Raw genomic sequence first — 56,087 nt, 5'->3', positions numbered from 1 at the left:
GCGCGCACGCCGTCCTGCAGCGCCTCGAGCTGGGCGCGCAGCACGGCCAGCGGCGTGCGCAGTTCGTGCGAGGTGTCGGCCACCCACTGGCGGCGCGCTTCCTCGGCGCCGGCCAGGCGCTGCGCCAGCGCATTGAAGTGGCGCGCCAGGTTGCCCAGTTCGTCGCTGCGCCCGGCCGCCAGGCGCACGTCGAAGCGGCCGTCGGCCAGGCGGCGCGCGCCATGCTCGAGCGCGAGGATCGGACGGCGGAAATGGCGCGCCAGCAGCATCGCGGCAAGCGCGGACAGCGCCACGGCGCCGGCCACGATCAGCCACAGGCTCTTGCCCAGCTGCTCCAGGAAGGCGTAGGCCATGGCGTCGTCGGGGCGGGGGCTGCGCGCCACCGCCAGCCAGCCGACGGTGCGGCCGTCGACCTCGATGGCGCGGCGCGCCGGCGCCGGCATGGCCGCCGCGGCGGCGCGGCGGCCGGCCAGCCAGGCGCCGTCGGCATCGAAGAGGGTGATGCGGCGCGCCAGCGGCAGCGCGTCGTCCGGGAGGGGCGGCGCGGGGGCGCCGCCGGACGGCGAGGGCGACGGCGGGTGCGACGGCGGCAGGCGCGGCGGCGGCAGCGGCGGCAGCGGCGCCGCGGGCGGGGCCGGTGGGGCCGGTGGCGCGAGGAGGGCCGTCCAGCCGGCGGCGCGCGCCGGGGCGGCGGGGACGACGGGCGCCGCCGGCGCTGCCGGAGCCGCCGGAGCCGCCGGCGCCACCGGCGCCACCGGCGCCACCGGCGCCACCGGCGCTACCGCCGCCACCTCCGCCGCCGGTGCCGCCGGCGCGACCGGCGCGACCGGCGCTACGGGCGCCACCGCCGCCACCGGCGATACCGGCGCCACCTGGTCGCGCGCCTGCTGCAGGCGTTCCAGCTCGCCCGCGATCCAGTCGCGCCGGCCGTCGGCGGGGATGAAGGTCCAGCCACGCGTGGCGCGGTAGCGCGTCGCGAGCGCCGCCGACAGTTCTTCCAGGCGGTCGAGTTCGATGGCCGCGGCATAGTCGCCGAAGCCGGCCAGCACGTTCTGGCGCAGCAGGAACACGGCGCCGGCCGCCACCGCGAGGATCGCCAGCAGGACCGAGGCGAACAGGCGGTGGCCGATCGAGAAGCGCAAGAGAGGTCTCCGGCGACGGCGGGTCAGGCCCCGAAGCGGGCGAAGGCGCGCGCCACCAGGGCGTGGGCGTCGTGCTCGACGATGGCGTCGTGCGCCACGATCACGCGCGTGAACGGCCAGCGCAGCACGGCGCGCGCGCTGGCGGCGGCGGCGCCCTTGTCGCGCGTGACCAGGCGTACCGTGCGCGGCACGTCGAAGCGCTTGCGCACGCCGGTCAGGCGCGCATACAGGGCCACCCGCCAGTCCAGCGGCCCGCTCCAGCACTGCAGGATGTCGCAGGCGACCAGCGTGCCGGAGGCCTTGTGGAACCACAGCACTTCGTTGACGAAGGGCTGGCCGTGGAACCAGGCCTGTTCGAGCTCGTCGGCCCATTCCGGCTCGACGCTGTCGCCCAGCGTGCGCAGGCCCGCGATGTCGGGGCGCTTGGCGGCCAGGCCCGGCGCGCCGTAGACGGCGGCGTCCGGGAACATGCGCTTGCAGTGCTTGACGTACAGGTGGTGCGCCCGGTTCGGCGCCACGATCCAGGCGACCGTGCCGAGCTGCGCCAGCTGGGCACGGACGGTCTCGTCGAAGCGCACCGGCGAGTGGATCCACAGGCGGCCGTCGGCGAAGCGGATCACCGTCATGCGCGAGGTGAAGGACAGCCCGGCCGCCTTCATGCCGGATTGCATGTGCCACAAATTGGGAGCGATCTGGGTAAGCATGCGCCGATTCTAATGCACGGCCGGCAAGGCGGAAAGCACATTGCCTGACCGGCCGGAACGCCGGGCGCGGCGCCTGCCGATACATGCATTTACATTGTGACTTGAAACGTTACATGCCGGTGCTGGCCGGTGCGGGGCCGCTGTCTTAAGCTGGCACGCCGGACCAAGGAATGCCATGCACGCTTCGATCTCGTTTCGCCTGTTGCCGGACACGATTGCGCCCAAGACCCTGAAAGCGTTCCGCCGCGATGCCGGATGGAACGTCGACGGGCAGGATGCCGGCCGTCCGGCCCAGCCTGGCGGCCTGGTACGCTGGGCCGTCGTCCAGACCGGGTCGCGCACGATCGGCATCGCGCGCCTGGAACTGGCGCCGCCGCAGTTTTGCTACGTGTCCGACCTCATCCTCCTGAAGCCGCACCGCGGCCGCGGCCTGGGCGGCTGGTTCATGCAGCAGATCGAGCGCCACTGCATGGACATGGGCATCCCGCGCGTGCTGCTGCAGCCCACCGGCGGCAGCGCGGGCTTCTACGAGAAGCTCAGCTTCAGCGCCGACCCGCACGTCGCCGGCTTCCTCAAGAAGGAACTCGGGCCGCAGCGCCGCCGCACGCCGGCGTGCTGAGCCCCGCCGGCCGCCCGACGGGCATCCGGTAGAATCGCGGGATGGAACGACGAACCGACTACAAGATGGCCCTGCTGATCGATGCCACGATCCACGAGGCGATCGCCCGCGGCCGCCCGGCGGCGCGCGAGCTGGCCGCCATGGGCGTGCCGTTCGAGGTGGCGATCCGCGTGCTGACCCGGCCGGAAGAGCGGCGGCATCCGTTGCCGGCCGCCCAGTTCAGGCGCGGCACGTCCTGAGCCGGGCGTTCAGCGCAGCTTCACCGCCGCCTGCGTCACCTCGCCGCGCACCTCGATGGCCGCGTCGTCGAAGCCCGGCGGGCCGAAGCGGCCGCGGGCGTCGCGGCTGAAACCGTAGTTTTCCTTGGGAATGCCGACGATGTTGCGGTCGAGCTCGTCGTTGGCGTTCTCGTCCTGGTAGGCCAGCACGGCCCAGTTGCCGGCCGGCACGTCCGCGATCCGGACCACGTTGTCGCCCTCGCGCGCCGGGGCCGAGGCGCTGTAGGCGCACTGCTTGAGGAAGCGTTCGCGGTCGCATACGGCGACGTTCACCTTGCCCTTGCCGGCCATGACGCCGGTCACGTGCACCTCGACGGTCGCGGCGGCCGCGCCGGCCGCGGCGGCCAGCAGGGTCAAGGGCAGGAGGGCGCGCAGGAACGGCCTGGTAGAAGCTTGCATGAAGTGTCCTTTCTCATCGATCGTGGGGTTGCCCCAGCCGTGCGGCCGGGTGCGTGTGGTAGGCTGGAACCATCTCGATTGCTACCGGAACCGGCCGCCCATGTTGTCCAATGCGCTCATCGTCGTCGTCACCGTCGTGCTGATGGAAGTGTTTTCCATCGTCGCGCACAAGTACGTCATGCACGGCTTCGGCTGGGGCTGGCATCGCTCGCACCACGAGCCGCGCACCGGGTGGTTCGAGAAGAACGACCTGTACGCCGTCGTGTTCGCCGGCATCGCCATCCTGCTCATCTGGCTGGGCACCGAGGGCCGCCACCCGCTCGAATGGATCGGCGCCGGCATGACGGCCTACGGCCTGCTGTACTTCGTCGCCCACGACGGCCTGGTGCACCAGCGCTGGCCGTTCCGCTACGTGCCCAAAAGCGGCTACCTGAAGCGCCTGTACCAGGCGCACCGCATGCACCATGCCGTCCACGGCAAGGAGGGCACGGTGTCGTTCGGCTTCCTGTACGCGCCGCCCGTCGACAAGCTCAAGCGCCAGCTGCATGCGCTGCACGGGGGGGCGCCGCGCCGTCATCCGGGCGCCGGGGATGCCGGGGACGCTGCCACAGGCTAGCGCGCGGCGGCGGCGGCGTCGTCCGGATCCGCGAACCCAGCGCCTGCACGCCGCCTTTGGCCAGCAGACGCAACTTGGCGGCGCGCGTGGTGCCGGCGCGCTCGTCCCAGGCGCGCGCGCCGCGCCGCTTGACCTCGATGCCGATCTGGCGGTAGACGTTGCGCGCCGTGGCGATCGCCCACGCCGAGCGCAGCGGCAGGGCGGCGATGCCGTGCGCGGCGGATGCGTAGTAGGGCTCGGCATGGTCGACCAGGCGCGCGGCCACCCGCGCCAGCGCCTCGCGGTGGCGCGGCAGCGCGAGCTCGGCGCGCGGGATGCCGGCCTCGCGCAGCCACGCGGCCGGCACGTAGCAGCGGCCCACGCGCGCATCCTCGACGATGTCGCGCGCGATGTTCGTCAGCTGGAACGCGATGCCCAGGTCGCAGGCGCGGTCCAGCACGCGCGGATCGCGCGCGCCCATGATCGTCGCCATCATCAGGCCGACCACGCCGGCCACGTGGTAGCAGTAGCGCAGCGTGTCCTCGATGGTCTCGTAATGCGTTTCCTGCACGTCCATGCCGAAGCCGGCCAGGTGGTCGAAGGCGTGCTCGGGGGCGATCGCGTGGCGCGTCGCCACTTCCTGGAATGCCGCGAAGGCGGGATCCGTCATCGCTTCGCCCGCGTAGGCGCGCCGCGTCCATTCGTCGAGCAGGGCCAGCTGGCGCGCCGCGTCGTGCGTGGGCGACGGGGCTGCGTTGAACCCCAGTTCCTGGCCGTCGACGACGTCGTCGCAGTGGCGGCACCAGGCATACAGCATCAGCACGCTGCGCCGCGTGGCCGGGTCGAACAGGCGCGCCGCGGCGGCGAAGCTCTTGGAGCCCACCGCGATGGTCTGCGTCGCGTGGTCGAGCAGGGAGGCGTCGGCCGCGGCGCTCATGCCGCCACCCCTTCCAGCATCAGGCCCGCCGTCGCCTTGGCCGAGCCGATCACGCCCGGCACGCCGGCGCCCGGGTGCGTGCCGGCGCCGACCAGGTACAGGTTGTGCAGCTCGGCGTCGCGGTTGTGCGGGCGGAACCAGGCGCTCTGCGTGAGGATCGGCTCCAGCGAGAACGCCGAGCCGAGGTGCGCGTTCAGGGTGTCGCGGAAGTCGTGCGGCGTGAAGATGCGGCTGGTGACCAGCTGGCTGCGCAGGCCCGGCATGTAGCGCCGTTCCAGGTAGTCGAAGATGCGGTCGCGGTACAGCGGCCCCTCGACTTCCCAGTCGATCGGCGCATTGCCCAGGTGCGGCACGGGCGCCAGCACGTAGTGGCTGCCGCAGCCCGGCGGCGCCAGCGAGGGGTCGGTGACGCAGGGGGCGTGCAGGTACAGCGAGAAGTCGTCGGCCAGCGCGTCGCCCTGGAAGATGTCGGCGATCAGCTCGCGGTAGCGCGGCCCGAAGCACACGGTGTGGTGCTGCAGCTGGCGGTGGTGGTGGTCGAGGCCGAAGTACAGCACGAACAGCGAATTCGAGAAGCGCTTGCCGGCCAGGGCCTTGCCCTCGGCGGCGCCGCGCGGGTGCTGGCCGAGCAGCGCGGCGTAGGTGTGCACCACGTCGGCGTTCGACGCCACCGCGTCGGCCGCGAAGCGGCGCCCGTCTTCCAGGCGCACGCCGGTCACGCGGGTGCCGTTCGCCTCGATCTGCGCGACCGGCGCGTTCAGTTCGATCCGTCCGCCGATGTCCTCGAACAGCTTGACCATGCCGCGCACCAGGGCGCCGGTGCCGCCGCGCGGGAACCACACGCCCCACTTGCGCTCGAGCGCATGGATCAGCGTGTAGATCGACGAGGTCGCGAACGGGTTGCCGCCCACCAGCAGCGAGTGGAACGAGAAGGCCTGGCGCAGGTGCTCGTCCTGGATGAAGCGCGCCACCAGGCTGTACACGCTGCGCCAGGCCTGCAGGCGCGCCAGCTGCGGGCCGGCGGCGACCATGTCGCGGAAGGACAGGAAGGGCACGGCGCCGAGCTTGAGGTAGCCCTCCTCGAACACCGCCTTCGAATAATCGAGGAAGCGGCGGTAGCCGGCCACGTCGGCGGGATTGCGCGCATGGATCTGGCGGTCCAGCGCGTCCTGGTCGTTGGCGTAGTCGAAGTGGCTGCCGTCTTCCCAGCACAGGCGGTAGAACGGCGACACGGGCAGCATCTCGACGTAGTCACCCATGCGCTTGCCCGCCAGCGCGAACAGTTCCTCGATGGCGGAAGGGTCGGTGATGACGGTCGGGCCGGCGTCGAACACGAAGCCCTGGTCTTCGTAGACGTAGGCGCGGCCGCCCGGCTTGTCGCGTTTTTCGAGCAGGGTGGTCTGCACGCCGCCGGCCTGCAGCCGGATCGCCAGCGCCAGGCCGCCGAAGCCGGCGCCCACGACCACTGCCTGTTTTACCTGGTTCATTCGTGATTCCTGATCTGGTGGGGGTGGATCTTGCATGCGGCGGCCAGGGCCTGGCCCACCGGCACGGGTGGCTTGCCGGACAACAGGCGCGCCTTGTCGGCGAGGCCCAGGCGGCCGGCGTAGAAGTTCGCGATCAAGGGCGCGGGCAGGCGGTAGAAGCGCTGCATCACGCGCCAGCGCAGGTCGGGGCTGCCGGCCAGGAACAGCATGCGGTTGAGCAGCCGGAAGAAGCGCTGGCGCCGCCACTCGCCCCGCGCCACGGCGCGGATCGCGGCGAACAGCGCGGGCGCGTCCAGGTCCGGCAGCGCGCAGACGGCGTCGGCCAGGCGCACCGCGTGCGGCAGCGAGTAGCCGGTCGTCGCGTGGAACAGGCCGGCGCGCAGGCCGGCGCAGGGCTGGCCGGCGATGCCGTCCCAGTAGCGTTCGAAGTCGCCCGCCAGCACGATCGGCAGCGCGCCCCGTTCCTCGCGCAGCACGGACGCGATGCGCCAGCCGCGCGCATCCGCATAGGCGGCGATGTTGGCGCGCAGCGTGCCGGCATCGATGGCGGCGCGGTCGACGTAGTGCGTGTCCTCGACCAGGATGCGGTGCGTGTCGAACGGCAGCAGGTAGACGAAGCGGTAGCCGCCCTGCTGGGCGACCGCGGCGTCCATGATGACCGGGGCGTCCAGCCCGTGCGGCGCGGCCAGTTCCAGCTCCTGGCCCAGGAAGGTCTGCCAGCCGAGCGCCAGCGCGCTGCTGGCGCGCATGCCGCGCCCGTCGATCACGGCGCGCGCGGTCAGCCGCGAGCCGTCCTCCAGCGTCACCGCCGTCGGGCCGACGTCGCGCACGCGCGCCCCGGTCCGCAGCGCCGCGCCCAGGGCCGGTTCGACGACGCGCGCGAAATCCTGCGAGGCGATGCTGGCATAGCCGCCGTCGAGCGTGCGCCGCAGCTGCGGGAACGCGACGTCGTAGCGCGGCCAGCGGTGCGACACCAGCGGGGCGGTCCAGGCGCGCTCGGCGTCGCCGAGGTCGCTGTCGTGGAAGGACCAGGTATGGTTGCCGCCGACGTGTTCGTCCTGTTCCAGTAGCAGGACGCGCAGGCCGGGGCGGCGCTGGCGCAGGCGCCAGGCGATCAGCGCATTGGCCAGGCCGCCGCCGGCCAGGATCAGGTCGTGCGCGGGCGCGTTCATGCGGCGCCTGCGGGGATGGCGTGCGCGGGCGCGGCGGCGGGGCGCAGGCCGAGCGCCTGCTCGACGATGTCGGCCGCGCGCGCCGTGCCCCCGGCGCGCGCGACGGCGCCGGACAGGGCCTGCAGGCGCGGCGCGAAGCCGGGATCGTCGAGCAGGCGGCGCAGCAGGCGCGCGATGGTGCCGCTGCCGGCGAAGCGGTAGGAGGCGTGCAGGCCGACGCCCGCGTGCAGCATGCGCGCCGCCATGCCCGGATGGTCGAAGGCGATCGGCAGGGCGAGGATCGGCGTTTGCGCGGCGATGGCGTCCAGCACCGTGTTGACGCCGGCGTGCGAGACCACGGCGTCGGCCCGCTCCAGCACGGCGCGCTGGGGCGCGAACGCGCATACCCAGGTGGCGCCGGCGCGGCGCAGCGCCTGTTCCTGGCGCGCGTCCAGGCCGCCGCAGTGGGCCACCAGCAGCTGCGCGTCGAGGCGCCGGCAGGCGCGCGCGATGCGCTCGAACACGGCGTAGCGGCCGCCCTGCATGGTGCCGAGCGAGGCGAACACGAAGGGCCGGCCGGGCGCGATGTCGGGCATCGCGGCGGCGTAGGGATCGGCGCCCTCGGCGCTGCCGGCGGCCGCGAGCGGACGCAGCGGGCCGACGTGGTGGAAGTGGGCGGGCAGTTCGCGGCGCGGGAAGTCGAATTCGCGCACGGTCTGGCTGACCTGGGCCAGCGGCGACAGGCAGTCGTGCAGGCCCATGGCGGCGCGGCCGGGCGCGGCCAGGCCGAAGCGGCGCGCATGGGCGGCGACGACGCGGCCGTGCGGTCCCATCATCCAGTCGTACACGCGGGTGCTGCCGTCGACGATGCGGCGCGCGCGTTCGCTGTCTTCCCAGGCGAACGGCATCACGGGCAGCGGGATGCCCGGTTCGCGGTTGACCGGTAGCGCGTTGGCCACCGACACGAATGGCAAGCCCATGCCGGCCGCCACCAGGCCGCCGGCCGCCTCCATCTGGTCGGCCAGGATGGCGTCGATGCCGAGCGCCTCGATGGCGGGCGGCAGCGCGCGGCACAGCATGTCGGTGCCGTCGGCCATGTCGGCGATCACGCGGCGCAGGCGCAGCGGGCCGCCGGGATTGGCGGCGCGGCGCGCGACGGCGTCCAGCGAGCCGGGCGGATGGGTGGCGGCGCCGACGGCATGAAAGCCGAGGCGCGCATCGTCGAGGTAGGCGGCGGCATCCGGCCGGTGCAGGAAGGTGACGCGGTGCCCGCGCGCGGCCAGCGCGCCGGCCAGCGCCTGCATGGCCTTGTAGTGGCTGTAGAAGGCGGGGGCCACGACACCGAAGTGCGCCATTGCCGGGTCTCCTGTCGCCGTGCGCCGCGTGGCCGCGTCAGGCGCGCGCGTGGACGCCGGCGGCGTCGGCACGGGGACGCGCGCCCAGCTCCAGCGCGGGCGCCGGCGCCAGCGCCTTGCCGAACAGCGCGCGCACGAAGCGCCGCGTGCCCTGGCGCGCGCCGACGGCGTCCTGCAGGTGGCGCTCGGCCTCCAGCAGGTGCGCCAGCAGGCGCCGGCGCGCCTCGTCGGCGCCCAGGGTGTTGACGAAGGTGGCCTTGCCGACGTCCTTGCCGGTGTCCTTGCCGGTGACGGCGCTGTCGTTGCCGGGGCCGTCCTGGAAGTCGTCGCGGATCTGGAACGCCTGGCCGGCGGCCAGCGCGAAGGCGCGCAGCGACTGCGCGGTGGCCTCGCCGGCCTGGGCCACGGTGGCCGCCATGTCGACGGCCGCGCCGAGCAGCACGCCGGTCTTGAGCTCGTTGGTGACGGCGATGTCGCCGGCCGAACGCGCACCGCCGTGCAGGTCGAGGAACTGGCCGCGCACCAGGCCCTGGGCGCCGACCGTCTCGCCCAGCGTGCAGACGAGGCGCGAACGCACGTCGGCCGGGATGCCGTGCGCCGAGCCGAGGATGCAGAAGGCGCGGCTGAGCAGGGCCACCGCGGCCAGGATCGCGACGTCCTCGCCGTACTCGACGTGGATGGCGGGCCGGCCGCGGCGCAGGCGGGCATCGTCCATGCACGGCATGTCGTCCAGGATCAGGGAGGCGGCGTGGACCATCTCGACGGCGCAGGCGACGTCGACCAGGCCCGGCGCGTCGCAGCCGAGGTCGCGCGCCACCAGCATTAGCAGCAGCGGCCGCATGCGCTTGCCGGCGCCGAGGGTGCCGGCGCGCATGGCCAGGCTGGGCAGGTCGGCGCGGCCGCCATCCAGCAGCTGGGCGAGGCGCACCTCGATGTCCTGGCGCAGCGTGTCCAGGTCGTCGTCGTGGGCGTCTTCGTGACCGAGGACGCGCCCGTCGAACCGCCAAGTCTGATCAATCATGCGCCATTCCTCCCCAGGACGGTAATGAATTTGATGAAATCGAAGCTCATGATAACCGGAACCAAAGTTAAACAATGATCAAGCACATTCAACCGTGCGGCCCTGGTTGGCGGGTCATTTATTCATGGAAATATTTGTCGCGCCGGATGACGAAAATGGGCGGAACCGGCTTGCAGTCTGGCGTTGCGCCGGGGGATGAGGGAACGAATGGATCAAATCCGCGTGCGAAAGCGGGAGGGGATCAAGGCGGGTAGTGCAGGAGGGGGATGCGTGGTCGGCGGGTCAAAGGCGGGTCAATGGCCCGGCGGAGAGCGGGGCGGCGGCATGCGCGCGGCGAGGGTAGGCACGGGGTGCCCACCCTGCGTATCGTGGGCGCAGGGTGGGCATTCGAGGCCGGGGCCTCGAATGCAACGCGCCCACCGTGCTGCGCCGACTGCTCAGAACTTGTAGTTGTAGGCCAGTCCCAGCAGCTGCATATGCGTCTTCCAGGTCCCGCGGGTCGTCTCGCCGTTGCCGGTGCAGCTCGTCGCCGTCGGGTTGCAGTTGTTGGTGTAGTTGCCGTTGGCGTCCTTGAAGTCCAGGTAGCTGTAGGCCAGGTCCAGCGAGGAGTTCGGGGTCAGCTTCCAGTTGGCGCCGAAGGACAGCTGCATGCGGTCGGCGTCCGGCAGCGCGGCGTGGCGCAGGGTGTCGCTGCGCACCGGGGCGTCGTCGTGGGCGATGCCGCCGCGCAGGGTCACGTTCTCGTTGAGCTTGTAGTTCGCGCCCAGGGACACGCGCACCGTGTTCTTCCACTGCTGGCGGATGGTCTCGTCGCCCTCGGTGGTGCCGATGAACTGGATGTCGATGTTTTCCATGCGCGAGGTGCGCGACCAGGTCACGTCGGCCATGCCGGCCCACTTCGCGTCGAACTGGTGGAAGGCGTTGATCGACAGGGTCTCCGGCGTGCGCAGCTCGACGCGGGCGGCCGAGTTGCTGCGGTGCGCGGCGGCCTGCAGCACCTGGTTCACCACCGGGTCGGTGGTGACGGTCGAGAAGTCCCACACGGCGCCGCCCTTGAGCTCGTGCTTGATCGACGAGCGGTAGGCGATGCCGAAGCGCGTGCTCTCGTTCGGCGAGTACAGGTAGCCCAGGTTGAAGCCGTAGCCCCAGTCCTTGCCCTCGACGCCGGCATGCGCGTCGCCGGCGCGCGCCAGCAGGGCCGGGTTGCCGCCCAGCGCGGCGATCTGGCGCGCCAGCATGGCGCCGGTGCCGGTGGCCTGGGCGGCGGCGATGGTGCCCGGCACGTCCACGCCCTGGCCCAGGCGCGCCTTCATGAATTCGGCGTCGACGCCGAAGCCGAACGCGTGGTGCTCGTCGACCTTGAACGACACCGACGGGTTGATGGTCACGGCTTCCAGCTTGATGTTGGTGAGGGCGTAGCGGCCCGACCAGTCCCAGTCGTAGTCCAGCTTGGTGCCGTAGGGCACGAACACGCCGACGCCGGCGCTCCAGCGCTCGTCGATCTTCTGGCTGTAGTACAGCGACGGCGCGGCGACGGCGCTGGGCGCGTAGTCGTCCTGCGAGGCCTTGCCGCCGGTCGGGGTGCGGGTGAAGCGGGTCGAGCCGCTGTCCTGGTAGGTCGAGTGCGGCACCAGGGCGGTGATGCCGCCCATGAACTGGCGGCCCTCGAGGCGCGACAGGCCGGCCGGGTTGGCGAAGATGGTCGAGGCGTCGGCCGCTTCGGCGCCGTTCGATTCGGCGCTGCCCTGCGCCGACACGCTCTGCGAGCCGAAACGGTAGCCGGAGGCGGCCGCGTCCAGCGATGCCGCGCCCAGCGCGAGGGCGACGATCAGGGAAAGGTACTTCGGATGCATTGTCTCACTCCTGTTGTATTGACGTGTGTCGTGAGCCCCCCGGTCTGCATGGCCGAGGCGGCGGGGTCGAAGCATAGCATTTTTCCGCACGACCGTTTTATTACGGAATGTATCCGCGCTGGATGCCCATTGACGGTTTGCCAAGCCTTGCATAGCATCGGTGTTCCGATACCGATACCGCTAACAGGAGACTTTTCCATGCACCGATCCCCTTCGCCGCTGTCCGCGCTTCCCGCGCTCGCCCTGCTGTTCGCCGCCCATGCGGGCGCCGCCGACGGCCCGGTGGTCGCCATCGATTCCGGCCAGGTGGCGGGCCGCGTCGCGGGCGGCGTGGCGAGCTGGAAGGGGATGCCGTTCGCGGCGCCGCCGGTCGGCGCGCTGCGCTGGCGCGCGCCGCAGCCGGCCGCGCCCTGGGACGGGGTGCGCGACGCCTCCGCCTACGGCGCCGACTGCATGCAGCTGCCGTTCCCCAGCGACGCCGCGCCGCTGGGCACGGCGCCCGCCGAGGACTGCCTGTTCGTGAACGTCTGGAAGCCGGCCAGGGCCAGGGCGGGCGGCAAGCTGCCCGTGATCGTCTGGATCTACGGCGGCGGCTTCGTCAACGGCGGTTCCTCGCCGCCGACCTATTCCGGCGCGGCGCTGGCGAAGCAGGGCGCGGTCGTGGTCAGCTTCAACTACCGGCTGGGACGCTTCGGCTTCTTCGCCCATCCGCAGCTGACCCGGGAGGCCGGCCAGGAGCCGCTCGGCAACTACGGCTTCATGGACCAGGTCGCGGGCCTGAAATGGGTGCAGCGCAACGCCGGCGCGTTCGGCGGCGACGCGGCCAACGTCACCATCATCGGCGAGTCGGCCGGCGGCATGTCGGTCAACACGCTGCTCACGTCGCCGCAGGCGCAGGGCCTGTTCGCCAAGGCGGCGATCCTGTCCGGCGGCGACGGCGCGACCAAGGATCCGGGCCTGGCCGCGGCCGAGCAGACCGGCACGGCCTTCGCCGCGGCCAAGGGCATCGCGGCCGACGACCCGCAGGCGCTCGAGAAGCTGCGCGCGCTGCCGGCCGACGCCGTCGTCGACGGCCTGAACCTGGCCAGCCGCAACGTGATGGGCGCGCCGACCTATATCGGCGCCTTCGTCGACGGCCAGGTCGCCGTCGATTCCGCCGCCGCCTTCCGCGCGGGCCGGTTCGCGAAAGTGCCGGTGCTGATCGGCGCCACCAGCGCCGACATCGGCGGCAAGACCGGCTTCATGGTGGCCGGCGCGCGCAGCCTGGCGGCGACGCTGGCGCGCCAGGGCGTGCCGGTGTACGCCTACCGCTTCTCCTACGTGGCCGAGTCGGTCGGCGAACCGGGCGCGCGCCACGCCACCGACATCCCGTTCTTCTTCGCCACCGCCGACGTCAAGTACGCCGACAAGGCCACGCGCCGCGACATCCGCATGGGCAAGACGATGAGCGCCTACCTGGTGAACTTCGCCAGGCAGGGCGACCCGAACGGCCGCCGCCTGCCGTCGTGGCCGCGCTACGACGCCGCCAGGGATGCGATCATGGACTTCGGCGCCGACGGCAAGGCGCTGGCGCAGAAGGATCCGTGGGGCGCCGAGATCGACGCGGCGCAGGCGCTGCGCGCGACGCAGCAGGCGGCAGCCGGTAAGTGACCCTCGCCGCTACATGACGGTTCGTAGGTGCGTAGGGTGGGCAGCTCCACCGCGCCATCTGCAACCACGCTGCGCCAGCGCTGCCCACGCGTGACGCCTGCATCGCGTTGGCCCGGCCGCGTGTCATGCAGGCGTTACGCGTGGGCAGCATTACAGCAGCGTGGTCGCAGTCCGTGGGTGGAGCTGCCCACCCTACGATAGTGCGCCTCGACGGACCCGGTCAGTAGACGTCGCGCCGGTAACGCCCTTCGGCCGCCAGCCCATCCAGCACATCCGCGCCCAGGATCGCCGCGAGCGCCTCGTGCACCCCGCCCGCCATGCCCTGCAGGCTGCCGCACACGTAGACGGCGGCGCCGCGCGCGATCCAGTCGGCCACCAGCGCGGCCCGCTCGCGCAGCACGTCCTGCACGTAGGGCCGTTCCGGCCGGTCGCGCGAGAACGCCAGGTCCAGGCGCGCGAGCCAGCCCGAGCCGGCCCAGCCCTGCAATTCCTCGCGCAGCAGGAAGTCGTGCGCCGCGTTGCGTTCGCCGAACAGCAGCCAGTTGTCGTGCATGCCCGCGTTGATGCGCGCCTTGACCAGCGCGCGCAGGCCGGCCAGGCCGCTGCCGTTGCCGATCGCGATCAGGGGCCGGCGCGCATTGGCGCCGAGGCGGAAGCGCTCGTGCGCGCGGATGCGCAGGCGGACGACGTCGGCGCCGCCGGCGCCCTCGCACAGCCAGCCCGAGGCCACGCCCGGGGTACCGTCCGCGCGCCGCTGCAGGCGCACCAGCAATTCCAGCCGGCCCTCGGAAGGCAGCGAGGCGATCGAGTATTCGCGCGGATGGTCGGGGTCGGCCGGCGCGCCGACCTGCGCCAGGTCGCCCGCTTCCCAGCCCGGCAGCGCGCCGTCGGCCGGCAGCAGCGCCAGCCGGAACAACGGGGCGCCGGCGCTGCCCGGGTTGAGCAGGGTGCGTTCGCCGATGCGCCAGTCGCGGTAGGCCGGCGCTTCCCAGTCGGGGGCGTCGGCGGTGCCGGCCAGGCGGCCCACGTGGTGCTGCCAGTCGGCCAGCGCGTGCGCGTCGCCGCGGTCGACGTCGATGCGTTCGAACAGGCGCGTCGCGCCCTGGGCCGCGAGCCAGGCGTCGAGGGCGCGGCCGAAGCCGCAGTAGTTGGCGTAGCTGGTGTCGCCCAGCGCCAGCACCGCGTAGTGCAGGTGGCGCAAGTCGGCGTTTGCCGCCATCAGGCGGCCGGCGAACGGCGCCGCGGTGTCGGGGGCGTCGCCTTCGCCGTAGGTGCTGGCGATGAACAGCACCCGCGTCGCGCCGGCCAGCGCGGCCGCGTCCAGCGTCGAGATGCAGGCGGCGCGCGCCGCCAGGCCGCCGGTGGCGAGCAGCTCGGCGCTGCGCCGGGCCAGGAATTCGGCGTTGCCGGTCTGGCTGGCATACACCACCAGCCAGTCGGCCGGCGCGGCCGACGCGCGGCGCCGGGCGCGCTCGGCACGCCAGATGCCGGCGCACATGGCCAGCCAGCCGCCGCTCAGGGCCAGGGCGCCGCCCCAGCGCAGGGGTTCGATCGTGACACTCATGCCGCTATCATTCCAGTAATGCCGTCCAGGCGCCGGACACGGTCTCGCGCAGGCCGCCGGCCTCGCGCACCAGGTAGCGCGCGGCCAGGCCGCGCGCGTCGGCGAAGGCGATGCCGGCCTGCGGCCCCAGCACGGCGAGGGTGGTGGACAGCGCGTCGGCGGCCATGCAGGTGGGCGCCAGCACCGTCACCGAGGCGACGCCGTTGTCGACCGGCCAGCCGCTGCGCGGATCGAGCGTGTGCGCGACGCGCCGGCCCTGGGGCTGGTGAAAGTACTGGCGGTAGTCGCCCGAGGTGGCGATCGCCAGGCCATGCAGCGCGACCACCGCCTGCGCCACCGTGCTGCCGTCGGCATCGGGCACGCCCTCGACCTCGACCCACCAGGGCTGGCCGTCGTTGCGGGCGCCCGCGCCGCGCAGTTCGCCGCCGGCCTCCACCAGGTAGTGGCGCAGGCCGTGCCGTTCCAGGCACAGGGCGAGGCGGTCGACGGCAAAGCCCTTGGCCACCGACGACAGGTCGAGCAGCGCGCCGCCGGGCTGGAACAGGCGGCGCCCCGCGCGGTCCAGTTCGACGCTGGCGGCGCCGCGGCGCGCCACGATGGCGGCGACCGCGTCGGCCGCGGGCGCGTAGAAGCCCGCCGCGTCGTAGCGCCGGACGGGACCGAAGCCCCACAGGTTGACCAGGGCGCCAGCGGCCGGATCGTAGGCGCCGCCGCTGGCATCGCGCACCTGCAGCGCGTAGTCGATCACGGCGAAGAATTCGGGCGGCAGATCGTGCCAGCTGCCGGCCGGCGCCGCGTTGAAGCGCGCCAGCAGCGAATCCGGCTTCCAGTGGCTCATCTGGGCCACGACCAGGTCGAGTTCGGCCTGCAGCAGCGCGCGCAGGCCGCCCTCCAGTCCCGCCGGGGCGTGCGGGGGGACCAGGAAGCGGGCCGACCAGGCGGTGCCCATCGCCGTGCCGGCGAGCGCGCACGCGCGGCTGCCCGGGCCGGGCAGGGCGGGGTCGATGTCGAGGGGGACCAGGACGGCGCGCTCTGCCAACGCTTACTCCGGCAGGATCTCGAAGGTCGCCGAATAGCTGTAGCGCCTGGCCGGCTGTTCCACGCCCGGGCCGCGCGGGGCATTGGCCGGGTAGGCGGCGCTGAGCCAGTACATGTTCGGCGCCGGCAGCGTGAAGCTGGCTTCGCCGTTGGCGTCGGTGGCGAGGCGTACCTCGTTCAGCGTGCCGCGGTACTTGACGCCGCCCGGGATGAGCGAGAACGGGAAGTTGGCCAGCGGCTTGCCGTCCAGCTGGAAGCGGAACGTCGCCCGCTCGCCGGCGCGCAGCTCGGTCGGGTTGGTCAGCGCGACCATCTCCAGGCCGGCATTGGTCGGCTTGAGGGCGCCGTCGCTCGACTTGTTGCGGGTGACGAACGTGTCCTGGCGCTGGACCATCGTGGTCGTCTTGACGTCGGTGGCGCCGGCCGGCGGGCCGTCGCCGCCGCGGAAGCGCTTGGTTTCGCCGTTCAGCTTGTACGACCCCATGACGTTGGTCGCGCCCAGCGTGATGCGGTAGGTGCCGTCGACGGGCAGCAGGATGTCGACCGAGGCCCGGTGCTTGCCGGTGACGGCGGCCGGGGCCGGCGCGGTATTGCCGTCCGGGCCCGTGACCGTCAGGCCGTCCATCCTGAGCGGCACGAAGTCGTTCTCGAACAGGCCTTCCGAGATGGCGCCGTCGATCGTGACCCAGGCTTCGCGGTCGGTCTCGATGATGCTGGTGTTCGGGATCATCCACGGGCGGTGGGCCTGGGCGGCGCAGGCGGCGCCTGCCAGGGCCACGGCGATGGCCAGCCGCTGGATCGTCTTGTGATTGCGCATGCCTGTCTCCTTATTGGATCGCGATCGCGACCTTGCCCAGTTCTTCCTTGCCGGCGGCTTCGCCGCTGGCCTTGCCCTTGCCGTTCCAGGCGAACGGCACGCGCACCAGCTCGCGGCCGCCGCCTTCGCGCGCGGCTTCGACGACCAGCTTGTAGTCGCCGGCCGGCAGCTTGTCCAGGCCCGTGATGGCCGGCCCGAAGTTCAGCGTGTGGGTGCCGGCGGCGCGGGTGGCGCCGCTGACGCCGTCGATCGGCAGCTTGGCGTCGCGGCCGGCCTTGCGCCACCAGGTGCGCAGGTCCTTGACCCACTTTTCGCCGGCATGGTTGTTCTTCTTGACGTCGTACAGCACGGAAAGGGTGGAAGCCACAGTCTGGTCCGGACGCTCGATCCAGATCGCGACGTAGGGCTTGTGGTACTCGGCCACGTTCAGTTGCGGCAGCTCGAACTTGACGGACAGGTCGGCGGCGACCGCCCAGCCGGATGCGAGCGGCAGGGTCAGGGCGAGCGAGTGGGACAGTTTCATAAGGCCTTTCGGGACAATGGGTTGGCGAATGACGGATATTCAGTGGACGAATAGCAGGGCGATCACGGCCGGCAGCACGATCCCCAGGCCGATCACCGGCCAGGTCGAGGGACGGTTGGCGGCGTGGTATTTCATGATCAGGAAGCCGGTGAGGCAAAAGACCAGGCAGGCGATCGCGAAGAGGTCGATGAACCAGCTCCACACGGTCCCGGCGTTGCGGCCCTTGTGCATGTCGTTCAGCCACGAGATCCAGCCGCGGTCGGTCCTTTCGTATTCGGCCTGGCCGTCGGCGCCGATGCGCAGCCAGGCGTCGCCGCCCGGGCGCGGCAGGGGCACGTAGGCGTCGTCCTCGCTCCATTCGGCGCGCACGCCGCGCACCTGCACGGGAAACGTGCGCTCCGCCCAGTCGGCCAGCGGCGCCGGCAGCGGCACCCTGGCGTCGGCGTGGCCGGCGGCATAGCCGGCCAGCTGCGCCGCCAGGTCCGCCGGCAGCTGCGCCTTCAGGCGCACGACCTCGGGCCTGGCCTCGATCTGGGACGCGTGGTTCAACGTGAATCCGGTAAAGCTGAACAGCAGCATGGCCATCAGGCAGATGGCCGAACTGATCCAGTGCCACTGGTGCAGCTGGCGCAGGAACAGGGCGCGGCGCGCGCCGGGCAGGGCGGGCGCGGCCTGGGCGCCGGACGGCGCGGCAGAAGGGGAGGATCCGGTCGGGTGCATCATTAAATGATAACGATTATCATTTACGGGGTCAACTCGACATTGTCCGAGTGGCTGTTACAAGGTGTAAATTTATGTAAAGAAAGGGATGCACGCCAAATAAAATATCGCTTGCCGGGTCTGCCGGTTTTTGATCCTTGCGTTACAATACCGTGCGCAAATTGGCAGTCCGCTGCATTGATGTGCCTCGAATGTCTCGAAGAGTCCTTCCCCCACAACTTGATGTGAAGTAAGTGCGATCCGCTAACCGGTCAGGCCGTGTCGCGGAAGGTTAGATTAACCCGCCCCAACCTCGCGAAACGCGAAGAAAGGTGAGCAAGAATGATGCAACAATATAACGCCAACTCCTACTTGTTCGGCGGTAACGCGCCGTACGTGGAAGAGTTGTACGAAGCGTACCTGAACAATCCGGGCTCCGTGCCGGACAACTGGCGCGCTTACTTCGACGCCATGCAGCACATGCCGGCCGTCGACGGTACCGAAAAGCCGGACGTCGTCCACTCCTCCGTGATCGCCTCCTTCGCCGAGCGCGCCAAGCAGGGCCCGATGCGCACCGTGATCGCCTCGCCGGACGCCGAACTCGGCCGCAAGCGCGTCGCCGTCACCCAGCTGATCGCCGCCTACCGCTTCCTCGGTTCGCGCTGGGCCAACCTGGACCCGCTGCAGCGCCAGGAACGTCCGCCGATCCCGGAGCTGGACCCGTCTTTCTACGGTTTCTCGGAAGCCGACCTTGACACCAAGTTCAACATCAGCAACACCTACTTCGGCCAGGAGACCGCATCGCTGCGCGACCTGCTGAACATGCTGCGCGACACCTACTGCCGCTCGATCGGCGCCGAGTTCATGTACGTGGGCGACCCGGCCGAGAAGCGCTGGCTGCAGGAGAAGCTGGAGTCGATCCGCTCGACCCCGACCTTCACCGCGGAAAAGAAAAAGCACATCCTGGAGCGCCTGACCGCGGCCGAAGGCCTCGAGCGCTACCTCCACACCAAGTACGTCGGCGCCAAGCGCTTCTCGCTGGAGGGCGGCGAGTCCTTCATCGCCTCGATGGATGAAGTCATCCAGCGCGCGGGCGAGCAGGGCGTCCAGGAAATCGTCATCGGCATGGCCCACCGCGGCCGCCTGAACGTCCTGGTCAACACGCTGGGCAAGGCCCCGTCCGACCTGTTCGAGGAATTCGAAGGCAAGCACGCCGACGACCTGCCGTCGGGCGACGTGAAATACCACCAGGGCTTCTCGAGCGACATCTCGACCCCGGGCGGCCCGGTCCACCTGTCGCTGGCGTTCAACCCGTCGCACCTGGAAATCGTCAACCCGGTCGTCGAGGGTTCGGTCAAGGCGCGCATGGAACGCCGCGGCGACCGCCAGGGCAAGGAAGTCCTGCCGATCCTGGTGCACGGCGACGCCGCGTTCGCCGGCCAGGGCGTGGTCATGGAAACCCTGAACCTGGCCCAGACCCGCGGCTACGGCACCGGCGGCACCGTCCACCTGGTCATCAACAACCAGATCGGCTTCACCACCTCCGACCCGCGCGACGCCCGTTCCACGCTGTACTGCACCGACGTCGTCAAGATGATCGAAGCCCCGGTCCTGCACGTGAACGCGGACGATCCGGAAGCCGTCGTGCTGGCCACGCAGATCGCGATGGACTACCGCACCGAGTTCCACAAGGACGTCGTCGTCGACATCATCTGCTACCGCAAGCTGGGCCACAACGAGCAGGACACCCCGGCCCTGACCCAGCCGCTGATGTACAAGAAGATCGCCAAGCACCCGGGCACCCGCAGGATGTACGCGGACAAGCTGGCCGCCCAGGGCACCATCGCCGCCGACGGCGGCGACCAGCTGGTCGCGGCCTACCGCGCCGCCATGGACGAAGGCAAGACCACCACCGATCCGGTCCTGACCGACTTCAAGAACAAGTACGCCGTCGACTGGGCGCCGTTCCTGAACAAGAAGTGGACCGACGCCGCCGATACCGCCGTGCCGCTGACCGAGCTGAAACGCCTGGCCCAGCGCATCACCACGGTGCCGGAAAACTTCAAGCTGCACTCGCTGGTCGAGAAGGTCCTGGCCGACCGCGCCACCATGGGCCGCGGCGAGATGAACCTCGACTGGGGCATGGGCGAGCACCTGGCCTACGCCTCGCTGGTCGCTTCCGGCTACGCCATCCGCCTGTCGGGCCAGGATGCCGGCCGCGGCACCTTCGTGCACCGCCACGCCGTGCTGCACGACCAGAACCGCGAGCGCTGGGACCAGGGCATCTACCTGCCGCTGGCCAACGTCCAGGACAACCAGGCGCAGTTCACCGTGATCGACTCCGTGCTGTCGGAAGAAGCGGTGCTGGGCTTCGAATACGGCTACTCGACCGCCGAACCGAACACGCTGACTATCTGGGAAGGCCAGTTCGGCGACTTCGCCAACGGCGCGCAGGTCGTCATCGACCAGTTCATCGCCTCGGGCGAAGTGAAGTGGGGCCGTGCCTCGGGCCTGGTCATGATGCTGCCGCACGGCTACGAAGGCCAGGGTCCGGAACACTCGTCGGCCCGCATCGAGCGCTTCCTGCAACTGTCGGCCGACCACAACATGCAGGTCGTGCAGCCGACCACCGCCGCGCAGATCTTCCACCTGCTGCGCCGCCAGATGGTGCGCCAGTTCCGCAAGCCGCTGATCATCTTCACGCCGAAGTCGCTGCTGCGCAACAAGGATGCGGGCTCGCCGCTGACCGACCTGGCGTCGGGCGGCTTCCAGACCGTGATCCCGGAACTGGACGACAAGATCGACGCCAACAAGGTCAAGCGCGTGATCGTCTGCTCGGGCAAGGTCTACTACGACCTGGTCAACACCCGCAAGACGCGCAACGTGAGCGACGTCGCGATCATCCGCATCGAGCAGCTGTATCCGTTCCCGCACAAGGCCTTCGGCGCCGAACTGAAGAAGTTCCCGAACGCCACCGAAGTCGTGTGGGCGCAGGACGAGCCGCAGAACCAGGGTCCGTGGTTCCAGATCCAGCACAACATCTTCGAAAGCATGGAAGCGGGCCAGCGCCTGGCGTACGCCGGCCGTCCGGCTTCGGCAGCCCCGGCCGTCGGCTACAGCGACAAGCACGTGGCGCAGCAGAAGGAACTGCTGGACACCGCGTTCGCCAAGCTGAAGGGTTTCGTCCTCACGAAGTAAGCAGCGCTGGAAGCGCCCCGCGCCGCCCGGCGCGGGGCTTTCGCACAGAATAAGTCGTTCACCATATTGGAGTTTTTTAAATGGCACAAATCGAAGTCAAGGTCCCCCAGTTGTCGGAATCGGTCGCGGAAGCGACCCTGCTGTCGTGGCATAAAAAGGTCGGCGAGTCCGTCTCGCGCGACGAGAACCTGATCGACATCGAGACCGACAAGGTGGTCCTGGAACTGCCGGCGCCGAGCGCCGGCGTGATCGTGCAAATCATCAAGGGCGACGGCGGCACCGTGGTGTCGGGCGAAGTCATCGCCATCATCGATACCGAAGCCTCGGCCCAGACCAGCCCGATCGCCATCACCGCCGCTCCGGTCGACAACGCCCCGGCCGCCGCCCCGGCACCGCAGGCCGGCGCCACCGGCGGCAGCAAGTCCGACGTCGCCATGCCGGCCGCCGCCAAGATCCTGGCCGACAACAACATGAGCACCGCGGATGCCACCGGCACCGGCCGCGACGGCCGCGTGACCAAGGGCGACGCCCTGGCCGCCGTCGCCAGCAGGGGCGCAGCGCCTGCGCCGGCCGCCCCGGCCCCGCTGGCGCCGCAAGCCGCCAAGCCGGCCCTGCAGCAAGTCGCCGCACCGGCCCCGAACCTGGGCGACCGTCCGGAAGAGCGCGTGCCGATGAGCCGCCTGCGCGCCCGCATCGCCGAGCGCCTGCTGCAGTCGCAGTCGACCAACGCGATCCTGACCACGTTCAACGAAGTCAACATGGCCCCGGTCATGGAACTGCGTAACAAGTACAAGGACAAGTTCGAGAAGGAACACGGCGTCAAGCTGGGCTTCATGTCCTTCTTCGTCAAGGCCGCCGTCGCCGCGCTGAAGAAGTACCCGATCCTGAACGCCTCGGTCGACGGCAACGACATCATCTACCACGGCTACTTCGACATCGGCATCGCCGTCGGCTCGCCGCGCGGCCTGGTCGTGCCGATCCTGCGCAACGCCGACCAGATGACCATCGCCGAGATCGAGAAGAAGATCGGCGAATTCGGCCAGAAAGCCAAGGACGGCAAGCTGACGCTGGAAGACCTGACCGGCGGTACCTTCTCGATCTCGAACGGCGGCGTGTTCGGCTCGATGCTGTCGACCCCGATCATCAACCCGCCGCAGTCGGCGATCCTGGGCGTGCACGCGACCAAGGACCGCGCCGTCGTCGAGAACGGCCAGATCGTCATCCGCCCGATGAACTACCTGGCGATGTCCTACGACCACCGCATCATCGACGGCCGCGAAGCCGTGCTGGGCCTGGTGGCCATGAAGGATGCGCTGGAAGATCCGGCACGCCTGCTGCTCGACCTGTAATCCACCGCCCGCGGGGCGCGGGCCGGTGCGTTTGTTGTTCGACTGATGGGAGGAGTACCATGATCTCCGATGAAATCAAGCGTTTGCACGAACTGCACCAAGCCGGCGCCCTCAGCGACGCCGAATTCGAACGGGCCAAGGCGAAGGTCCTGGCGTCGGCGAACGCGGTGAACCTGAACAAGGCCACCGCGTCCGACGGCAGCTTCGCGTCCGAGCTCAACAACCTGCGCCGCTCGCGCACCGACCGCTGGCTTGGCGGCGTGTGCGGCGGGCTGGCGCCGGTGTCGGGCGTGGATGCCTGGGTGTGGCGGCTGGTGTTCACGCTGTTCACGCTGACGTTCGGCTTCGGGCTGGTGATTTACCTGTTGTTGTGGATCTTCGTACCAGAAGAATGATTGAATACCCGCGCGGGGCAGGCACGCCGTGCCCGCCCCGCGGCGATCGGGAACACAAGGAATCGATTGATGAGCACTGAAAAACAATTCGACGTCGTCGTGATCGGCGGCGGTCCCGGCGGCTACGTGGCCGCCATCCGCGCGGCCCAGCTGGGCTTCAAGACCGCCTGCATCGACGAGGCCGTCAACGCCAAGGGCGGCCCGGCCCTGGGCGGCACCTGCACCAACGTCGGCTGCATCCCGTCGAAGGCGCTGCTGCAGTCGTCGGAGCACTTCGAGCACGCCGGCCATGCGTTCAAGGAACACGGCATCAACGTGTCGGGCCTGGAGCTGGACCTGGCGCAGATGCTCAAGCGCAAGGATGGCGTCGTCAAGGCCAACAACGACGGCGTCGTCTACCTGTTCAAGAAGAACAAGGTCACCTTCTTCCACGGCCGCGGCACGTTCGCGGGCAAGGAAGGCGAGGGCTTCACCATCAGCGTGACCGGCCCGACCACCGACACCATCAGCGCGAAGAACGTGATCGTCGCCACCGGCTCCAATCCGCGCGAACTGCCGGGCGCGCCGTTCGACGAGAAGATCGTGCTGTCGAACACCGGCGCGCTGGCCATCGACGCCGTCCCGGCCTCGCTGGGCGTGATCGGCGCCGGCGTGATCGGCCTGGAAATGGGTTCGGTGTGGCGCCGCCTGGGCGCCAAGGTCACCGTGCTGGAAGGCCTGCCGGCGTTCCTGGGCGCGGTCGACCAGCAGATCGCCAAGGAAGCGCAGAAGGCCTTCGCCAAGCAGGGCCTGGCGATCAACCTGGGCGTGAAGATCGGCGCGATCACCAAGGGCGAGAACAACGTCACCGTCGAATACGCCGACAGCACCGGCGCCGCGCAGACCGCGACCTTCGACCGCCTGATCGTCTCGATCGGCCGCGTGCCGAACACCAACGGCCTGGGCTTCGACAAGGTCGGCCTGGAGCTGGACGAGCGCGGCTTCATCGCCGTCGACGACGAATGCCGCACCAAGGTCCCGGGCATCTGGGCGGTGGGCGACGTCGTGCGCGGCCCGATGCTGGCGCACAAGGCGGAGGAAGAGGGCGTCGCGGTCGCCGAGCGCATCGCCGGCCAGCACGGCCACGTCAACTTCAACACGATCCCGTGGGTCATCTACACCTCGCCGGAAATCGCCTGGGTCGGCCGCACCGAAGAGCAGCTCAAGAAGGACGGCGTCGCCTACAAGGCCGGCACCTTCCCGTTCATGGCCAACGGCCGCGCGCGCGCTGGGCGACACGACCGGCATGGTCAAGGTGATCGCCGACGCGTCGACCGACGAGATCCTGGGCGTGCACATCGTCGGCCCGGTCGCTTCGGAACTGATCTCGGAAGCCGTCGTCGCGATGGAGTTCAAGGCCTCCGCCGAGGACATCGCGCGCATCTGCCACGCGCACCCGACGCTGTCGGAAGCGACCAAGGAAGCCGCGCTCGCGGTCGACAAGCGTTCGCTGAACTTCTAAGCAGTCATTGCAGGACCGGTAGGGTGGACGGCTCGGCCGTCCACGCGTTGATACGTGACGGCTCCGATGTCGTGCCCGTTCCCTCGGCCGCCAACAATCACCGCGTGGACGGCATGGCCGTCCACCCTACTTTCATGAATGTCCAAGAGTACTACCAGCACGCGCTGACCGAGCGCGGTTTCAAGCCCGACCCCGCGCAGCAGCGCGCCGTCGACCGCCTGCAGGCGGCCTACGACGACTGGGTCGAGTACAAGTCGCAGCGCTCGTCCACGCTCCGCCGCCTGTTCAACCGCCCCGAGGTGCCGCGCGGCGTCTACATGTGGGGTGGCGTCGGGCGCGGCAAGTCCTTCCTCATGGACAGCTTCTATTCGGTGGTGCCGGTGGTGCGCAAGACGCGCCTGCACTTCCACGAATTCATGCGCGACGTGCACCGCCAGCTCGACGAGCTCAAGGGCGTGGCGGACCCGCTGATCGAGGTCGCCAGGCGCATCGCCAAAAAATACCGCCTGATCTGCTTCGACGAATTCCACGTCAGCGACGTGGCCGACGCGATGATCATGTACAACCTGCTGTCCGCGCTGTTCGAGAACGGCGTCTCGTTCGTGATGACGTCGAACTACGACCCGGACAAGCTCTATCCCGACGGCCTGCACCGCGACCGCATGCTGCCGACCATCGCGCTGCTGAAGGACAAGCTGGACGTGATGAACGTCGACGCCGGCGTCGACTACCGCCACCGCGCGCTGGAACAGGTGCAGGCCTACTACACGCCGCTGAACGCCGCGGCCGACAAGGCGCTGCGCGACGCCTACGCCAAGGTCGCCGACACCGCCGACCAGGATCCGCGCGTACACATCGAGCGGCGCGAGATCCGGGCGCTGCGGCGCGCGGGCGGCGTGATCTGGTTCGACTTCGCCACCCTGTGCGGCGGGCCGCGCTCGCAGAACGACTACCTCGAGATCGCCAGCCAGTTCCACACGGTGATCCTGTCCGCCGTGCCGCGCATGTCGGCGTCGATGTCGTCGGAGGCGCGCCGCTTCACGTGGCTGGTCGACGTGTTCTACGACCACAAGGTCAAGCTGATCATGTCGGCCGAGGTCGAACCGGAGCAGCTGTACACCGAGGGTGCGATGGCGAACGAGTTCCACCGTACCGTCTCGCGTATCATCGAGATGCAATCGCGCGAATACATGCTGGCCGAGCGCCGCGGCGCCGCCGCGTCGCTGGCATGAGGTTGCACATGAGGTTGCACATGAGGTTGCACATGAAGCATCCGGCAAAAGCCCACCAAGAGGATTCGATGACCATCCATTCCGCTGTCCGCCGCGGCGCCTCCGGCGCGCTGCTGTGCATCCTGCTGGCCGCCTGCGCCGGCAACGAGGTCGTGCCGCGCGAGACGCCGCCGCCGCCCGTGACCTCGGTGGCCCAGGCCGACCAGCAGCTCGCGGCGGTCGCGCGCGAGCGCGCCGCGATCGAGGCCCGCTACACCGAACGCGAACGCGTCTGCTACGCCAAGTTCTTCGTGAACGACTGCCTGAACGACGCCAGGGAACGCCGCCGCACGGCGCTGGCGGCCCAGCGCGCGATCGAGGTGCAGGCCCAGCGCTTCAAGCGCCAGGCCATCGTCGACGAGCGCGACCGCCAGCTGGCCGAGGCCGAGAAGCGCTACCAGGAACAGGAAGCGAAGCTGGCCGCCGAACCGCCGAAGCCAACGCCGGCCGCCAAGCCGGCGCCGGCCCCGCGCACGTCGACCGTGCCGGCGCGCATCGCCGAACGGGATGCGCGCCTGAAGGCGGAGCAGCAAAAGGAAGCGCAGGAAGCCGGCCAGCGCGCCGCCAACGTGCGCGCGCTCGCGGAGCGCCAGGCCGAATCCGCGCGGCGCCAGCAACGCGTGGCCGAGCGCAAGGCCGAACGGGCCGCCAAGGCGGCCAAGGATGCCGAGGAAGCCAAGGCCAGGGCGGCGCAGGATGCGCAATCGGCGGCGGCGCGGAAATGACGCGCCGGGGTCGGCGCCCGGTGTCGATGTTCCAGGGCGCCGACCCCGGTGTTGAACGGCGCGTAGGGTGCGCTCCCCGAGCGCACCAGGCCACCGCCATCACAGCGCCGGCTTCACCAGCTTGACGATCGCCATCGTGCAATTGCCCCCTTTGCCTTGCGAGCGTTCTCCCGCCTTGCCGATCAGCATTTCCGCCGCCTGGCGCGGCGTCGCCCTGGCGGTGGCCGCGCCCAGTTCGGCGTCGGTGAAGAAATGCCACAGGCCGTCCGAGCACAGCAGGAACACGGCACCGGCCGCCAGGTCGGTGCGCTGGCCGAACGTGATGAAGGGATCCTTGCGGCTATTGCCCAGCACATTGAGCAGGAGCTTGGACTTGCGGTGGTTCTTGGCCGCATCCGGCGGCAGGCGGTCGCTCGACACCAGGTGCTCGACGTAGGCGGCATCGCTGGTACGCGCCAGGCATTTGCCATCCTGGAAATGGTACAGGCGCGAATCGCCCACGTGCGCCCACACGGCCTCGCCGTGCGGCGTCAATACCAGGCCGACGAAGCTGGCCTGGGCCTGCGTCTTCGTCGTGAACGCGTTCATGTGGATGACGAGGTGGGTCTCGGCGACGATCTCGCGCAAGAGTTGCTGCAGGCGCTCGATGCTCGGGCGGTCGCCCGGCTTGAATTCGTCGAAGACCTGGCGCGCCGTGTGCAGGACCTGCTCGGAGGCGGCGGCGCCGGCGATGCCGTCCGACAGCACGGCCAGCACGTAGCCGGGCGCGCGGGCGCCGGTCATGAGCGCGACCCGGTCGTTCTGTTGCGGGCGGTTGCCCAGGTGTTGCGCGGTGCCCGCTTCGATCTTGTAGGAGCTCATAAAATATCAACGGCGTGTGACGGCGGGGCGATAGCGGGGCAATCAGCGTGGCTTTCCGATAACCGCCTTGCCGATCTTTGTTGGCGGCAAGGGCAGTGTAGATTAAACTATGCACCGACTTGCACCTGTGTTGCAAGCCGTAACGAATCGCGCCGCCCAGTCCGCGGCCGCATCCTTCCCATCCCAGCCTTTAGCCATTGTTCGGAAAACACATGATCGACGTCCAGGAGATCCAGCGCCGCATTATTGAACTCGACGTGGAACATCGCGACCTCGACGCTGTCATAGACATGCTGACCCGCGACGGTCACACCGACCAATTGCAGCTGCGCCGCCTCAAGAAGCGCAAGCTGCAGCTGAAGGACCACATCACGTTGCTGAAAATGCAGCTGGTGCCGGACGTTCCGGCCTGACCGAATTGCGCAGTCCATTTTGACCGATCATCTTCCCGTACCCGGCTCGTCCGCCGACGAGTCCCTCCCGGCCGACGCCACCGCTGGCGCGCCGGCGCAGCCTCCCGGCAAATACGACGACGAAGTCGACCGCATCTTCGGCGCGGGCGGCCCGCTCGCGCCCGCCGTCGGCAGCTTCCGCCCGCGCCAGTCGCAGACCGAGATGGCCAAGGCGATCGCCGACGCCATCGGCAAGCAGGGCACCCTGATCGCCGAGGCCGGCACCGGCACGGGCAAGACCTTCGCCTACCTGGTGCCGGCGCTGCTGTGGGGCGGCAAGACCATCGTCTCCACCGGCACCAAGAACCTGCAGGACCAGTTGTTCTCGCGCGACATCCCGAACGTGCGCGCCGCGCTGCGCGCGCCGGTCTCGGTGGCGCTGCTCAAGGGCCGCTCGAACTACGTCTGCCACTACCACCTGGAACGCACGCTGCAGAACGGGCGCCTGACCTCGCGCGACGACGTCGGCCACCTGCGCGAGATCTCGCGTTTCGTGAAGATGAGCAATTCCGGCGACAAGGCCGAGCTGGCCAAGGTGCCGGAAACGGCGTCGGTCTGGAACCTGGTGACGTCCACCCGCGAGAACTGCGTGGGCCAGGAATGCCAGTACTACCAGGACTGCTTCGTGATGAAGGCGCGCCGCGAGGCCCAGCAGGCCGACGTGGTGGTCGTCAACCACCACCTGTTCTTCGCCGACGTGGCGCTGAAGGAAGGCGGCATGGCCGAGCTGCTGCCGTCCGCCAACACCATCATCTTCGACGAGGCGCACCAGCTGCCCGAAGTGGCGACGCTGTTCTTCGGCACCACCGTCTCGACCTCGCAGGTGCTGGAGCTGTGCCGCGACGTGCTGGCCGAAGGCCTGGCACATGCGCGCGCCGGCGTCGACTGGGCCAAGGTCGTCACCGTGGTCGAGAAGGCCGCGCGCGACCTGCGCCTGACCTTCCCGCAGGACAGCATGCGCCTGTCGCTGCCGCAGATCCTGCCGGATTCCGGTTTCTTCCCGGCGCTGGACAAGCTGAAGGAAGAACTCGAGGGCCTGATCGACGTACTGGAAGACAACGCCGAGCGCGCCGAGACGCTGGAACAGTGCCGCGTGCGCGCCGTCGAGCTGCTGGAACAGTACAAGGCCTGGAAATCCGAGCCGAAGAAGAGCAAGGAAATCGAGGGCGACGACGCCGTGCTGTGGGTCGAGGCGTTCGCCTCCTCGCTGCAACTGCACAAGACGCCGCTGTCGGTCGCGCCGATCTTCGCCGGCCAGCGCGCCGGCACGCCGCGCAGCTGGATCTTCACCTCGGCCACGCTGGCCGTGAAGAACGACTTCAAGCATTTCTCGGCCCAGCTCGGCATGACGGGCGAGCCGGCGCGCACCTGGCCCAGCCCCTTCAACTACCAGGAGCAGGGCATCCTGTACGTGCCGACCGGCCTGCCGGAACCGAACACGATGGGCTACACGGACGCCGTGGTCGACATGGCGCTGCCGGTGATCGAGGCCGCCGGCGGACGCACCTTCTTCCTGTGCACCACCATCCGCGCCGTCAACCGCGTGGCCGAGCGCCTGCGCGCCGAATTCGCCGAGCGCGGCCTGGAATTCCCGCTGTTCGTGCAGGGCGAGCGCGGCCGTACCGAGCTGCTGGATTCCTTCCGCAACGCCGGCAACGCCGTGCTGGTCGGCAGCCAGAGCTTCTGGGAAGGCGTGGACGTGCGCGGCGAGGCGCTGTCGCTGGTCATCATCGACAAGCTGCCGTTCGCGCCGCCCGACGACCCGGTGCTGGCCGCGCGCATCGAGGTGATGGAAAAGAAGGGCATGAACGGCTTTGCCCACCACACCCTGCCGGAAGCCATCATCAACCTGAAGCAGGGCGCCGGCCGCCTGATCCGCGACGTCGACGACCGCGGCGTGCTGATGCTGTGCGACCCGCGCGTGATCAGCAAGTCCTACGGCCGCCGCATCTGGCAGAGCCTGCCGCCCTTCCGGCGCACGCGGGTGCAGGCGGACGTGATCGCGTTCTTCAAGAACGGCCCGGATTCCGCCTGACGCCCGCGCTCCCGCGCGTCTTCACCCCGGCGCGAGGTGTGCGTCGACCAGTCGCGCCACCTCCGCCGCGCGGGTCTCGACCAGGTCGTGGCCGGCGCCGGCCAGCACGTGCAGCCGCGCATCCGGCAGCAGCGCCTGCAGCCGCTCGCCCGCCGCGACCGGACTGATCGGATCGGCATCGCCCCACAGCAGCAGCACCGGCATGCGCAGCGCCGGCAAGCGCGCCGTCAGGTCGTCGGTGCTGCGCAGGAACCAGTCCGGCAGGTCCGGATGGCTGGCGCGCACCATCGGACGCCAGTCCTGCGCGCCGAGCGGCGCCAGGTCCATGCCGCCCGAGGTGGCGCTCAAGACCAGATGCGTCACCAGTTCCGGCCGCTGCAGCGCCGCCAGCACGGCGACCACGCCGCCCATCGACTGGGCCAGCAGGGCGCTAGGGCGGTCGATGGCGGCCGCCACGCGTCCGGCCAGGTCGTCGATGCCGCGGATGGACGCATCCGGCGCCGTCCCGCCGAAACCCGGCCAGGACAGGTGGACATGCTGCGCCGTGAAGGCCAGCGCGTCCGCCACCGGCTGCCAGGCCTCGGTCCGGCCGAGCGCGCCCGGCAGGAACAACAGCGTCGACGGACGGCTCATGCCGGGACCAGCACGTGGCCGGCGCCGGCCAGCAATTCGCGGGCGCGGGGCAGGTCGGCCTGCTTGAGCAGCAGGTGGTCGCCGTCGAACGTGGAGACGACGAACACCCCCAGCCCGCCCTCGGACAGCGGCCGCACCACGGACAGCACGATGCCGGTGGCGCCGAAGGCGAACGGGCCGACGAAGCGCAGGCAGCACCAGCCGTCTTCCTGCGCCGTGCCGGGCGGCACCCGTGTGGCGCGGCAGACGATCGACAGTTCGTGCGCCGAGCGGCTGATCGTCACGAAGCCGGGGCCGTCGGCCCAGGATGGCATCGGGGCGCCAGGATCGAGGCGGCTGATGGTGTAGGCGGCGTCGTCCAGTTCCAGCGTGACCTGGTGGATTTCCTTGTGTGGCGTCATGGTTTTCTCATGTGGCAGTGCAAGGCTGCCAGCATAGAGCGTCGGTTCGGATAAGTATAATGAATCTTGTTGATGATTCATTCGCGGATTTGATGGCATGGAACTGGACTACAAGGCGCTGGCGGCGCTCGACGCCGTCATCGAGCACGGCAGCTTCGAGCGGGCCGCGGCCGCGCTGTCGATCAGCCAGCCGGCCGTCTCGCACCGCCTGCGCGCGCTCGAGGAGCAGGCCGGCGAACTGCTGCTGGTACGCGCCCAGCCGCCGCGGGCGACGCCGCGCGGCCAGCGCCTGGTCGCCCATTACCGCCAGGTGCGTTTGCTCGAGGTGGGCCTGGAACCGGACGCAGCGCGCGGCGCGCGCCTGCCGGCGCTGGCGCTGGCGGTGAACGCCGACAGCGCCGCCACCTGGCTGCCGGAAGCGCTGGCGGGCATCCTGGCGGCGCCATCCTGCCTGGTCGACGTGCTGATCGACGACCAGGACCGCACGCTGCGCCACCTGCGCGAGGGACGCGTGGCCGGCTGCGTCACCAGTGCGCCCGAGACGGCCGCCGGGACGTCGGCGGTGCCGCTGGGCGTCATGCGCTACCGCTGCGTGGCGGCGCCGGCCTTCCTCGCGCGCTGGTTCCCGGCCGGCCTGACGGCCGAGGCCGTGCTGCGCGCGCCCGCGCTGGTGTACGACCGCGGCGACACGCTGCACCAGCGCTACCTGCGCGCGCTGGGCTTGCCGGACGCCGTCCCGCACCACCTGTTCCCGAGCGCCGAGGGCTTCGTCGTCTTCCTGGCCGCGGGCCACGGCTACGGCATGGCGCCCGAGATCCAGGTGCGCGGCCAGCTCGCCGGCGGGACGCTGGCCGAGGTGGCGCCCGGCACCGCGCTGGACGTGCCGCTGTACTGGCAGCACTGGAACATCACCACGCCGCTGACGCGGGCGCTGAACGAGGCGATCGTGGCGGTGGCGGGGCGCTGGCTGCAAGGCGGGGCCGTGCCGTAGGCGTAGGCGTAGGGTGGGCAGCTCCACCCCACGGGCCGCCGTCACGCTACGCCTGAGCTGCCCACGCGTGACGTCCGCGTTCCGTTGGCGCTGCGGTTGTTCAGCGCTGCGGTTGTCCCGTGCGGGCATGGCGCCAACATGATGCTGGCGTCACGCGTGGGCAGCGCGGGCGTCGTGGCGGCGCTCGCCACACAGGTGGAGCTGCCCACCCTACATCTAGGGTTCGATCACGACCTTGCCGGTCACCTTGCGCGCCGCCATGTCTTCCAGCGCCCGCGCCGTGTCTTCCAGCGCATAGCGCTTCGACACCAGCGGTCGCAGCCGGCCTTCCATCATCCAGTCCAGCATCGTGCGCATCGCCGCCGCGTTCGCCTGCGGCTCCTTGCGCTGGAAGTCTCCCCAGAACACGCCGACGATCGACGCGCCCTTGAGCAGCGCCACGTTCCACGGCACCTGCGGGATCGCCCCGTTGGCGAAGCCGACCACCAGGTGGCGCCCGCGCCAGGCGATCGCGCGCAGCGCCGGTTCGCTGTAGATGCCGCCGACCGGGTCGTAGATCACGTCCGGTCCCTTGCCGCCGGTGGCGGCGCGGATCGCCTCGCGCAGGTCCTCGCGGCCGTAGTCGATCAGGACGTCGGCGCCGTGCGCGCGGCAGACTGCCAGCTTGTCGGCGCTGGACGCCGCGGCGATCACGCGCGCGCCCAGCGCCTTGCCGATCTCGACCGCCGCCAGCCCGACCCCGCCGGCCGCGCCCAGCACCAGCAGCGTCTCTCCCGCGCGCAGGGCGCCGCGGTCGACCAGCGCATGGTGCGAGGTGCCGTAGGTGAGCGTGACCGAGGCGGCGACGTCGAAGTCCATGCCGTCCGGCATCGGCACCAGCGTGTCGACGGGCGCCAGCGCCAGGTCGGCGAAGGCGCCGGTGCGGGTGAAGCCGATCACCCGGTCGCCGGGGGCGTGCCCGGCGACGTCCGGACCGACCGCGCGCACGACGCCGGCGAATTCCATGCCGGGCGTGAAGGGCAGGGGTGGCCTGACCTGGTACTTGCCCTGGACGGTCAGTACGTCCGGAAAATTGACGCCGGCGGCATGCACCGCGACCACGACCTGGCCGGGGCCGGGCACCGGGTCCGGCAAGTCTTCCAGCACCAGGCTGGCGGGCGGACCCCATGCCTTGCAGACGATGGCTTTCATGTCTCCTCCTGTTATTTCTGCGCGTAAATGTTCGATTATGCCTGTTGCTGGCGTCGCGGCAAGAAAGCCGGGGTCGGCGCCTCTTGACCCCGGCTGCGGGTGCCGACCCCTGCGCTCCCGCAACATGCAGGGCGGGTGGCTTGTTAGAGTCTCCAGGTCCCGGAACCTACGGCGGCACGACGACAAGAAGGGGGAGCGATGACCATTCGTTACGGCTGTTTCTTCAGCTATGCCCATGGCCGGCACGAGCTCATGCAGCGGTTCAAGACCACGCTGGCCGATGCGCTGCGCTGCTACCTCGAACCCTATTTCGACAACGAAGACGAATTGTTCGTCGATACCGAACAGCTCGGAGGAGGAGACGACCTCGACCGCAAGATCGCCCGCGCGATGTGCGAAAGCGTCTGCATGATCCTGATCTACACGCCGAAATACGAAGCGCACGCCTACACGCGCCGCGAATACGCGGCCATGCGCCTGCTCGAGGCGGAGCGCGGCACCTGGTATCCGTTGCCTAGCCGCCTGATCATACCGGTGATCATGACGCAGCATCCGGACCGGCTGCCGCCGCAGGTCAGCGACGCCTCGTTCTACGTCGACTTCTCGCGCTTCACGATGGCCACGGCCGACCTCAAGTCGAACCCGGACTTCCTGCCGGACATCGACAAGATGGTCAGGCGCATCGTCGCCCATTACCAGTACCTGAAAAAATGCACGCCGCCCGGGCATGACTGCAACCAATTCGTGCTCCCCGATGTCCCACCACCGTGGCGTGAGCTGCAGGATCCTGACTTTCCAAAAAAATGAGGAGCCCTATGGAAACCAACCGCATCGCCGCAAGACCGGCCGCAGCGGCCGGCGAGGTGACGACGTTCTATTCCTATGACAGCGCCCCAGTGCGCAGCCTGGCCCTGGCGCATGCCGCCTGGTTGCTGGCCGGGCGCGAGCACGCACAGACACCGGTCCTGATGATCGACTGGGACCTCGAATCGCCAGGATTGCACCACTATTTCCCCGGCCAGCCGCCCGCGATGCGGCGCGCCGGCGTGCTCGAGCTGTTCGAGGCCTGCCGCGAGCGCCTGCGCGCGCCCGCCCGCGCGCCGGACGCCGACGCCGAGGCGCTGGCCGCGCGCGTGCTCGGCAGCCTCGACTGGGACGACCACATCGAGCGCATCGACGACAGCCGGCCGCTGTACCTGATGCGCGCCGGCCGCTTCGACGACAGCTACGGCGAGCGCGTCGACCGCTTCGACTGGGACGCCCTGTTCTGTGCCTGCCCGGCCCTGTTCCGCGCCTTCGCCGCGCACCTCGCGCGCCGCTTCGCCCACGTGCTGGTCGACTGCCGCAGCGGCCGCTCGGCGGCCACCAGCGTCTGCACCGCGCTGCTGCCCGACCGGCTGGTCGGCCTGTTCACGCCCGACCCGCGCAGCCTCGACGGCCTGCAGGGCGTGGTCGCGCGCGCGCTCGACTACCGCTGCAGCCACGAGGACGAACAGCGTCCGCTGCTGGTGTATCCGCTGCCGGCCCCGGTCGACGCGGCCGCCGAGGGCCGGCGGCGCTGGCGCCTGGGCGACGTGCGCCAGGGCCTGCGCGGCTACCAGGCGATCCTCGAAAAGCTGCTGGGCGAGGCCTACGGCCTGGCCGGCCTCTCGCTCGACAGCTATTTCGACGAAGTGCAACTGCCGCAATCGGCCATCCTCGGCGCGGCACCGCCGGCCGGCCGCGCCCAGCCGGGCCAGGGCGACCGCCTCGGCCCCCTGCGCGGCATCGAGGCGCTGCTCGAATGGCTGGAACCGGGGCAATTCCCCTGGCGCCCCCTGGCCGAGGTGCGGCTGGTGCAGGCCGCCGAGGCGCTGCGCCGGCGCGCCGCCGACCAGGCGGCCCCGGCCATGGTGCGCGAGCTGGCCCGGCTGGCCGAGCTCTATCTCGGGCAGCAGGGCGAGCTGGAAGCGGCGCGCCGCATCGAACAGCACGTGATCGCCCTGGAGGCCGGCCTGCACGCGATGGAAGAGGGAAAGCGCGGGCACGCCGGCACGCGCCGCGGCGGCGGCGACCCGTCCGAGCGGCACGGCGGGGACCGCTCGGGCGAGGATGGCCCGGGCGGGGAGGGTGGCGACGTGCTCGATGATAAATTGTCGCGTTTGCAAGAGCTGATCGACAGCCGCAGCCCGCGCGAGGCGCGCGCGCTGGCCGACAGCCTGCGCAACAGCGTGCTGCGCCCGAGTGTCGCGGATCCGCTACGGCGGCGCGGCGCCGCCATGATCAAGCAGGTCTATCTGCAGGAAGGGGACAAGGATGCGCTGCTGGCCTTCACCCAGGACGAGGTGCATTCGCTCGAAGGCGCCCTGATCCGGGCGGCGGGGGGGCGGCCGCTGGTGCCGGGCTGAACGCGGCCCGGCGGCCAGGCGCGGGAGCCGGCCGGGGGCCGGCACGGCGCGGGCACGGGGGCGGGTCCATGGCATGTCCGAGGCAAGTCCGTGGCGGGTACGGGGCAAGGACGGGGCAAGTACGGGCGAGTCCGTGGCGAGTACGGGCAATTGCGAGGCAAGTGCGAGGCAATTACGAGGCAATTACGAGGCAAGTACGGAGCAGGAACGCGGCAAGTCCGGCGCCGGCACGACGCGCGCACGAGGCCGGCGCATGGGCCGCGTGGACAATAAATGTGCAGCCGGATCGGTCGATCTAGCCATTGCTTCGGGTAAAATCGCGTGCATGCGTATCCTTATCAGTAACGACGACGGCTACCTCGCTCCCGGCATCCAGGCCCTGGCCGATGCGCTCGCGCCGGTCGCCGACATCACGGTGGTGGCGCCCGACAGCAACCGCTCGGGCGCGTCCAACTCGCTGTCGCTGGACCGCCCGCTGTCGGTGACGAAGGCCGGCAACGGTTTTTATTTCGTCAACGGCACCCCGACCGACTGCGTGCACATCGCCCTGACGGCGATGCTCGACGCGCTCCCCGACCTGGTCGTCTCGGGCATCAACAACGGCCAGAACATGGGCGACGACACCCTGTACTCGGGCACGGTGGCGGCCGCGACCGAGGCCTACCTGTTCGGCATCCCGGCGATCGCCTTTTCCCAGGTGCATTCCGGCTGGGCCGAGGTCGAGTCGGCGGCCAGGGTCGCGCGCGACATCGTGCTGCGCCGTTTCGACCTCGACGACGCCCCGTTCCTGTTGAACGTCAATATCCCGAACCTGCCGTACGAGCGCATGGGCGCACTGGTGCCGACGCGGCTGGGCCGCCGCCACCATGCCGAGCCCGTCATCCGCGGCAAGGACCCGCGCGGCCGCGAGATCTTCTGGATCGGCGCCCCGGGCGCCTGCCGCGATGCCGGCGAGGGCACCGATTTCCACGCCACTGCCAGCGGCCAGGTCTCGATCACGCCGCTGCAGGTCGACCTGACCCACCGCGAACAGCTGGACCTGCTGCGGCGAGGCCTGGGATGAGCGAAAAGCGCAGCAACTTCCCCCTGCCGTTGTCGTCCGTCACGGGCACTGGCACGCGAAAGCCCGCTGCGCCGGCTCCGGTGGCGACGCCGCAGACCGCGACCCAGAATGCCCGCTCCAACAGCCAGGCCACGGCGGCGCGCAGCGGCGCCCATGGTGCCCACGGGGTGCCCGCGCCCGCCGGGCCGTCCCAGCCGCAACAGACGCTGGCCCGCTCCGACCTGATGGCGACCGAGGCGCCGCGCCGCGCCATGGCCGCGCGCGTGGCGCGCCAGGGCGTCAAGGATCCGCAGGTGCTGGCGGCGCTGGAAACCATCCCGCGCCACCTGTTCATCGAACAGGCGCTGTCGGCCCAGGCGTACACCGACGTGTCGCTGCCGATCGGGCACAACCAGACGATTTCCCAGCCGTACATCGTGGCGCGCATGATCGAGCTGCTCAAGGGTAGCGGCAAGCCGCTGCAGCGCGTGCTCGAGATCGGCACCGGCTGCGGCTACCAGGCGGCGGTACTGGCCTGCGTGGCGAAGGAGGTGTATTCGATCGAGCGCATCAAGCCATTGCACGAGCTGGCCAAGGCTAACCTGAGACCGTTGCGTATCGCCAATCTGCGCTTGCAGTACGGAGATGGTATGCTAGGGCTCCCGCAGGCAGCACCGTTCGACGGCATCATCCTCGCGGCGGCCGGACTCGACGTGCCGCGCGCACTGCTCGAGCAGATGGCCATCGGCGCCCGGCTGGTGGCGCCCGTTGGCGCGCAGGTCCAGCACCTGCAGCGTATTATTCGCACAGGAAAGTCGGAATGGACCAGCGAAACGCTGGAAAGCTGCCATTTCGTGCCACTGCGGCCAGGCATCGTCTGAATGCCAGAATGTTGCAATAGAATTAAGAGAGAATGAAACCAACGTCCCGCTCAGCCCTGTTCTTGATGTGCTTCGGCCTGCTGTCCGCCTGCAGTACCGAGACTCGCGTCGCTCCCGTGATCGACCGTCCGACCTCGTCCATCCCCCTCTCGCGCCCGCGTCCGGCCACGCCGCCGCCGGCCGAGGAGCGCCAGGACGCCGCCGGCAGCTATACCGTGCGCCGTGGCGACACGCTGCTGCGCATCGCCCTCGACCATGGCCAGAACTACCGCGACCTGGTGGCGTGGAACAACCTGGCCGATCCGGACGACATCAAGGTCGGCCAGGTGCTGAAGGTGGCGCCGCCGGAACGCGGCTCCAGCGCCGTGGTGACGGCGCCGATCTCCATGCCGGGCGCCGAGCGCCCGGCCGCGCCGCCCAAGAAGACCGAGCCGCGCGGCGACAAGAAGCCGTACAGCGAGTCGAACCTGGCCAGCGCGCAGAAGGAAGACAATCCGAAGGCCGAGAAGGTGGCCGCCAGCGGCATCGTGGCCGGCAGCACGGTCACCGCCAACGACGACGAGAAGCTGAGCTGGATGTGGCCGTCGGACGGCCGCATCGTCGCCACGTTCGACGAAGGCAAGAACAAGGGCATCGACATCGCGGGCAAGCTCGGCCAGCAAGTGATGGCCGCCGGTTCCGGCAAGGTGATGTACGCGGGCAGCGGCATCCGCGGATATGGTAATCTGGTCATCGTCAAGCACAGCAACAGCCTGCTGTCGGCGTACGCGCACAATCGCGCGATCGTGGTCAAGGAAGGTCAGAACGTGACCAAGGGCCAGGTAATCGCCGAAATGGGCAGTTCGGACACCGACACGGTCAAACTCCATTTCGAGATCCGCCAGCAGGGCAAGCCGGTCGACCCGGCCAGGTTCCTGCCCAGCCGCTAGGGAACCCCGATGACGCCTCCCCCCGATCCCCTCGATGCAGACCCGCCGGACAACTTGCCGGACGACGTCCCGGACGAGGCGCTGGAGGGCGGCGACTTCGCGGACGGGGCCGGGCGCGCCGACGTGCTGCCCGGGGCCGATGGCGACGGCGGCGCGGCCGACGAGCTGCGCAACGTGCTGCAGGCCGAGCTCTCGACCGACACGACCCAGCATTACCTGAACCGCATCGGCGCCAAGCCGCTGCTGGGCCCGGAGCAGGAAGTGCACTACGCCACGCTGGCCAAGTCCGGCGACTTCGCGGCGCGCCAGAAGATGATCGAGCACAACCTGCGCCTGGTCGTCTCGATCGCCAAGCACTACATCAACCGCGGCGTCGTGCTGCTCGACCTGATCGAGGAAGGCAATATCGGCCTGATGCGCGCGATCGACAAGTTCGAGCCGGAACGCGGCTTCCGTTTCTCCACCTACGCGACCTGGTGGATCCGCCAGAGCATCGAGCGCGCGATCATGAACCAGGCGCGCACGGTGCGCCTGCCGGTGCACATGGTGCGCGAGCTGAACCAGGTGCTGCGCGCCAAGTACCACCTGGAAGCCCAGCACCACGACGGCAAGGAAGCCAGCGCCGAGGATATCGCCAGCCTGGTCGGGCGCCCGGTGGAGGAGGTGCAGGACATCCTGGCGCTGTCCGAACACGCGACCTCGCTCGACGCCCCGCTCGACAACGACCCGCAAAGCAGCCTGATGGACATGCTGCCCGACGAGGGCGACGTCAGCCCCGACACGCGCGCCGAGCAGCACGAGATGGCGCTGCTGGTGCGCGACTGGCTGCAGAAGCTGCCGGACAAGCAGCGCGTGGTGGTGATGCGCCGCTTCGGCCTCGACAACGACGACCCGGCCACGCTCGAGACGCTGGCCGAGGAGATGGGCGTGACGCGCGAGCGGGTGCGCCAGATCCAGCAGGAAGCCCTCGTCAAGCTCAAGCGTGCCATGGCTGCCCGTGGCGTCGTGCGCGATTCCTTGCTATGATGCCCGCCGGGCCGCGAATGGCCCGTTTGTCTTTTTGAATTCCTGGTGGCCCATGCACTGTCGTTGCCGGCATTGCCGGAAACGACTTCCCGGCATGGCCGGAAAGCGACCTCCGCGCAGGCGGGGGCCCAATTCGCTCCTCGCAGTCGCGGCGTTCGCCTCCCGGCTTCGTCGAACGACATGGGCCCCGTCCGCACGGCGGCGACGTGCCGGGGGCGCAGGCCGTCTCACCGATTGCGATCGACTCCGATTCCCTTCTTCATGACCATGCAAGAAACCTTCATCAACATCAAATCCCTCGACATGGACGCGCGCGGCGTCGGCCACCTGGAGAACGAGGACGGCACGCCGGGCAAGGTGATCTTCGTCGAAGGCGCGCTGCCGGGCGAGCGCGTCAGCTTCGAGACCCTGCGCAAGAAGAAGAACTGGGAATCGGGCCGCATGGTCACGCTGCAAAAGGCGTCCAGCATGCGCGTCGAGCCGAAGTGTCCGCATTTCTGGCACTGCGGCGGCTGCTCGATGCAGCACCTGGAGCCGTCGGCCCAGGTCGCGATGAAGCAGCGCGTGCTCGAAGATAACCTGTGGCACATCGGCAAGACCAGGGCCGAGAACATCATGCGCCCGCTGTACGGCCCGACCTGGGACTACCGCTACCGCGCGCGCCTGTCGGTCCGCTACGTCGCCAAGAAGGGCACCGTGCTGGTCGGCTTCCACGAGCGCCATTCGTCCTACGTGGCCGACATGACCAGCTGCGAGATCCTGCCGGACCACCTGTCGAGGATGCTGGTGCCGCTGCGCGAGCTGGTCGGCGCGCTGTCGATCTACCAGCAGATGCCGCAGATCGAGGTCGCCGTCGGCGAGGAGGCGACCGTGCTGGTGCTGCGCATCATGGCGCCGCTGAGCCCGGCCGACGAGGTGCTGGTGAAGGCCTTCGCCGACCGGTGGAACATCCAGTGGTGGCTGCAGCCGAAGGGGCCGGACACGGCGGCGCCGTATTACCCGGCGCCGCAGGACCCCCGCTACCGGGAGCTGTACTACACGCTGCCGGAATTCGGCATCCGGATGCCGTTCAAGCCGACCGACTTCACACAGGTGAACCACCAGATCAACCGCATCCTGGTGGCCAAGGCGCTGCGCCTGCTGGAGGTGGAGAAGACCGACCGCGTCGCCGACCTGTTCTGCGGCCTGGGCAACTTCACGCTGCCGCTGGCGACGCAGGCGCGCGAAGTGGTCGGCATCGAGGGCAGCACGGCGCTGACCACGCGCGCGCTGGACAACGCCCGCGCCAACGGCCTGTCGGACAAGACCACGTTCTACACCCGCAACCTGTTCGAGGTGACGAAGGACGACCTGGTCGCGCTGGGCAAGTTCGACCGCATGCTGGTCGACCCGCCGCGCGACGGCGCCGTGGCGCTGTCCCTGGCGCTGGCCGAGCTGCGCCAGACGCATCCCGAACTGATGCCCAGGCGCATCGTCTACGTCTCGTGCAGCCCGTCGACGCTGGCGCGCGACGCCGGCATCCTGACGCACCGCGCCGGCTATGCGATGACCAGGGCGGGCGTGGCGAACATGTTCCCGCACACGTCGCACGTGGAATCGATCGGCGTGTTCGAGCTGCTGGACGATTTCGTGCCGCGCGAGTTCGCGGCGGTGGAACAGGCGCCGCAGGCGGACGCGGCGTAATCGATACGCCGGTGGGGTGGACGGCAGCGCCGTCCACCCCACCGACACCGCGCGCGCAGGGTGGACGGGTTCCCCGTCCACGCGTTCGACCACCCGATGACTACTGCTACGCCGCCACCCGCTCCAGCAGGGCGAACAACCTGTCCGCGTCCACCGGCTTGACGAAATAGGCGTCGAAGCCCGCGTACATGGCGCTGGCCTGGTCGGACTGCTGGCCGTAGCCGGTGATCGCCGCCAGCGTCGCATGCATGGCGCCGGGCAGCTTGCGCAGGCGGCGCGCCAGTTCGTAGCCGCTCATGCCGGGCAGGCCGATGTCGAGCAGGAACACGTCGAAGCGGCGCGACTCGGCCTGCGCCAGGGCGTCGGACGGGTTGTGCAGCACCGTCACCGCGTGGCCGGCCGCTTCCAGTAGCAGCGCCAGCGTGGTGGCGGCATCGACGTTGTCGTCCACCAGCATCAGTTCGAGGCGGCGCGTGCCGCCTGGCGCCGCGGCGCCGGGCAAGGCGGCGCCGTTGCCGGCCGCCGCGGCCGTGCGCAGGCGCGGCAGGCGCAGCGTGAACTCGCTGCCCATGTTGCGGCCCTCGCTGGCCGCCGTCACCATCCCGCCGTGCAGCTCCACCAGGCTCTTCACCAGCGCCAGGCCGAGGCCCAGGCCGCCCTGGGCGCGGTCCGGCGTGCGCTCGGCCTGCGAGAACAGGTCGAACACCGTCGGCAGCAGGTCGGCCGCGATGCCGATGCCGTTGTCGGACACGCTCGCCAGCACCTGGTCGGCGCCCACGCTCATCGTCACCGCCAGGCGGCCGCCTTCCTGCGTGTACTTGGCGGCGTTGTTGAGCAGGTTGGCCAGCACCTGCACGAGGCGCTTGTAGTCGCCCTGCACGACGGCCGGCTCGGGCGACTCGTCCAGGTGCAGCGTGAGCACGTGGCGGCGCGCCTCGATCAGCGGGCGCACCTGCTCGACGGCGTCGGCCACCACGCGGCGCAGGTCGATGGCGTCGCGCGCCAGCACGACCAGGCCGCGGGTGACGCGCGAGACGTCCAGCAGGTCGTCGATCAGGCCCGTCATGTGCTCGACCTGGCGCGCGATGATGGCGCTGGTGCGCTCCACGCGTCCGGCGTCCGGCGTGCCCATGCCGAGCAGCTGGGCCGCCGCGGCGATCGGCGCCAGCGGGTTGCGCAGCTCGTGCGCCAGCATCGCCAGGAACTCGTCCTTGCGGCGGTCGGCCAGGCGCAGCGCGTCCTCGGCGCGCACGCGCTCGACGGCGCTGAGCGCGCGTTCGGCCACGTCCTCGATCAGGCGCACGATGTCGGCGCTCCAGACGCGCGGCAGGTTGTCGTTGATGAACAGGCAGGACGTGATGGCGCCGCTGCGGTGCAGCGGCACGGCCACGCCGGAGCGGATCTGCAGCGCGGCGAAGTGCGGCCACGTGTCCGGCCCGCCCGTGCGCGGATCGCGCTGCATGTCGCTCGACACCCAAGTGCCCTGGACCAGCGACGCGAAGTTGGCGGCGCCGAACAGCGCGGCGGGGAAGGTGCCGTTCAGTTCGGCCACCATGCCGTCGGTGTAGTTGGAATGGAAGGTCACGAGCTGCTTGTCGGCGTCGTAGTCGCCGTACAGCACCCGGCTGACCTGCAGGAAGCGCCCCAGCATGGCCGCCGTGCGCAGGAAGATCTGCGCCGGGCAGTCGAGGCGGCGCAGCATGTCGGACATCTCGAGCCGGAACTCGTTCATGTCCAGCAGCGTCGTCTGGCGCGCCACGGCGTCGCGCAGCGCCTGCTCGGCGCGCACGCGGTCCAGCGCTTCCCAGCTGCGTTCGGCGATGTCGGTGGCCAGGCGCTGGGTTTCCTCGTCCCAGTCGCGCGCCTCGGGCGCGTGGCCGACGAGGGCGCCCAGCAGCTGGCCGCGGCGCACCTTGGGCAGCACCAGGATGGCGCGCACCCCGGCGGCGGCGTAGCGCGCGCCGCGTTCCTGCATGCGCCGGTCGAGCACGACGTCGCGCACCGCCAGCGGCGAACCGGTGCGCAGCAGCGCCAGCGCCTGCGGGCCGAAGTCGTCCAGGCGCGCGCGCCGGCCGGCCAGCGCCACGCCGGCGTCGTGGATCCAGTCGTGCACGACCTCGAAGCTGCCGTCGCCCTCGTCGGCCTCGACGTAGCAGGTGCTGGACAGGTCGAGGTGCTTGCCGAGCAGCGTGCAGGCGCATTCGACGATGTCGGCCGGGTGGTGCAGGCGGCGCAGGCTGTCGACCACCTGCAGCTGCACCGCATGGCGGCGCTCGAGCTGCACGCGCTGGGTGGTCTCGCTGGTGACGCACAGCACGCCGCGCACGCGGCCGTCGTCGTCGCGCAGCGGGGAATAGGCGATCGTGAACCAGCCCTCGACCTGGCGGCCGTCGCGCGCCATCGTCGTCGGCACGTCCTCGCCGTAGGTGGCGTGGCCGCCGAGCGCCCGCTCGACCAGTGGCTTCATGCCCGGCCACAGCTCGGGCCAGACCTCGGCCAGCGGCATGCCGAGCACGCCCGGATGGCGCGCGTCGAGCAACGCGGCGAAGGCGGCGTTGTAGAGCAGGGTCAGGCGCGGCCCCCAGGCCAGGTACATGGGGAATTCGGATTCGAGGATCAGGCTGGCCGCGTGGCGCAGCGGCGCGCACCAGTGTTCCGGCGCGCCGAGCACGGACGAGGACCAGTCATGGACGTGGTAGCCGGCGCGGATGGCGCCGGCGCTGTCGAGCAGTTGAAAGTCGCAGGCCGCTGCTTCCATGGTGGAGGCTTCCGTGGTCTGAAAGCTCCCATTTTATGCGCAAACCCCGGTCCAGGAACGGGCATGAAAAAAAATACACTTTCCAGCCGGCCATGTAGATTGGCGCGAGAAAAATGATGATGCTCATCCAAACGCCTGGCATCAAACGCATGATGAACATGACGTCGATGCCAAGATAGCAAACTCCCCGGCATGCCGGCGCACGGGACGCCGGCATGCCGGCGGCGTCAGAACTTCGTGCGCACGCCGACCACGATGTTGCGGCCCGGCAGCGGGGCGATGTCCTTCAGCACCGAGGTCGACAGGCGGATGTCCTCGTTCAACAGGTTCTTCGCCAGCAGGAACCAGGTGACGTCGGTGCCGGCCACGCGCTGCGTGTACGACAGGTTGGCGTCGAGCTGGTTGTAGCCCGGCGTGGCCGTCGTCTCGGATGCGGCCAGGCGGTCCTGGCCGCGCGCGTGGACCAGCGACAGGCCGCCGCGCCAGGCGCCTTCGCGGTAGCCGACGCTGGCGCCGACGCGGTCGGCCGGCTGCAGCGGCAGGTTGCCGCCGGCGTCGAGCTTGCCGCGCGAACTGTCGGCGAACAGGCGGCCGTTCCAGCCGGCGCCGGTCTGGTTCCAGGTCAGCTCGGCCTCGGCGCCGCGGATGTGGGCCGCCGCCTGCTCGAAGGTGCGGGTGCGGAATTCGCCGCCCGGGTTGCCTTCCTCGTCGACCAGGTCGTCGCTGATGCGGCCGTAGATGAAGTTGTCGACGTTGTTGCGGTAGACGTTCGCCTTCCAGCGCAGCAGGCCCGTCGTCTTCTGCAGCGACAGCTCGATGTTGCGCGAGGTCTCCTTGGCGAAGTCGGGATTGCCGATGTCGAAGGTGGCGGTGGCGTCGTGCGGACCGCCCGAATACAGTTCCTCGATGGCCGGGGCGCGCTGCGCGTACGACAGGGTGGCGCCGGCGCTGTAGCCCGGCATGAACGGCCAGGCCGCACCGAACGAGCCCGAGGTCAGGTCGAAGGTGCGCTTCCTGTTGCCGACCGGTTCGCGGTCGACCGACTCGTAGCGCAGGCCGCCGGACAGCTTGACCGGGCCGGCGTTCGCTTCCTCGACCAGGAACGCGGCCGCGCTCTTCGAATGCGTCAGCGGCACCGTGTCCGCGCCGCCTTCCGCGCTGAGCGCCGAGAAATGGGTGTTCTCGGTCTGGAAGCCGAAGGTGCCGTGCAGGCCGGCGACCGGCGCGTGCGTCAGCTCGGCGCGCGTCTCCAGCGAGCGGTTGTTGAACAGCACTTCCGGGCCGTCCTCGCCCAGTTCGGCGTGCCGGTAGTCGGTATAGCCGGCCTTGAAGCGGAACGCCTCGAAGCCGGTCAGGGGCTTCTTGACCAGGCTGTCGAAGTCGTAGCGGTCCTGCTTCTGGTCGATGCGCGAACCTTCGTCGCTGGGGATGCCGTACAGGTTCGTCAGGTGCGAGGCCGAGATGCCGGCATAGCCCCAGTCGTCGATCCAGGAACCGCCGATGCCGACGTTGCGCTCGCGGGTGTCGGAATGCGGCAGGCGGTCCATCGCGGTGCTGGCGTCGCCCAGCACGCGCGTGTCGGGGATCTTGTAGTCGTTCGTCTCGCGCCAGTTGCCGTCGACGTGCAGGGCGACGTGCTGGCCGACCGACGTGTCGGCGGTACCGGACACGTTGCGGCCGTTGTCGACCGTGCTGTAGCGCGTCTCGACCTGGCCGGTCGGCCTGGCTTCCAGCTCGGTCGGGATGCGTTCGTTGACGACGTTGACGAGGCCGCCGATCGCGCCCGAGCCGTACAGCAGGGCGGCGGGGCCGCGCAGGATCTCGATCTGGTGCGCGACCGCGCCTTCGGACGCCACCGCGTGGTCGTTCGACAGGCCGGACACGTCGGACGTGGCCATGCCGTTTTCCAGCATCTTCACGCGCGAGCCTTCCATGCCGCGGATGATCGGGCGCGAGGCGCCGGCGCCGAAGGCCGAGGCCGAGACGCCCAGTTCCTGCGACAGCGTCTCGCCGATCGAGCTGCCGACCTTGTCGCGCAGCTCGTCGCCGGCCAGCACCTTGGCCGGGGTCAGGATCTGGTCGCTCTCGCTGTTGCGAAAGGGCGAGGCGGTGACCACGACCTGCTGGGGCTGGGCGCCGGCGGCGGCGGTGGTGGACGCCGTCTGGGCGTGGATGGCCGGGTGGAAGGCGAGCAGGATCGCGCTGGACAGCAGCGTACGTTGAATCTTCATCATGTGTAAAACCTCGGGCGAATGGATAACGGTCCGCGCCGCCGCGGGCGGGCCGGCGGCAGGCGGGATGCAGCAAAGGGGTGAAACGCGTTATCCGGCCCGGGGCGGGCCGCGCGGCTGGAACGGGCAGTCGGCCAGCAGGCAGATGCCCGGCGTGGCCGGCAGGGACGGGACGGCGTAGGCCAGCGCGATGGGGACGAACTGGCGCGTGGTGGCGGGCAGCGCGAAGGCGATCTGGGCGCTGGCCTGGCACTGGCCGCACAGGTCGTGCAATGCCGGCTTGGCGGGCTTGCCGCCGTCGTCGGACGCCGCGGCGCGCTGCGCCTGGGCGATGCGCTCGCCGACCTCGTTCCAGTGCGTATAGCCGTGCGCCACCGAGAACTGCTGCGAAACGAGCAGCAGCAGCGACAGCAATACGTGGATCAGGCTACGGGGCATGGAGCGGGTGATGGGCAGCGCCGATGGGGGCAAGCGCGTATTCTACGCATGACGCTGGGAATCTGACAATGGCACTTTGGTATGCATGCCGGGCATGGCCGCAAAAAAGCCGGCGCTCGGCCGGCTCTCCTGTCGTTCCGGAAGTGCAGGGTGGGGCGCCGGCTCAGTCGCGGTTGCCGAAGCCGATGCCCAGCAGCTGCAGCAGGGCGGTGAAGATGTTGTAGATGTTCAGGTAGATCGACAGCGTGGCGCTGATGTAGTTGGTTTCGCCGCCGCGCACGATGCGCTGCACGTCGAACAGCAGCCAGGCCGAGAAGATACCCACGATCATCACCAGCAGGGCCAGGTGCAGGGCCGGGATCTGCAGGAACATATTGGCCACCATGGCCAGCAGCACCACGATGGTACCGGCGAACAGCCAGCTGCCCATGCCCGAGAAGTCGCGCTTGGAGACGGTGGCGATGGTGGCCATGACGGCGAACACGGCCGCGGTGCCGCCGAACGCGCCCATCAGCAGCGTGCCGCCGTTGGAAAAGCCCAGCGTGTGGCGCAGCAGCGGGGTCAGCATCAGGCCCATGAAGAACGTGAAGCCGAGCAGCACCGGGATGCCGGCCGCCGAGTTCTTGGTCTTCTCGATGGCGAAGATGAAACCGAACGCGATCGCGAAGAACAGCAGCATGCCCATGGCGCCGGTGAAGGCGGGCATGTGGAACTGGATGCCGACGAAGGCGCCCAGCACGGTCGGTACCATCGACAGCGCGAGCAGCCAGTAGGTGTTGCGCATGACGCGGTTGCGCGAGGCCTGGATGGCCGAGGTATCGTAGGTTTTCTGCAGGCTGGGGATCATGGTGCCCTCCGTAGTGTGAAAAATGCCGTTCACCCCCAATATAGGGGAAAAATCCTTTGAATCAACAGTCGGCATGGCTTTTTAAGCATCGCCTAAGCCGGCGCCGTCAAGCTGTCGCTCCGTCCCATGGTCGCTCATTGGCGGCGCAGGCGGCGCAGGCGGTGCGGACGTGGCAAGCGGGCGCGCCGGACAGGATATTGACATCATGACTGTAACACTTCGGCCGGCGGCGGTGCAATATCGGTGGACGCGTCGATCTGTGCTAAAATCGAGGGTTGATTGAGTCAACTTCTCGATTTAAACCTTTCTTTTTATTGGAGTTTTACATGGCAATCGAACGCACCCTGTCGATCATCAAACCTGACGCCGTCGCCAAGAACGTGATCGGCCAAATCTACAGCCGCTTCGAAGGCGCCGGCCTGAAGATCGTCGCTGCCCGCATGGCACAGCTGTCGCGCGCCGAAGCCGAAGGCTTCTACGCGGTCCACAAGGAGCGTCCGTTCTTCGGCGCCCTGGTCGACTTCATGGTCTCGGGCCCGGTCATGATCCAGGTGCTGGAAGGCGAAGGCGCGATTGCCAAGAACCGCGAACTGATGGGCGCGACCGATCCGAAGAAGGCCGACGCCGGCACCATCCGCGCCGACTTCGCCGACTCGATCGACGCCAACGCCGTGCACGGTTCGGACGCTGCCGAAACCGCCGCCGTCGAAATCGCCTACTACTTCCCGGCGCTGAACGTCTACTCGCGTTAATTTTTTTCGTTGACCCGGCTCACGCTGCGTTAACATACGTCGTATCCCCGCTCGCTCGTGTCTGCCTGCCGCTGTGCGGCAGGCCCCGGCGGGCGGGATTTATTTTGGAAGGTTCAGGAATCATTATGGCAACTCTCACCAACCTGCTGGACTTTGATCCCGCGCAACTCGTGGCTTATTGCGCCGAGTTGGGGGAGAAGCCGTTCCGGGCCAAGCAATTGCAGCGCTGGATCCACCAGTTCGGGGTCGCGAACTTCGACGACATGACCGACCTGGCCAAGTCGCTGCGCGAAAAACTCAAGACCCGCGCCGAGGTCCGCGCCCCGGCGATCATCAGCGACCACACCTCGTCCGACGGCACCCGCAAATGGCTGGTCGACGTGGGCAACGGCAACGCCGTCGAGACCGTGTTCATCCCGGAAGAGACGCGCGGCACGCTGTGCATTTCCACCCAGGCCGGCTGCGCCGTCAACTGCCGCTTCTGCTCGACCGGCAAGCAGGGCTTCAACCGCAACCTCACCGTGGCCGAGATCATCGGCCAGCTGTGGATGGCCGAGTTCGAGCTGCGCAAGACGAAAGGCATCGAAGGCGGCCCGAAGGGCGAGCGCCAGATCACCAACGTCGTCATGATGGGCATGGGCGAGCCGCTGCTGAACTTCGAGCCGACCGTCACCGCCCTCAAGCTGATGCTCGACGATAACGCGTACGGCCTGTCGCGCCGCCGCGTGACCCTGTCGACCTCGGGCGTGGTGCCGATGATGGACAAGCTGAGCCAGGAATGCCCGGTGGCGCTGGCCGTGTCGGTGCACGCGTCGAACGATCCGCTGCGCGACGGCCTGGTGCCGCTGAACAAGAAATACCCGCTGCGCGAGCTGATGGCAGCCTGCAAGCGCTACCTCGCATTCGCGCCGCGCGACTTCATCACCTTCGAGTACTGCATGCTCGACGGCGTCAACGACAGCGACGAGCATGCGCGCGAGCTGATCGCGCTGGTCAACGACCCGGAAGTGGGCGTGAACTGCAAGTTCAACCTGATCCCGTTCAACCCGTTCCCGGAATCGGGCCTGCTGCGCTCGAAGAACCCGCGCATCAAGGCGTTCGCCCAGGTGCTGATGGATGCCGGCATCGTGACCACCATCCGCAAGACGCGCGGCGACGACATCGACGCCGCCTGCGGCCAGCTGGCCGGCGAGGTCAAGGACCGCACCCGCGTCAACGAGCGCATGAGCAAGATGGCGGAATACCAGCAGAAATTCGGCGCCAACTTCGGCAAGATCGTGGAGATCGCGTCCTGATGACGGGGCTGGCCGGACGTCTCGCCCCCTGCGCGCTGCTGCTCGCCCTCCTGTCGGCCTGTGCCGGCAGCGGCGAGGGCCCCGTGCGGGAACTGAAGACGGCGTCCGACCAGACCGCCGCGGAAAAGCGTGCCCGGATCCGCCTGGAGCTGGCCGTCGGCTACTTCCAGGACCACAAGTACGACATCGCGCTGGACGAGGTCAAGCAGGCGATCGCCGCCGACCCCGACTATGCCGACGCCTACGGGGTGCGCGCGCTGGTCTACTCCGCGATGGGCGAGACCGCGCTGGCCGACGAGAACTTCCGGCACGCGCTGCGCCTGGCGCCGCGCAATCCGGACCTGGCCAACAACTACGGGCTGTTCCTGTGCGATGCCGGCAACCGGCCGCAGGACGCCATGGCGTATTTCGAGAGCGCGCTGCAGAATCCGGCGTACACGTCTCCGTCCAAGGCCATGGTCAACGCGGGCAACTGTGCCCTGAAGCTCAGGAACGTCGACGCGGCCGAGCGCTACCTGCTCGATGCGCTGCGTTACGATCCCGACCTGCCGGCCGTCAGCGCCGGGCTGGCGCGGGTGTATTTCGAGCGGCGCGACTATACCCGCGCCGGGTTTTTCATCAACCGCCTGACGGAGGCAGCGAAGCTCGATGCGCTGCCGGCCGACGTGTTGTGGCTGGCCATCCGGGTCAAGCGCATGCTGGGAGACCGCACCATGGAAGCGTCCATGGCCGCCCAGCTGCGCAAGCGTTTCCCCGGCTCGCCCGAATACGCGGCGTTCGAGCGCGGTGCATTTTAAGCGAGTGAGACAACGACAATGAGTTCCGAGCGTGCAGATCAGCCGGCGACGCCCGACAACCCGAACAAGATTCCTGGCCAGACCCTGGCCGCCCAGCGCGAAGCGATGGGCTGGTCGGTCGAGCAGGTCGCCGACCAGCTGAAGCTGGCGGTGCGCCAGGTGGTGGCGCTGGAAGCGGGCGACTACGCTTCGCTGCCCAGCCCGGCGGTAACGCGCGGCTTCGTGCGTGCCTACGCCAAGCTGATGAAACTGGATCCGGCCCCGCTGGTGGCCCAGATCGAGATGGAATCGCCGGCCCCGGCCGACACCAGCGCGGCCACGGCCGCACGGCGTCCGGCCCCGGCGTCGTTCTCCGAATCGAAATTCCCCAGCCACGGCAAGCGCTCGTCGCTGCCGCTGGGCTGGATCGCCGGCGCCGTGGTCGTCGTCGCGGCCGCCGCGGCGGCCTGGCAGTTCGGCCTGGTGCCGCTCGGCCAGCATGCCGACGGCAATACCGTGGCCGCGCCGGGTACCCCGGCCGTCACGACCGGCGTACCCGATGGCCACGCCGTCGAAACCCTGCAGAACCCGTCCGTGCCGCTGATCTCGGTGCCGGGCGCGTCCGCGACCGACGCCGCGCCGGCGGCCGCCCCGACGACTGCGGCGGCGGGCACGGCGGCCACCGCGGCGCCGGGTCCGGTCGTCAACGTGCCGTCGACCACGGCCGCCGGCGCGCCGCCGGCGACGGCCCCGGTCGCGCCGGCCAATCCGGCCGCGACGCTGGGTAATGCCCCGGTCGCCCCGGTCGCCGCCGCGCCGGCCGCGGCCGCCCCCGTGCCGGCGTCCGGCGCGAACGCGCTGGTGCTGAACGTGCGCGAGGATTCGTGGATCGAAGTACGGCCGGCCAAGGGCGGCGCGGCGCTGATCTCGCGCCTGGTCAAGGGCGGCAGCACCGAGACCGTCAACGTCGACCAGCCGGTGCGCGTCGTCGTCGGCAACCCGACCGGCGTGACGGCCACGCTGCGCGGCGCCAACGTGGCGCTGCCGCCGGTGCCGGGCAAGACGCTGGCGCGCGTGAATCTCCAATAAGCTGAACCGGAACGGAAACAAGGCACCATGACTTTTTCGAACATGTCCGTCGATCCCATCGCCTCGGGCCCGCTGGCGCGCCGGCCGAGCCGCGGCGTGGTCGTGCGCCACGGCGCGCACGCGGTGACGATCGGGGGCGACGCGCCGGTGGTCGTGCAGTCGATGACGAATACCGACACGGCCGACGCCATCGGCACCGCCATCCAGGTCAAGGAGCTGGCGCGCGCCGGCTCCGAGATCGTGCGCATCACGGTCAACACCCCGGAAGCGGCGGCCGCCGTGCCGGCCATCCGCGAACAGCTCGACCGCATGGGCGTGGACGTGCCGCTGGTCGGCGACTTCCACTACAACGGCCACCTGCTGCTGCGCGACTATCCCGAGTGCGCGCAGGCGCTGTCGAAGTACCGCATCAATCCCGGCAACGTGGGCAAGGGCGCCAAGCGCGACAGCCAGTTCGCCCAGATGATCGAGACCGCGATCCGCTACGACAAGCCGGTGCGCATCGGCGTCAACTGGGGCAGCCTGGACCAGGCGCTGCTGGCCCGCATCATGGACGAGAACGCCGCGCGCGCCCAGCCGTGGAGCGCCCAGGCCGTGATGTACGAAGCCCTGATCACGTCGGCGATCGAGAACGCCCAGCGCGCCGAGGAAATCGGCCTGGCGCGCGAGAAGATCGTCCTGTCGTGCAAGGTGTCGGGCGTGCAGGACCTGATCGCCGTGTACCGCGAGCTGGGCAAGCGCTGCGACTACGCGCTGCACCTGGGCCTGACCGAGGCGGGCATGGGCAGCAAGGGCATCGTCGCCTCGACGGCCGCGCTGTCGGTGCTGCTGCAGGAAGGCATCGGCGACACGATCCGCATCTCGCTCACGCCGGAACCGGGCGGCGACCGCACGAAGGAAGTCGTGGTCGGCCAGGAGATCCTCCAGACCATGGGCCTGCGCAAGTTCACCCCGATGGTGATCGCCTGCCCGGGCTGCGGCCGCACCACGTCGACCGTGTTCCAGGAACTGGCCGACGACATCCAGACCTTCCTGCGCGAGCAGATGCCGACCTGGAAGCAGGAATATCCGGGCGTGGAGGCGATGAACGTGGCCGTGATGGGCTGCATCGTCAACGGTCCGGGCGAATCGAAGCACGCCAACATCGGCATTTCGCTGCCGGGCACGGGCGAGTCGCCGGCGGCCCCGGTCTTTGTGGATGGCGAAAAGGTCGCTACACTGCGCGGTGAGCGGATCGTGGATGAGTTCAAGACGATCGTGCTGGATTACGTGCAGAAAAATTACGGCCGCGAGGCCACGGTATCGTGACGCAATGGTGGGCACGTTTCATTTGAGGCCTTTTGGCCTCAAATGCCCGCCCTACGAGATTATCACCATAACGTAGGGTGGGCACCCCGTGCCCACCACGCGTTGCAAGGCAAATTGACATGTCCGACAAAAAAGAAAAGATTGTTGCCATCAAAGGCATGAACGACATCCTCCCGGCCGACGCGCCGCTGTGGGAACTGTTCGAGAACACCGCGGAGTCGGTCCTCAAGAGCTACGGCTACCAGAAGATCGTCACCCCGATCGTCGAGGAAACCGGCCTCTTCGCGCGCGCCATCGGCGCCGTCACCGACATCGTCGAGAAGGAAATGTATTCCTTCACCGATTCGATGAACGGCGACCTGCTCACGCTGCGTCCGGAAGGCACGGCCGGCGTCGTGCGCGCCGTGGTCGAGCACAACCTCGCCTACGACGGCCCGAAGCGCCTGTGGTACAAGGGGCCGATGTTCCGCCACGAGCGTCCGCAGCGCGGCCGCTACCGCCAGTTCTTCCAGTTCGGCGCCGAAGCCATCGGCTTCTCGGGCCCGGACATCGATGCCGAGCTGATCATGCTGTGCCGCCGCCTGTGGGACGACCTGGGCCTGGACGGCATCCGCCTGGAACTGAACTCGATCGGCAATGCCGACGAGCGCCAGCGCCACCGCGCCGACCTGATCGCCTATTTCGAGGCGAACGCCGACGTGCTGGACGCCGAGGCCAAGCGCCGCCTGCACGCCAACCCGCTGCGCATCCTCGATACCAAGAACCCGGCGATGCAGGACCTGGTGAACGCCGCGCCGCAGCTGCTGTCCTACCTGGGCGAGGAATCGCTGGCGCACTTCGATGGCCTGAAGGCCATCCTGGACGCCAACAACGTCCAGTACACCGTCAACCCGCGCCTGGTGCGCGGCCTGGACTACTACAACCGCACCGTGTTCGAGTGGGTCACCGATGCGCTGGGCGCGCAGGGCACCGTCTGCGCCGGCGGCCGCTACGATCCGCTGATCGAGACCTTCGGCGGCAAGCCGACGCCGGGCATCGGCTTCGCGATGGGCATCGAGCGCCTGGTCGAGCTGATGAAGGCGCAGGGCGAGCCGGCCGAGCCGGCCCAGTGCGACGTCTACATGGTGCACCAGGGCGAGCAAGCGCGCCTGCGCGCCTTCATCCTGGCCGAGCGCATCCGCGACGCCGGCCTGGACGTGGTCCTGCACTGCGCCACCCCGGCCGGCGCCGGCAGCTTCAAGAGCCAGATGAAGAAGGCCGACGGCTCGGGCGCCGCCTTCGCCGTCATCATCGGCGAGGACGAAGTGAGCAACGGCGTCGTCGCCGTCAAGTCGCTGCGCGAAGCCGAAGGACAGCAGGAGAGCGTGGCCTTCGACGCCGCCGTCGACTACCTGGTCGACCAGATCGTGGGCGGGCACGACCACGATCACGACCACGACCACGTGCACTACCACCCGTAATCCGCCGCCGCGGCCCCATCCATCCAACAGACAAGAACGACAATGGCATACGATCTCGAAGAACAGGAACAGATAGCCAACTTCAAGGCCTTCTGGAGCCGTTTCGGCAACCTGATCACCTGGGTACTGATCATCGCGCTGGCCGGCTACGCCGGCTGGAATTTCTGGGGCTCGCACCAGGCCAAGCAGTCGGCCGAGGCCTCCGGCCTGTACGACAGCCTGGTCGAGGCCGCGCAGGCCAGCGACAACGCCAAGGTGCAGCGCATCGCCGCCGACGTCGAGGGCAAGTTCGGCGCGACCGCCTACGCCCAGATGGCCGCGCTGGCCGCCGCCAAGTCGGCGTTCGACGCCAACGACCTCAAGACCGCCAAGGCGCAGCTGCAATGGGTGGTCGACCACGGCAACGACGAGTACAAGTCGGTGGCGCGCCTGCGCCTGTCCGGCGTGCTGCTCGACGAGAAGGCCTACGACCAGGCGCTGGCCGTGCTGAACGCCGCGTTCCTGCCGCAGTTCGCCGCCGAGGTGCAGGACCGCAAGGGCGACGTGCTGGTCGCCCAGAACAAGACGGCCGAGGCGCGCGCCGCCTACCAGGCGGCGCTGGACAAGATGGACAAGAACCATCCGGGCCGCCAGATCACCCAGGTCAAGCTCGATGCGATCGGCGGCGCCCCGGCGCCGGCGGCCAGCGTCAAGCCGGCATAAGCACACACCGTCGCTCCGGCCAGGGCGGCCGGCCGGGGCCGGGGCGACGGATGAGGGCATGGGCTCCCGCCAAGGCGGGAGCGTAGTATTTTCAAGAACAAGGTAAAAAAGAACATGCGCATTTCCCGCAAGCTCGTTGGTGTCGGTGTCCTTGCCCTGATGACGGGCTGCTCCACCTTGAATTCGCTGAACCCGTTCGCCTCCAAGCCGAAGGGCAACCAGCCCGCGCCGCTGGTCGACCTGAAGGGGTCGATGGCCGTGCGCACCGCCTGGAAGCTGGACGTCGGCAAGTCGCAGCACTACCAGTTCACGCCGGCGCTGGCCGGCAATACCGTGGTCGTCGCCGGCGGCGGCGGCGAGATCGTGCGCGCCGAGGCCGAGAGCGGCCGCCAGCTGTGGCGCGTGAAGGCCGGCATGGACCTGACCGCCGGCGTCGGCACCGACGGCAACGTGATCGCCGTCGGCGGCGCCAAGGGCATGCTGCTGGCCTTCGACATGGACGGCAAGCCGCTGTGGAAGGCCCAGCTGTCGAGCGAGATCCTGTCGGCGCCGGCCGTCGGCCAGGGCATCGTGGTCGCGCGCACCATCGACAACCGCATCGTCGGCTACGACGCCGCCTCGGGCCAGAAGAAGTGGACCGTGCAGCGCGCCGCGCCGCCGTTGACCCTGCGCCTGGCGCCGGGCATGGTCGTGCACGACAAGGACGTGATCATCGCCCAGCCGGGCGGCAAGCTGCTGTCGCTGCTGCTGGCGACCGGCGCGCCGCGCTGGGAGATCGAAGTGGGCGTCGCCCGCGGCGCGACCGAGCTGGAACGCGTGACCGACATCGGCGGCGCGCCGGTCATCATCGACGGCGACGTCTGCGCGGTGTCCTACCAGGGCCGCGCCGGCTGCTTCGACCTGCTGACCGGCAGTGCGCGCTGGACCCGCGACACCTCGTCGGAAGTCGGCGTGGCCGTCGACCAGCGCTTCGTGTTCGTCCCGGACGACAAGGGCGCGCTGTCGGCCTACGCCCGCGACACCGGCACCAGCGCCTGGAAGAACGACAAGCTGGCCTTCCGCCGCCTGTCCACGCCGGTGTCGTACGGCCGCGCCGTCGCCGTCGGCGACTACCAGGGCTACGTGCATTTCCTGTCGCGCGAGGACGGTGCCTTCCTGGCCCGCGCCGCGACCGACGGCAGCGCCATCGTGGCGAGCCCGCTGGTGGCGGGATCGCACCTGATTTTTCAAACACAAAACGGAACAGTGACCGCCATCGCGGTCGAATGATATTTCAATGAAGCCGGTAATCGCACTCGTAGGTCGCCCGAACGTCGGGAAGTCGACCCTTTTCAATCGCATGACCCGCTCGCGCGACGCGCTCGTGGCGGATCTGCCGGGCCTGACACGTGACCGTCACTACGGCGAGGGCCGGATGGGCGAACGCCCCTTCCTGGTCATCGATACCGGCGGCTTCGAGCCGGTGGCCAAGGAAGGCATCATGCACGAGATGGCGCTGCAGACGCGCCAGGCCGTGGCGGAAGCCGACGTGGTCATGTTCATCGTCGACGGCCGCCAGGGCCTGACGCCGCACGACAAGACCATCACCGACTTCCTGCGCAAGTCGGGCCGCAAGGTCATGCTGGTGGTGAACAAGAGCGAGGGCATG

The 56,087-nt window shown here is 69.6% G+C and carries 50 protein-coding genes and 1 pseudogene (2 of these 51 cut by a window edge); 29 read left to right on the top strand and 22 right to left on the bottom strand.

The genetic code is table 11. The features are described from left to right. Both QZ749_RS07570 and QZ749_RS07565 read right to left on the bottom strand, forming a co-directional pair. A protein-coding gene (locus tag QZ749_RS07570) for an ATP-binding protein (RefSeq protein WP_296945214.1) crosses the window boundary here: on the bottom strand, positions 1-1,142 show its 5' portion. It extends 598 nt beyond the left edge of the window; 1,142 of the gene's 1,740 nt are visible here — the first part of the coding sequence; it begins with the start codon at positions 1,140-1,142; the stop codon falls past the left edge of the window. Between the two features lie 23 nt (positions 1,143-1,165). After that, on the bottom strand, positions 1,166-1,846 hold the full coding sequence (locus QZ749_RS07565; protein WP_296945213.1) for a DUF4336 domain-containing protein: 681 nt from the start codon (positions 1,844-1,846) through the stop codon (positions 1,166-1,168). 175 nt (positions 1,847-2,021) lie between these two features. On the opposite strand from QZ749_RS07565, the gene QZ749_RS07560 reads away from it, so the two are divergent. Further along, positions 2,022-2,465, top strand: coding sequence for a GNAT family N-acetyltransferase (locus tag QZ749_RS07560; RefSeq protein ID WP_296945212.1), 444 nt, complete (start codon positions 2,022-2,024; stop codon positions 2,463-2,465). Between the two features lie 41 nt (positions 2,466-2,506). Further along, on the top strand, positions 2,507-2,704 hold the full coding sequence (locus QZ749_RS07555) for a hypothetical protein (RefSeq protein WP_296945211.1): 198 nt from the start codon (positions 2,507-2,509) through the stop codon (positions 2,702-2,704). A 9-nt stretch (positions 2,705-2,713) separates the two neighbouring features. On the opposite strand, the gene QZ749_RS07550 is transcribed toward QZ749_RS07555, so the two are convergent. After that, entirely contained in the window at positions 2,714-3,142 is a 429-nt protein-coding gene (locus tag QZ749_RS07550) for a DUF2141 domain-containing protein (RefSeq protein ID WP_296945209.1), read from the bottom strand. 100 nt (positions 3,143-3,242) lie between these two features. Here QZ749_RS07550 and QZ749_RS07545 point away from each other — a divergent pair, with 100 nt between their 5' ends. After that, positions 3,243-3,758, top strand: a complete 516-nt coding sequence (locus QZ749_RS07545; protein WP_296945207.1) for a sterol desaturase family protein — start codon at positions 3,243-3,245, stop codon at positions 3,756-3,758. Here QZ749_RS07545 and crtB read toward each other — a convergent pair. From crtB to QZ749_RS07515, 6 genes are all read right to left on the bottom strand, one after another. Then, positions 3,673-4,674: a 15-cis-phytoene synthase CrtB gene (gene crtB / locus QZ749_RS07540; protein WP_296945206.1), complete on the bottom strand. Its 1,002-nt coding sequence runs from the start codon at positions 4,672-4,674 to the stop codon at positions 3,673-3,675. The two genes, QZ749_RS07545 and crtB, sit on opposite strands and share 86 nt — an antisense overlap. After that, positions 4,671-6,161, bottom strand: a complete 1,491-nt coding sequence (locus QZ749_RS07535; RefSeq protein WP_296945204.1) for a phytoene desaturase — start codon at positions 6,159-6,161, stop codon at positions 4,671-4,673. The genes crtB and QZ749_RS07535 overlap by 4 nt, the downstream gene beginning before the upstream one ends. Next, positions 6,158-7,333, bottom strand: a complete 1,176-nt coding sequence (crtY, locus tag QZ749_RS07530; RefSeq protein ID WP_296945203.1) for a lycopene beta-cyclase CrtY — start codon at positions 7,331-7,333, stop codon at positions 6,158-6,160. Before crtY ends, QZ749_RS07535 begins: the two co-directional genes overlap by 4 nt. Further along, positions 7,330-8,667 carry a glycosyltransferase gene (locus QZ749_RS07525; RefSeq protein WP_296945201.1) on the bottom strand — a complete coding sequence of 446 codons (1,338 nt, stop codon included), beginning with the start codon at positions 8,665-8,667 and terminating at the stop codon, positions 7,330-7,332. Before QZ749_RS07525 ends, crtY begins: the two co-directional genes overlap by 4 nt. Before the next feature lie 37 nt (positions 8,668-8,704). Further along, positions 8,705-9,688 (bottom strand): polyprenyl synthetase family protein, encoded by a 984-nt coding sequence (locus QZ749_RS07520; protein ID WP_296945200.1) that lies wholly within the window; start codon positions 9,686-9,688, stop codon positions 8,705-8,707. 437 nt (positions 9,689-10,125) lie between these two features. Continuing rightward, entirely contained in the window at positions 10,126-11,541 is a 1,416-nt protein-coding gene (locus QZ749_RS07515; RefSeq protein ID WP_296945199.1) for an OmpP1/FadL family transporter, read from the bottom strand. 198 nt (positions 11,542-11,739) lie between these two features. Here QZ749_RS07515 and QZ749_RS07510 point away from each other — a divergent pair, with 198 nt between their 5' ends. Next, complete coding sequence (locus tag QZ749_RS07510) at positions 11,740-13,191, top strand: carboxylesterase/lipase family protein (protein WP_296945198.1); 1,452 nt, start codon at positions 11,740-11,742, stop codon at positions 13,189-13,191. Between the two features lie 220 nt (positions 13,192-13,411). On the opposite strand, the gene QZ749_RS07505 is transcribed toward QZ749_RS07510, so the two are convergent. Genes QZ749_RS07505 through QZ749_RS07485 form a run of 5 tightly spaced genes read right to left on the bottom strand, consistent with a single transcriptional unit; the run spans position 13,412 to position 17,853 of the window. Continuing rightward, positions 13,412-14,755, bottom strand: coding sequence for a sulfite reductase subunit alpha (locus tag QZ749_RS07505; RefSeq protein ID WP_296945196.1), 1,344 nt, complete (start codon positions 14,753-14,755; stop codon positions 13,412-13,414). Positions 14,756-14,762: 7 nt separating this feature from the next. Next, positions 14,763-15,794, bottom strand: a complete 1,032-nt coding sequence (locus tag QZ749_RS07500) for an FAD:protein FMN transferase (RefSeq protein WP_296945195.1) — start codon at positions 15,792-15,794, stop codon at positions 14,763-14,765. A 3-nt stretch (positions 15,795-15,797) separates the two neighbouring features. Further along, positions 15,798-16,610, bottom strand: coding sequence for a DUF4198 domain-containing protein (locus QZ749_RS07495; RefSeq protein ID WP_296945194.1), 813 nt, complete (start codon positions 16,608-16,610; stop codon positions 15,798-15,800). Between the two features lie 10 nt (positions 16,611-16,620). Next, the gene (locus QZ749_RS07490) at positions 16,621-17,133 is read right to left on the bottom strand and encodes a DUF2271 domain-containing protein (RefSeq protein ID WP_296945192.1); all 513 of its coding nucleotides are present in this window, start codon (positions 17,131-17,133) and stop codon (positions 16,621-16,623) included. A gap of 39 nt (positions 17,134-17,172) precedes the next feature. Continuing rightward, positions 17,173-17,853, bottom strand: a complete 681-nt coding sequence (locus QZ749_RS07485; RefSeq protein WP_296945282.1) for a PepSY-associated TM helix domain-containing protein — start codon at positions 17,851-17,853, stop codon at positions 17,173-17,175. 321 nt (positions 17,854-18,174) lie between these two features. Between QZ749_RS07485 and QZ749_RS07480 the strand changes: the two genes are divergently transcribed. The 6 genes and pseudogenes from QZ749_RS07480 (at position 18,175) to QZ749_RS07455 (ending at position 26,271) form a co-directional block, all read left to right on the top strand. Further along, positions 18,175-21,030 (top strand): 2-oxoglutarate dehydrogenase E1 component, encoded by a 2,856-nt coding sequence (locus QZ749_RS07480; protein WP_296945190.1) that lies wholly within the window; start codon positions 18,175-18,177, stop codon positions 21,028-21,030. Positions 21,031-21,110: 80 nt separating this feature from the next. Continuing rightward, the gene (gene odhB, locus QZ749_RS07475; protein WP_296945188.1) at positions 21,111-22,379 is read left to right on the top strand and encodes a 2-oxoglutarate dehydrogenase complex dihydrolipoyllysine-residue succinyltransferase; all 1,269 of its coding nucleotides are present in this window, start codon (positions 21,111-21,113) and stop codon (positions 22,377-22,379) included. A 59-nt stretch (positions 22,380-22,438) separates the two neighbouring features. Further along, positions 22,439-22,774, top strand: coding sequence for a PspC domain-containing protein (locus QZ749_RS07470; protein WP_296945186.1), 336 nt, complete (start codon positions 22,439-22,441; stop codon positions 22,772-22,774). Positions 22,775-22,843: 69 nt separating this feature from the next. Then, a pseudogene (gene lpdA / locus QZ749_RS07465) lies at positions 22,844-24,182 on the top strand (dihydrolipoyl dehydrogenase); the annotation flags it as partial. Between the two features lie 227 nt (positions 24,183-24,409). Beyond that, positions 24,410-25,507, top strand: a complete 1,098-nt coding sequence (gene zapE / locus QZ749_RS07460; RefSeq protein WP_296945184.1) for a cell division protein ZapE — start codon at positions 24,410-24,412, stop codon at positions 25,505-25,507. A gap of 68 nt (positions 25,508-25,575) precedes the next feature. Then, the gene (locus QZ749_RS07455; protein ID WP_296945182.1) at positions 25,576-26,271 is read left to right on the top strand and encodes a hypothetical protein; all 696 of its coding nucleotides are present in this window, start codon (positions 25,576-25,578) and stop codon (positions 26,269-26,271) included. A 99-nt stretch (positions 26,272-26,370) separates the two neighbouring features. Here the strand turns inward: QZ749_RS07455 and QZ749_RS07450 are convergent, their stop codons facing one another. Further along, complete coding sequence (locus QZ749_RS07450; protein ID WP_296945180.1) at positions 26,371-27,132, bottom strand: PP2C family serine/threonine-protein phosphatase; 762 nt, start codon at positions 27,130-27,132, stop codon at positions 26,371-26,373. Between the two features lie 212 nt (positions 27,133-27,344). On the opposite strand from QZ749_RS07450, the gene QZ749_RS07445 reads away from it, so the two are divergent. Beyond that, positions 27,345-27,545 carry a YdcH family protein gene (locus tag QZ749_RS07445; RefSeq protein ID WP_036168848.1) on the top strand — a complete coding sequence of 67 codons (201 nt, stop codon included), beginning with the start codon at positions 27,345-27,347 and terminating at the stop codon, positions 27,543-27,545. 19 nt (positions 27,546-27,564) lie between these two features. Beyond that, entirely contained in the window at positions 27,565-29,619 is a 2,055-nt protein-coding gene (locus QZ749_RS07440) for an ATP-dependent DNA helicase (protein WP_373896793.1), read from the top strand. 21 nt (positions 29,620-29,640) lie between these two features. Here the strand turns inward: QZ749_RS07440 and QZ749_RS07435 are convergent, their stop codons facing one another. Together QZ749_RS07435 and QZ749_RS07430 are read right to left on the bottom strand one after the other, a co-directional pair. Next, on the bottom strand, positions 29,641-30,252 hold the full coding sequence (locus QZ749_RS07435) for an alpha/beta fold hydrolase (protein WP_296945179.1): 612 nt from the start codon (positions 30,250-30,252) through the stop codon (positions 29,641-29,643). Continuing rightward, on the bottom strand, positions 30,249-30,653 hold the full coding sequence (locus QZ749_RS07430) for an ACT domain-containing protein (RefSeq protein ID WP_296945177.1): 405 nt from the start codon (positions 30,651-30,653) through the stop codon (positions 30,249-30,251). The genes QZ749_RS07435 and QZ749_RS07430 overlap by 4 nt, the downstream gene beginning before the upstream one ends. A gap of 97 nt (positions 30,654-30,750) precedes the next feature. Between QZ749_RS07430 and QZ749_RS07425 the strand changes: the two genes are divergently transcribed. Beyond that, a complete protein-coding gene (locus QZ749_RS07425; RefSeq protein WP_296945175.1) occupies positions 30,751-31,644 on the top strand; it encodes a LysR family transcriptional regulator ArgP in 894 nt (297 codons plus the stop codon). Positions 31,645-31,860: 216 nt separating this feature from the next. Here QZ749_RS07425 and QZ749_RS07420 read toward each other — a convergent pair whose 3' ends face one another. Further along, a complete protein-coding gene (locus tag QZ749_RS07420) occupies positions 31,861-32,835 on the bottom strand; it encodes an NADPH:quinone oxidoreductase family protein (protein WP_296945174.1) in 975 nt (324 codons plus the stop codon). A gap of 198 nt (positions 32,836-33,033) precedes the next feature. Here QZ749_RS07420 and QZ749_RS07415 point away from each other — a divergent pair, with 198 nt between their 5' ends. The 7 genes from QZ749_RS07415 to rlmD all read left to right on the top strand — a co-directional run bounded on the left by QZ749_RS07415 (position 33,034) and on the right by rlmD (position 40,783). Beyond that, entirely contained in the window at positions 33,034-33,642 is a 609-nt protein-coding gene (locus QZ749_RS07415; RefSeq protein WP_296945173.1) for a toll/interleukin-1 receptor domain-containing protein, read from the top strand. 8 nt (positions 33,643-33,650) lie between these two features. Further along, entirely contained in the window at positions 33,651-35,222 is a 1,572-nt protein-coding gene (locus tag QZ749_RS07410; RefSeq protein ID WP_296945172.1) for a hypothetical protein, read from the top strand. A gap of 325 nt (positions 35,223-35,547) precedes the next feature. Next, the gene (gene surE, locus QZ749_RS07405; protein ID WP_296945170.1) at positions 35,548-36,285 is read left to right on the top strand and encodes a 5'/3'-nucleotidase SurE; all 738 of its coding nucleotides are present in this window, start codon (positions 35,548-35,550) and stop codon (positions 36,283-36,285) included. Further along, positions 36,282-37,145 (top strand): protein-L-isoaspartate(D-aspartate) O-methyltransferase, encoded by an 864-nt coding sequence (locus QZ749_RS07400; RefSeq protein ID WP_296945169.1) that lies wholly within the window; start codon positions 36,282-36,284, stop codon positions 37,143-37,145. Before surE ends, QZ749_RS07400 begins: the two co-directional genes overlap by 4 nt. 32 nt (positions 37,146-37,177) lie before the next feature. Further along, positions 37,178-38,074 carry a peptidoglycan DD-metalloendopeptidase family protein gene (locus tag QZ749_RS07395; RefSeq protein WP_296945168.1) on the top strand — a complete coding sequence of 299 codons (897 nt, stop codon included), beginning with the start codon at positions 37,178-37,180 and terminating at the stop codon, positions 38,072-38,074. Between the two features lie 9 nt (positions 38,075-38,083). After that, positions 38,084-39,100: an RNA polymerase sigma factor RpoS gene (rpoS, locus tag QZ749_RS07390; protein ID WP_296945166.1), complete on the top strand. Its 1,017-nt coding sequence runs from the start codon at positions 38,084-38,086 to the stop codon at positions 39,098-39,100. Between the two features lie 267 nt (positions 39,101-39,367). Continuing rightward, positions 39,368-40,783: a 23S rRNA (uracil(1939)-C(5))-methyltransferase RlmD gene (gene rlmD / locus QZ749_RS07385; protein WP_296945278.1), complete on the top strand. Its 1,416-nt coding sequence runs from the start codon at positions 39,368-39,370 to the stop codon at positions 40,781-40,783. Between the two features lie 106 nt (positions 40,784-40,889). Here the strand turns inward: rlmD and QZ749_RS07380 are convergent, their stop codons facing one another. The 4 genes from QZ749_RS07380 to QZ749_RS07365 all read right to left on the bottom strand — a co-directional run bounded on the left by QZ749_RS07380 (position 40,890) and on the right by QZ749_RS07365 (position 47,057). Beyond that, the gene (locus tag QZ749_RS07380; protein ID WP_296945164.1) at positions 40,890-43,541 is read right to left on the bottom strand and encodes an ATP-binding protein; all 2,652 of its coding nucleotides are present in this window, start codon (positions 43,539-43,541) and stop codon (positions 40,890-40,892) included. Positions 43,542-43,768: 227 nt separating this feature from the next. After that, complete coding sequence (locus tag QZ749_RS07375; RefSeq protein WP_296945276.1) at positions 43,769-45,772, bottom strand: TonB-dependent receptor; 2,004 nt, start codon at positions 45,770-45,772, stop codon at positions 43,769-43,771. Between the two features lie 90 nt (positions 45,773-45,862). Further along, a complete protein-coding gene (locus QZ749_RS07370; protein WP_296945162.1) occupies positions 45,863-46,210 on the bottom strand; it encodes a hypothetical protein in 348 nt (115 codons plus the stop codon). A 163-nt stretch (positions 46,211-46,373) separates the two neighbouring features. Further along, a complete protein-coding gene (locus tag QZ749_RS07365) occupies positions 46,374-47,057 on the bottom strand; it encodes a Bax inhibitor-1/YccA family protein (protein WP_296945161.1) in 684 nt (227 codons plus the stop codon). 326 nt (positions 47,058-47,383) lie between these two features. Here QZ749_RS07365 and ndk point away from each other — a divergent pair, with 326 nt between their 5' ends. The 9 genes from ndk to der all read left to right on the top strand — a co-directional run. After that, complete coding sequence (ndk, locus tag QZ749_RS07360) at positions 47,384-47,809, top strand: nucleoside-diphosphate kinase (protein ID WP_296945159.1); 426 nt, start codon at positions 47,384-47,386, stop codon at positions 47,807-47,809. Between the two features lie 122 nt (positions 47,810-47,931). Continuing rightward, entirely contained in the window at positions 47,932-49,104 is a 1,173-nt protein-coding gene (rlmN, locus tag QZ749_RS07355) for a 23S rRNA (adenine(2503)-C(2))-methyltransferase RlmN (RefSeq protein ID WP_296945274.1), read from the top strand. Beyond that, positions 49,104-49,901 carry a type IV pilus biogenesis/stability protein PilW gene (gene pilW / locus QZ749_RS07350; protein ID WP_296945157.1) on the top strand — a complete coding sequence of 266 codons (798 nt, stop codon included), beginning with the start codon at positions 49,104-49,106 and terminating at the stop codon, positions 49,899-49,901. The genes rlmN and pilW overlap by 1 nt, the downstream gene beginning before the upstream one ends. 18 nt (positions 49,902-49,919) lie before the next feature. Beyond that, a complete protein-coding gene (locus QZ749_RS07345; RefSeq protein ID WP_296945156.1) occupies positions 49,920-50,969 on the top strand; it encodes a helix-turn-helix domain-containing protein in 1,050 nt (349 codons plus the stop codon). Between the two features lie 42 nt (positions 50,970-51,011). Then, positions 51,012-52,277 (top strand): flavodoxin-dependent (E)-4-hydroxy-3-methylbut-2-enyl-diphosphate synthase, encoded by a 1,266-nt coding sequence (ispG, locus tag QZ749_RS07340; protein ID WP_296945272.1) that lies wholly within the window; start codon positions 51,012-51,014, stop codon positions 52,275-52,277. Between the two features lie 119 nt (positions 52,278-52,396). Beyond that, positions 52,397-53,737, top strand: coding sequence for a histidine--tRNA ligase (gene hisS, locus QZ749_RS07335; protein WP_296945152.1), 1,341 nt, complete (start codon positions 52,397-52,399; stop codon positions 53,735-53,737). A gap of 42 nt (positions 53,738-53,779) precedes the next feature. Then, the gene (locus QZ749_RS07330) at positions 53,780-54,439 is read left to right on the top strand and encodes a tetratricopeptide repeat protein (RefSeq protein WP_296945149.1); all 660 of its coding nucleotides are present in this window, start codon (positions 53,780-53,782) and stop codon (positions 54,437-54,439) included. Positions 54,440-54,553: 114 nt separating this feature from the next. After that, on the top strand, positions 54,554-55,708 hold the full coding sequence (bamB, locus tag QZ749_RS07325; protein WP_296945146.1) for an outer membrane protein assembly factor BamB: 1,155 nt from the start codon (positions 54,554-54,556) through the stop codon (positions 55,706-55,708). Positions 55,709-55,715: 7 nt separating this feature from the next. After that, a protein-coding gene (gene der, locus QZ749_RS07320) for a ribosome biogenesis GTPase Der (protein WP_296945143.1) crosses the window boundary here: on the top strand, positions 55,716-56,087 show its beginning. The gene runs 969 nt beyond the window's last position; the window shows 372 of its 1,341 coding nt (coding positions 1-372); its start codon is at positions 55,716-55,718; its stop codon lies beyond the right edge, outside the window.

The organism is uncultured Massilia sp. (genome assembly GCF_913773735.1).
GTDB lineage: Bacteria > Pseudomonadota > Gammaproteobacteria > Burkholderiales > Burkholderiaceae_D > Telluria.
Note: the sequence above shows the minus strand (reverse complement) of the source record. Positions and strands in the feature narration are given on the sequence as shown.

Bases quoted from the DNA above. Each gene is read 5' to 3' on its own strand.
- QZ749_RS07495 (WP_296945194.1), bottom strand. From the start codon at position 16,610: ATGCGCAATCACAAGACGATCCAGCGGCTGGCCATCGCCGTGGCCCTG.
- QZ749_RS07480 (WP_296945190.1), top strand. From the start codon at position 18,175: ATGATGCAACAATATAACGCCAACTCCTACTTGTTCGGCGGTAACGCG.
- hisS (WP_296945152.1), top strand. From the start codon at position 52,397: ATGTCCGACAAAAAAGAAAAGATTGTTGCCATCAAAGGCATGAACGAC.
- surE (WP_296945170.1), top strand. From the start codon at position 35,548: ATGCGTATCCTTATCAGTAACGACGACGGCTACCTCGCTCCCGGCATC.
- QZ749_RS07345 (WP_296945156.1), top strand. From the start codon at position 49,920: ATGAGTTCCGAGCGTGCAGATCAGCCGGCGACGCCCGACAACCCGAAC.
- QZ749_RS07505 (WP_296945196.1), bottom strand. From the start codon at position 14,755: ATGAGTGTCACGATCGAACCCCTGCGCTGGGGCGGCGCCCTGGCCCTG.
- ispG (WP_296945272.1), top strand. From the start codon at position 51,012: ATGTCCGTCGATCCCATCGCCTCGGGCCCGCTGGCGCGCCGGCCGAGC.
- QZ749_RS07550 (WP_296945209.1), bottom strand. From the start codon at position 3,142: ATGCAAGCTTCTACCAGGCCGTTCCTGCGCGCCCTCCTGCCCTTGACC.
- zapE (WP_296945184.1), top strand. From the start codon at position 24,410: ATGAATGTCCAAGAGTACTACCAGCACGCGCTGACCGAGCGCGGTTTC.
- crtY (WP_296945203.1), bottom strand. From the start codon at position 7,333: ATGAACGCGCCCGCGCACGACCTGATCCTGGCCGGCGGCGGCCTGGCC.
- QZ749_RS07415 (WP_296945173.1), top strand. From the start codon at position 33,034: ATGACCATTCGTTACGGCTGTTTCTTCAGCTATGCCCATGGCCGGCAC.
- QZ749_RS07365 (WP_296945161.1), bottom strand. From the start codon at position 47,057: ATGATCCCCAGCCTGCAGAAAACCTACGATACCTCGGCCATCCAGGCC.
- QZ749_RS07410 (WP_296945172.1), top strand. From the start codon at position 33,651: ATGGAAACCAACCGCATCGCCGCAAGACCGGCCGCAGCGGCCGGCGAG.
- QZ749_RS07330 (WP_296945149.1), top strand. From the start codon at position 53,780: ATGGCATACGATCTCGAAGAACAGGAACAGATAGCCAACTTCAAGGCC.
- QZ749_RS07520 (WP_296945200.1), bottom strand. From the start codon at position 9,688: ATGATTGATCAGACTTGGCGGTTCGACGGGCGCGTCCTCGGTCACGAA.
- rlmD (WP_296945278.1), top strand. From the start codon at position 39,368: ATGCAAGAAACCTTCATCAACATCAAATCCCTCGACATGGACGCGCGC.
- QZ749_RS07470 (WP_296945186.1), top strand. From the start codon at position 22,439: ATGATCTCCGATGAAATCAAGCGTTTGCACGAACTGCACCAAGCCGGC.
- QZ749_RS07555 (WP_296945211.1), top strand. From the start codon at position 2,507: ATGGAACGACGAACCGACTACAAGATGGCCCTGCTGATCGATGCCACG.
- QZ749_RS07450 (WP_296945180.1), bottom strand. From the start codon at position 27,132: ATGAGCTCCTACAAGATCGAAGCGGGCACCGCGCAACACCTGGGCAAC.
- QZ749_RS07560 (WP_296945212.1), top strand. From the start codon at position 2,022: ATGCACGCTTCGATCTCGTTTCGCCTGTTGCCGGACACGATTGCGCCC.
- QZ749_RS07510 (WP_296945198.1), top strand. From the start codon at position 11,740: ATGCACCGATCCCCTTCGCCGCTGTCCGCGCTTCCCGCGCTCGCCCTG.
- crtB (WP_296945206.1), bottom strand. From the start codon at position 4,674: ATGAGCGCCGCGGCCGACGCCTCCCTGCTCGACCACGCGACGCAGACC.
- QZ749_RS07380 (WP_296945164.1), bottom strand. From the start codon at position 43,541: ATGGAAGCAGCGGCCTGCGACTTTCAACTGCTCGACAGCGCCGGCGCC.
- QZ749_RS07375 (WP_296945276.1), bottom strand. From the start codon at position 45,772: ATGAAGATTCAACGTACGCTGCTGTCCAGCGCGATCCTGCTCGCCTTC.
- pilW (WP_296945157.1), top strand. From the start codon at position 49,104: ATGACGGGGCTGGCCGGACGTCTCGCCCCCTGCGCGCTGCTGCTCGCC.
- QZ749_RS07395 (WP_296945168.1), top strand. From the start codon at position 37,178: ATGAAACCAACGTCCCGCTCAGCCCTGTTCTTGATGTGCTTCGGCCTG.
- QZ749_RS07435 (WP_296945179.1), bottom strand. From the start codon at position 30,252: ATGAGCCGTCCGTCGACGCTGTTGTTCCTGCCGGGCGCGCTCGGCCGG.
- QZ749_RS07400 (WP_296945169.1), top strand. From the start codon at position 36,282: ATGAGCGAAAAGCGCAGCAACTTCCCCCTGCCGTTGTCGTCCGTCACG.
- QZ749_RS07535 (WP_296945204.1), bottom strand. From the start codon at position 6,161: ATGAACCAGGTAAAACAGGCAGTGGTCGTGGGCGCCGGCTTCGGCGGC.
- QZ749_RS07370 (WP_296945162.1), bottom strand. From the start codon at position 46,210: ATGCCCCGTAGCCTGATCCACGTATTGCTGTCGCTGCTGCTGCTCGTT.
- bamB (WP_296945146.1), top strand. From the start codon at position 54,554: ATGCGCATTTCCCGCAAGCTCGTTGGTGTCGGTGTCCTTGCCCTGATG.
- QZ749_RS07485 (WP_296945282.1), bottom strand. From the start codon at position 17,853: ATGCACCCGACCGGATCCTCCCCTTCTGCCGCGCCGTCCGGCGCCCAG.
- QZ749_RS07420 (WP_296945174.1), bottom strand. From the start codon at position 32,835: ATGAAAGCCATCGTCTGCAAGGCATGGGGTCCGCCCGCCAGCCTGGTG.
- QZ749_RS07545 (WP_296945207.1), top strand. From the start codon at position 3,243: ATGTTGTCCAATGCGCTCATCGTCGTCGTCACCGTCGTGCTGATGGAA.
- QZ749_RS07515 (WP_296945199.1), bottom strand. From the start codon at position 11,541: ATGCATCCGAAGTACCTTTCCCTGATCGTCGCCCTCGCGCTGGGCGCG.
- rpoS (WP_296945166.1), top strand. From the start codon at position 38,084: ATGACGCCTCCCCCCGATCCCCTCGATGCAGACCCGCCGGACAACTTG.
- QZ749_RS07445 (WP_036168848.1), top strand. From the start codon at position 27,345: ATGATCGACGTCCAGGAGATCCAGCGCCGCATTATTGAACTCGACGTG.
- QZ749_RS07525 (WP_296945201.1), bottom strand. From the start codon at position 8,667: ATGGCGCACTTCGGTGTCGTGGCCCCCGCCTTCTACAGCCACTACAAG.
- odhB (WP_296945188.1), top strand. From the start codon at position 21,111: ATGGCACAAATCGAAGTCAAGGTCCCCCAGTTGTCGGAATCGGTCGCG.
- QZ749_RS07490 (WP_296945192.1), bottom strand. From the start codon at position 17,133: ATGAAACTGTCCCACTCGCTCGCCCTGACCCTGCCGCTCGCATCCGGC.
- QZ749_RS07455 (WP_296945182.1), top strand. From the start codon at position 25,576: ATGACCATCCATTCCGCTGTCCGCCGCGGCGCCTCCGGCGCGCTGCTG.
- ndk (WP_296945159.1), top strand. From the start codon at position 47,384: ATGGCAATCGAACGCACCCTGTCGATCATCAAACCTGACGCCGTCGCC.
- QZ749_RS07425 (WP_296945175.1), top strand. From the start codon at position 30,751: ATGGAACTGGACTACAAGGCGCTGGCGGCGCTCGACGCCGTCATCGAG.
- QZ749_RS07430 (WP_296945177.1), bottom strand. From the start codon at position 30,653: ATGACGCCACACAAGGAAATCCACCAGGTCACGCTGGAACTGGACGAC.
- QZ749_RS07565 (WP_296945213.1), bottom strand. From the start codon at position 1,846: ATGCTTACCCAGATCGCTCCCAATTTGTGGCACATGCAATCCGGCATG.